The 57,671-nt window shown below is 48.1% G+C and carries 42 protein-coding genes, 1 tRNA gene and 2 pseudogenes (1 of these 45 only partly in view); 16 read left to right on the forward strand and 29 right to left on the reverse strand.

The genetic code is table 11. The features are described from left to right. Window positions 1-58: 58 nt before the first annotated feature. Both SPK40_RS05305 and SPK40_RS05310 read left to right on the forward strand, forming a co-directional pair. Entirely contained in the window at window positions 59-2,470 is a 2,412-nt protein-coding gene (locus SPK40_RS05305) for a chitinase C-terminal domain-containing protein (RefSeq protein ID WP_442957546.1), read from the forward strand. A 459-nt stretch (window positions 2,471-2,929) separates the two neighbouring features. Then, window positions 2,930-3,586, forward strand: coding sequence for a murein L,D-transpeptidase catalytic domain family protein (locus SPK40_RS05310; RefSeq protein ID WP_330959661.1), 657 nt, complete (start codon window positions 2,930-2,932; stop codon window positions 3,584-3,586). 505 nt (window positions 3,587-4,091) lie between these two features. Here the strand turns inward: SPK40_RS05310 and ald are convergent. The 4 genes from ald to SPK40_RS05330 all read right to left on the reverse strand — a co-directional run bounded on the left by ald (window position 4,092) and on the right by SPK40_RS05330 (window position 7,838). Continuing rightward, the gene (ald, locus tag SPK40_RS05315) at window positions 4,092-5,207 is read right to left on the reverse strand and encodes an alanine dehydrogenase (RefSeq protein ID WP_248139795.1); all 1,116 of its coding nucleotides are present in this window, start codon (window positions 5,205-5,207) and stop codon (window positions 4,092-4,094) included. 445 nt (window positions 5,208-5,652) lie between these two features. After that, window positions 5,653-5,919: a hypothetical protein gene (locus SPK40_RS05320; protein WP_248139794.1), complete on the reverse strand. Its 267-nt coding sequence runs from the start codon at window positions 5,917-5,919 to the stop codon at window positions 5,653-5,655. Between the two features lie 98 nt (window positions 5,920-6,017). Next, window positions 6,018-6,629: a 2OG-Fe(II) oxygenase gene (locus tag SPK40_RS05325; RefSeq protein WP_330959662.1), complete on the reverse strand. Its 612-nt coding sequence runs from the start codon at window positions 6,627-6,629 to the stop codon at window positions 6,018-6,020. A 147-nt stretch (window positions 6,630-6,776) separates the two neighbouring features. Further along, the gene (locus SPK40_RS05330; protein ID WP_330959663.1) at window positions 6,777-7,838 is read right to left on the reverse strand and encodes an esterase/lipase family protein; all 1,062 of its coding nucleotides are present in this window, start codon (window positions 7,836-7,838) and stop codon (window positions 6,777-6,779) included. 169 nt (window positions 7,839-8,007) lie between these two features. On the opposite strand from SPK40_RS05330, the gene SPK40_RS05335 reads away from it, so the two are divergent. Both SPK40_RS05335 and SPK40_RS05340 read left to right on the forward strand, forming a co-directional pair. Beyond that, on the forward strand, window positions 8,008-8,646 hold the full coding sequence (locus SPK40_RS05335) for a transglutaminase-like domain-containing protein (protein WP_248139791.1): 639 nt from the start codon (window positions 8,008-8,010) through the stop codon (window positions 8,644-8,646). A gap of 179 nt (window positions 8,647-8,825) precedes the next feature. Continuing rightward, window positions 8,826-9,566 (forward strand): GntR family transcriptional regulator, encoded by a 741-nt coding sequence (locus SPK40_RS05340; RefSeq protein WP_442957547.1) that lies wholly within the window; start codon window positions 8,826-8,828, stop codon window positions 9,564-9,566. A 487-nt stretch (window positions 9,567-10,053) separates the two neighbouring features. Here the strand turns inward: SPK40_RS05340 and SPK40_RS05345 are convergent, their stop codons facing one another. The 4 genes from SPK40_RS05345 to gcl all read right to left on the reverse strand — a co-directional run bounded on the left by SPK40_RS05345 (window position 10,054) and on the right by gcl (window position 15,080). Beyond that, window positions 10,054-11,328, reverse strand: coding sequence for a glycerate kinase type-2 family protein (locus SPK40_RS05345; protein WP_330959664.1), 1,275 nt, complete (start codon window positions 11,326-11,328; stop codon window positions 10,054-10,056). Between the two features lie 266 nt (window positions 11,329-11,594). Next, window positions 11,595-12,482, reverse strand: a complete 888-nt coding sequence (locus tag SPK40_RS05350) for a 2-hydroxy-3-oxopropionate reductase (protein ID WP_330959665.1) — start codon at window positions 12,480-12,482, stop codon at window positions 11,595-11,597. A 10-nt stretch (window positions 12,483-12,492) separates the two neighbouring features. Beyond that, the gene (gene hyi / locus SPK40_RS05355; RefSeq protein ID WP_330959666.1) at window positions 12,493-13,275 is read right to left on the reverse strand and encodes a hydroxypyruvate isomerase; all 783 of its coding nucleotides are present in this window, start codon (window positions 13,273-13,275) and stop codon (window positions 12,493-12,495) included. Between the two features lie 29 nt (window positions 13,276-13,304). Next, window positions 13,305-15,080: a glyoxylate carboligase gene (gcl, locus tag SPK40_RS05360; RefSeq protein ID WP_330959667.1), complete on the reverse strand. Its 1,776-nt coding sequence runs from the start codon at window positions 15,078-15,080 to the stop codon at window positions 13,305-13,307. Window positions 15,081-15,431: 351 nt separating this feature from the next. Here gcl and aceB point away from each other — a divergent pair, with 351 nt between their 5' ends. Then, a complete protein-coding gene (gene aceB / locus SPK40_RS05365; RefSeq protein ID WP_442957555.1) occupies window positions 15,432-16,991 on the forward strand; it encodes a malate synthase A in 1,560 nt (519 codons plus the stop codon). A gap of 188 nt (window positions 16,992-17,179) precedes the next feature. Beyond that, a complete protein-coding gene (locus SPK40_RS05370) occupies window positions 17,180-17,620 on the forward strand; it encodes a GlcG/HbpS family heme-binding protein (protein WP_248139786.1) in 441 nt (146 codons plus the stop codon). Between the two features lie 45 nt (window positions 17,621-17,665). Here SPK40_RS05370 and SPK40_RS05375 read toward each other — a convergent pair whose 3' ends face one another. Next, complete coding sequence (locus SPK40_RS05375; RefSeq protein ID WP_330959669.1) at window positions 17,666-17,992, reverse strand: hypothetical protein; 327 nt, start codon at window positions 17,990-17,992, stop codon at window positions 17,666-17,668. Between the two features lie 287 nt (window positions 17,993-18,279). Here SPK40_RS05375 and SPK40_RS05380 point away from each other — a divergent pair. After that, a pseudogene (locus SPK40_RS05380) lies at window positions 18,280-18,448 on the forward strand (integrase core domain-containing protein); the annotation flags it as partial. A gap of 101 nt (window positions 18,449-18,549) precedes the next feature. Here the strand turns inward: SPK40_RS05380 and SPK40_RS05385 are convergent. The 7 genes and pseudogenes from SPK40_RS05385 to SPK40_RS05415 all read right to left on the reverse strand — a co-directional run bounded on the left by SPK40_RS05385 (window position 18,550) and on the right by SPK40_RS05415 (window position 31,868). Then, on the reverse strand, window positions 18,550-18,957 hold the full coding sequence (locus tag SPK40_RS05385) for a hypothetical protein (protein ID WP_330959670.1): 408 nt from the start codon (window positions 18,955-18,957) through the stop codon (window positions 18,550-18,552). Continuing rightward, window positions 18,945-20,204: pseudogene (locus SPK40_RS05390) on the reverse strand (RHS repeat-associated core domain-containing protein); the annotation flags it as partial. The pseudogene SPK40_RS05390 and the gene SPK40_RS05385, both read right to left, overlap by 13 nt. Window positions 20,205-20,316: 112 nt before the next feature. Then, window positions 20,317-20,877 carry a hypothetical protein gene (locus SPK40_RS05395; RefSeq protein WP_330959671.1) on the reverse strand — a complete coding sequence of 187 codons (561 nt, stop codon included), beginning with the start codon at window positions 20,875-20,877 and terminating at the stop codon, window positions 20,317-20,319. Continuing rightward, a complete protein-coding gene (locus tag SPK40_RS05400; RefSeq protein ID WP_330959672.1) occupies window positions 20,870-28,249 on the reverse strand; it encodes an RHS repeat-associated core domain-containing protein in 7,380 nt (2,459 codons plus the stop codon). Before SPK40_RS05400 ends, SPK40_RS05395 begins: the two co-directional genes overlap by 8 nt. Then, window positions 28,249-28,584 carry a hypothetical protein gene (locus SPK40_RS05405; protein ID WP_330959673.1) on the reverse strand — a complete coding sequence of 112 codons (336 nt, stop codon included), beginning with the start codon at window positions 28,582-28,584 and terminating at the stop codon, window positions 28,249-28,251. Before SPK40_RS05405 ends, SPK40_RS05400 begins: the two co-directional genes overlap by 1 nt. 428 nt (window positions 28,585-29,012) lie before the next feature. Beyond that, window positions 29,013-30,707: a bifunctional diguanylate cyclase/phosphodiesterase gene (locus tag SPK40_RS05410; protein ID WP_330959674.1), complete on the reverse strand. Its 1,695-nt coding sequence runs from the start codon at window positions 30,705-30,707 to the stop codon at window positions 29,013-29,015. A 273-nt stretch (window positions 30,708-30,980) separates the two neighbouring features. Then, the gene (locus SPK40_RS05415; RefSeq protein ID WP_330959675.1) at window positions 30,981-31,868 is read right to left on the reverse strand and encodes a LysR family transcriptional regulator; all 888 of its coding nucleotides are present in this window, start codon (window positions 31,866-31,868) and stop codon (window positions 30,981-30,983) included. Between the two features lie 108 nt (window positions 31,869-31,976). Between SPK40_RS05415 and SPK40_RS05420 the strand changes: the two genes are divergently transcribed. Then, on the forward strand, window positions 31,977-32,843 hold the full coding sequence (locus SPK40_RS05420) for an MBL fold metallo-hydrolase (protein WP_330959676.1): 867 nt from the start codon (window positions 31,977-31,979) through the stop codon (window positions 32,841-32,843). A gap of 5 nt (window positions 32,844-32,848) precedes the next feature. Continuing rightward, entirely contained in the window at window positions 32,849-33,466 is a 618-nt protein-coding gene (locus SPK40_RS05425; protein ID WP_330959677.1) for a DsbA family protein, read from the forward strand. 85 nt (window positions 33,467-33,551) lie between these two features. Here SPK40_RS05425 and SPK40_RS05430 read toward each other — a convergent pair. The 7 genes from SPK40_RS05430 to uvrY form a co-directional block, all read right to left on the reverse strand. Next, a tRNA-Cys gene (locus SPK40_RS05430) sits at window positions 33,552-33,625 on the reverse strand. Window positions 33,626-33,824: 199 nt separating this feature from the next. Beyond that, window positions 33,825-34,958: a carboxynorspermidine decarboxylase gene (nspC, locus tag SPK40_RS05435; protein WP_248139776.1), complete on the reverse strand. Its 1,134-nt coding sequence runs from the start codon at window positions 34,956-34,958 to the stop codon at window positions 33,825-33,827. A gap of 80 nt (window positions 34,959-35,038) precedes the next feature. Next, window positions 35,039-36,283: a carboxynorspermidine synthase gene (locus SPK40_RS05440; protein ID WP_330959678.1), complete on the reverse strand. Its 1,245-nt coding sequence runs from the start codon at window positions 36,281-36,283 to the stop codon at window positions 35,039-35,041. 69 nt (window positions 36,284-36,352) lie between these two features. After that, the gene (locus tag SPK40_RS05445) at window positions 36,353-39,238 is read right to left on the reverse strand and encodes a pyridoxal phosphate-dependent class III aminotransferase (RefSeq protein WP_330959679.1); all 2,886 of its coding nucleotides are present in this window, start codon (window positions 39,236-39,238) and stop codon (window positions 36,353-36,355) included. Window positions 39,239-39,788: 550 nt separating this feature from the next. Then, the gene (gene pgsA, locus SPK40_RS05450; protein WP_248139773.1) at window positions 39,789-40,346 is read right to left on the reverse strand and encodes a CDP-diacylglycerol--glycerol-3-phosphate 3-phosphatidyltransferase; all 558 of its coding nucleotides are present in this window, start codon (window positions 40,344-40,346) and stop codon (window positions 39,789-39,791) included. Between the two features lie 86 nt (window positions 40,347-40,432). Then, window positions 40,433-42,268: an excinuclease ABC subunit UvrC gene (gene uvrC / locus SPK40_RS05455; RefSeq protein WP_330959680.1), complete on the reverse strand. Its 1,836-nt coding sequence runs from the start codon at window positions 42,266-42,268 to the stop codon at window positions 40,433-40,435. Next, on the reverse strand, window positions 42,268-42,912 hold the full coding sequence (uvrY, locus tag SPK40_RS05460; RefSeq protein ID WP_330959681.1) for a UvrY/SirA/GacA family response regulator transcription factor: 645 nt from the start codon (window positions 42,910-42,912) through the stop codon (window positions 42,268-42,270). The genes uvrC and uvrY overlap by 1 nt, the downstream gene beginning before the upstream one ends. A gap of 917 nt (window positions 42,913-43,829) precedes the next feature. Between uvrY and xdhA the strand changes: the two genes are divergently transcribed. The 4 genes from xdhA to guaD are packed head-to-tail and all read left to right on the forward strand — an operon-like array spanning window position 43,830 to window position 49,977. Further along, a complete protein-coding gene (gene xdhA / locus SPK40_RS05465) occupies window positions 43,830-45,278 on the forward strand; it encodes a xanthine dehydrogenase small subunit (RefSeq protein WP_330959682.1) in 1,449 nt (482 codons plus the stop codon). Further along, entirely contained in the window at window positions 45,271-47,691 is a 2,421-nt protein-coding gene (xdhB, locus tag SPK40_RS05470; RefSeq protein ID WP_330959683.1) for a xanthine dehydrogenase molybdopterin binding subunit, read from the forward strand. The genes xdhA and xdhB overlap by 8 nt, the downstream gene beginning before the upstream one ends. Window positions 47,692-47,748: 57 nt before the next feature. Next, entirely contained in the window at window positions 47,749-48,603 is an 855-nt protein-coding gene (xdhC, locus tag SPK40_RS05475) for a xanthine dehydrogenase accessory protein XdhC (RefSeq protein WP_330959861.1), read from the forward strand. Window positions 48,604-48,627: 24 nt separating this feature from the next. After that, window positions 48,628-49,977 (forward strand): guanine deaminase, encoded by a 1,350-nt coding sequence (guaD, locus tag SPK40_RS05480; protein ID WP_330959684.1) that lies wholly within the window; start codon window positions 48,628-48,630, stop codon window positions 49,975-49,977. Between the two features lie 98 nt (window positions 49,978-50,075). Here the strand turns inward: guaD and hmpA are convergent, their stop codons facing one another. Next, window positions 50,076-51,248: an NO-inducible flavohemoprotein gene (gene hmpA / locus SPK40_RS05485; protein WP_330959685.1), complete on the reverse strand. Its 1,173-nt coding sequence runs from the start codon at window positions 51,246-51,248 to the stop codon at window positions 50,076-50,078. Between the two features lie 114 nt (window positions 51,249-51,362). Here hmpA and nsrR point away from each other — a divergent pair, with 114 nt between their 5' ends. Then, window positions 51,363-51,794 carry a nitric oxide-sensing transcriptional repressor NsrR gene (nsrR, locus tag SPK40_RS05490; protein ID WP_330959686.1) on the forward strand — a complete coding sequence of 144 codons (432 nt, stop codon included), beginning with the start codon at window positions 51,363-51,365 and terminating at the stop codon, window positions 51,792-51,794. Between the two features lie 48 nt (window positions 51,795-51,842). Here nsrR and SPK40_RS05495 read toward each other — a convergent pair whose 3' ends face one another. The 5 genes from SPK40_RS05495 to puuE form a co-directional block, all read right to left on the reverse strand. Next, window positions 51,843-52,940, reverse strand: coding sequence for a type I restriction endonuclease (locus SPK40_RS05495; RefSeq protein ID WP_248139766.1), 1,098 nt, complete (start codon window positions 52,938-52,940; stop codon window positions 51,843-51,845). A 339-nt stretch (window positions 52,941-53,279) separates the two neighbouring features. Further along, the gene (locus SPK40_RS05500; RefSeq protein ID WP_330959687.1) at window positions 53,280-54,533 is read right to left on the reverse strand and encodes a urate hydroxylase PuuD; all 1,254 of its coding nucleotides are present in this window, start codon (window positions 54,531-54,533) and stop codon (window positions 53,280-53,282) included. Between the two features lie 46 nt (window positions 54,534-54,579). Then, window positions 54,580-55,125 (reverse strand): ureidoglycolate lyase, encoded by a 546-nt coding sequence (locus SPK40_RS05505; RefSeq protein WP_248139762.1) that lies wholly within the window; start codon window positions 55,123-55,125, stop codon window positions 54,580-54,582. Between the two features lie 20 nt (window positions 55,126-55,145). Further along, complete coding sequence (gene uraD / locus SPK40_RS05510) at window positions 55,146-55,661, reverse strand: 2-oxo-4-hydroxy-4-carboxy-5-ureidoimidazoline decarboxylase (RefSeq protein WP_330959862.1); 516 nt, start codon at window positions 55,659-55,661, stop codon at window positions 55,146-55,148. A gap of 2 nt (window positions 55,662-55,663) precedes the next feature. Then, a complete protein-coding gene (gene puuE / locus SPK40_RS05515) occupies window positions 55,664-56,587 on the reverse strand; it encodes an allantoinase PuuE (protein ID WP_330959688.1) in 924 nt (307 codons plus the stop codon). Between the two features lie 394 nt (window positions 56,588-56,981). Here puuE and uraH point away from each other — a divergent pair, with 394 nt between their 5' ends. Both uraH and SPK40_RS05525 read left to right on the forward strand, forming a co-directional pair. Continuing rightward, complete coding sequence (gene uraH, locus SPK40_RS05520; RefSeq protein WP_330959689.1) at window positions 56,982-57,335, forward strand: hydroxyisourate hydrolase; 354 nt, start codon at window positions 56,982-56,984, stop codon at window positions 57,333-57,335. 276 nt (window positions 57,336-57,611) lie between these two features. Beyond that, window positions 57,612-57,671, forward strand: partial view of an NCS2 family permease gene (locus tag SPK40_RS05525; RefSeq protein ID WP_248139756.1) — the 5' end (the start) only. It continues 1,287 nt past the right edge of the window; the window shows 60 of its 1,347 coding nt (coding positions 1-60); the start codon lies at window positions 57,612-57,614; its stop codon lies off the right edge, out of view.

Raw genomic sequence — 57,671 nt, forward strand, 5'->3', positions numbered from 1 at the left:
GACTAAACATAAGTCTGTCACTTATTTTATTTTTTAATTTTTTGTTAAGGAACCATAGATGTTAACGATGAAACAAAAGCGCAAGCATGCGAAGCATGGCTTTGCGCTGGCTGCTCTCAGTGCAGCCTGTATGCTGAGTTTCCAGACGCAGGCTGCAACAAATTGTCGTCCGGATGGTTTATACCAGACGCCGGGCGTCACAGTCCCCTACTGTACTGTGTATGATCAGGATGGCCGCGAAAAGATGGGCGCCGACCATGCGCGACGCGTTATTGGTTACTTCACCAGCTGGCGCAGCAGCGGTGATCCGCAAAACAGCTACCTCGTCAGCGATATCCCATGGGAAAACCTGACGCACATTAACTATGCCTTTGTCAGTATTGGTTCTGACGGCAAAGTGAATGTCGGCAATGTCAACGATCCCAATAACCCGGCAGTCGGTAAAGAATGGCCAGGGGTCGAAATTGACCCGGCGCTGGGTTTTAAAGGCCACTTCGGTGCCTTGGCAACAGCCAAAGTTAAACATGGTGTCAAAACGCTGATTTCCATCGGCGGATGGGCTGAAACTGGCGGTCACTTTGATGATAACGGGAACCGGGTTGCAGACGGTGGTTTCTATACCATGACCACAAACGCTGACGGCAGCATCAATCATCAGGGTATCCAGACCTTCGCTGACTCAGCTGTTGCGATGATGCGTCAGTACAAGTTTGATGGTCTGGATATTGACTATGAATATCCTACCAGCATGCAAGGTGCCGGTAACCCGGATGACTTCGCTTATTCTGATGCAATGCGCCCTCACCTGATGAAGTCCTATCATGAGCTGATGAAAGTACTGCGTGAGAAACTTGACCAGGCCAGTGCTCAGGATGGCCATCACTACATGCTGACGATCGCAGCGCCTTCATCCGGCTATCTGCTGCGCGGCATGGAGACCATGGCGGTTACCAAATACCTTGACTATGTCAACATCATGAGCTACGACCTGCACGGTGCGTGGAACGAATTTGTCGGTCACAATGCTTCACTGTACGACAGTGGTCTGGATGCTGAACTCCAGGCGGGGAATGTCTATGGTACGGCACAGTACAAGAAGACCGGTTATCTGAATACCGACTGGGCTTACCATTACTTCCGTGGCTCTATGCCTGCTGGCCGGATTAACATTGGTGTACCTTACTATACCCGTGGCTGGCAAGGGGTCACAGGCGGAACCAATGGCCTGTGGGGCCGGGCTGAACTGCCAAACCAGAGTGACTGCCCTGCAGGAACCGGCGCCGGCACCAGCAAGTGTGGCTTTGGTGCAACCGGCATTGACAACATGTGGCATGACAAAGACGCCAACGGCAAAGAAATGGGTGCAGGCTCCAACCCAATGTGGCATGCCATGAACCTTGCGAACGGCATTTATGGTAGCTATACGGCGGCATATGGCCTTGATCCGGTCAACGATCCGGATGATGTTCTGCGTGGTACCTATAGCCGTCATTACGACAGCGTGTCTGTCGCACCTTGGTTGTGGAACGCCGAAAAGAAAGTTTTCCTGTCAACCGAAGATAAAGAGTCAATTAACACCAAAGCAAACTATGTTGTCGATCAGGGCATTGGTGGGATCATGTTCTGGGAACTGGCAGGTGACTACAACTGCTACAACCTGGATGCCAACGGTAACCGCACCACAGTTGATGAAAGCGAAAACGCTTGTAAGACAGGCAATGGTGAATACCACATGGGTCACACCATGACCAAAGCCATTTACGACAAGTTTGCCAGTGCGACACCTTACGGTAATACCGTCGCTGAAGGCGCGATTCCAACATCCGCTGTGAATGTTGAAGTTGGCGTTTCCGGTTTCAAAGTCGGTGATCAGAACTATCCGCTGAACCCAACCATGACTGTGACGAACAAGACCGGTGTGGCATTGCCGGGTGGCACGGAATTCCAGTTCAATATTCCGACTTCCACCCCGGACAATATGTCGGATCAATCCGGTGCAAATCTCACAGTCATCGCTTCCGGCCATAGCCGTGGTGACAATGTGGGTGGCCTGGATGGCAGCTTCCACCGTGTCTCTTTCAGCCTGCCAAGCTGGAAGCAGCTCGGTAACAACGAGAGCTTTGATCTGACGCTCAACTACTTCCTGCCAATCTCAGGTCCTGCGAATTACACCGTCCGTGTGAATAACACAGATTATGCGCTGGCCTTTGAACATCCGGAGCTGCCATTGGCTGATCTGAACAATGGCGGTGGTGATACCGGAGGTGGTGACGGAAATCCTGGTGACTGTGTCACCACAGGCATCAACACTTACCCGAACTGGCCACAAACGGACTGGGAAGGAAACCCAAGCCATGCTGCAAGCGGAGACAAGATTATCTACAACGGTGTTGTCTATCAGGCAAAATGGTGGACCAACTCAGTACCGGGCAGTGACGGCAGCTGGGACACTGTTTGTAGTGTCCAGTAACCGAAGAAAGATTCTGCTCAATAAAGCGGGCACACATGCCCGTTTTTTTACGCCTGAAGATTTGTTTATTTTTTAACCCGAATCATTCTGGGCCAACAAAAAAATGCGATATTAAGCTCAAAATTCAAACAAACAGTGCATGCACATAATTTTTCTGCTTTTTCCTAGTCACGACTTCTTTTCTCTTTCCAAAACAGGACATTATTCCTGGAAGAGGTAGTAATTTGTTAAAAATGAAATATTACTACCAGGGATGGATTTAATTTTTCATTAAACACTGTTCATATTTTAATTTACTGTTTTGTATTAATAAATGTATCAATTTTGAGAATTTAACCGCAAAACAGCTTGAAAAGTTTTGACGTAAAACTAGTGATAAGAGGGCTAAAAAAATTCAAATCCTATGGTAGAGTCGCTTTGTCTTTGGCATAAACGAATTAGAAGAGTGTAATCAAGGAAATGAAACAAGCCATCTACCTATTCATTTTAATTTTTTGTTATCTCCCGCAATATGCATCAGCCAGCACAATTCAGGGACCCGCAAAACAACAAATACAGCAGAACAAAAATCCTGACATTTTAATTCAGCATGTGTACGAAGAAGCAGGTTTGAAAGGAAAGCTGGATTACGATGTCTTTCAAAATGGATATAACGAATATTACAATACAAAAGGACGTAAAAAACAGCTGCTGACCATTATTGACTACAGCAAACCTTCTACAGAAAAACGTTTTTTTGTCATTGATTTAAAAAACAACCGACTCCTGTTCCACACGTATGTCACCCACGGTGTGAACAGTGGTGGTGTTGTTGCCAAACACTTCTCAAACATTGTGAATTCACGTCAGACGTCACTGGGCACCTTTCTCACAGATACCACTTATTTTGGCGGGAACGGCTACTCACTGCGCCTGGATGGTCTGACGAAAGGCAAGAACGATAATGCTCGCCGCCGTTATATTGTGGTTCACGGCGCCCCCTATGCAACTGAAGACTTCATTCGTCGTCATGGTTATTTAGGACGCAGTTGGGGTTGCCCTGCTCTGCCGAAAAATCTATCCAAAGAAATCATCGATACAATTAAAGGTGGCAGCGTTATCTACGCTCGCGCATGATTTAAACAATCTGACCAACTTTTATCTTGGCCTTTATATTCTCATAAAGGCCATTTTCATTGTCAGAGAAATATCAATTCCTGCTTTCATGATCATTCCTGATAGATTGATCCCAATTTTCACTTCAGCGCCATTCATTCTGAATAGAAAGCCGGATTTATGTGTCTGATTATTTCGACAGGTCGACACTATCCCATCTTTGCCTGTACTTTCTATCCGGTATCAGATGTCAGATTTATTCCGACAGAATCTCAATCCACCATTCACATCATCACGAAGACAGACATAACCAAAGTGATTCACATGAAGGCGTCTCTGCAAAGCCAGCAATGATGAATATAGTGAGCTTATTAAGGCAAATAAAGCAACGCAGAGGCATGAGGTTGAAATGAAGAGATTCTGTGAGATTCGCTGCCCGGTCAATTTCAGCTGCGTTCATCACCAACACAAAGCAAAAAAAATCCCTGCCGAAGCAGGGATTCGTTTCATTCGCTCAAAAGCAAGCTTATGCCAGTACTTCTGCGGCATCTACATATGGCAGATCCAGAGCAGTAGACACTTCGTGGCAAGTGATTTGACCACGGTAAACATTCAGGCCGTTCAGCAGATGTTTGTCTTCTTTCAGTGCTGCTTTATAACCTTTGTTTGCCAGTTTCAGGATATATGGCAGAGTCACGTTGTTCAGTGCGAAAGTTGAAGTACGCGCAACGGCACCTGGCATGTTCGCAACACAGTAGTGAACCACATCGTCAACGATAAAGGTTGGATCACTGTGAGTTGTCGCATGAGAAGTCTCAACACAGCCACCCTGGTCAATCGCAACGTCAACGATTGCAGAACCTGGCTTCATCTTTTTCACCATTTCAGCGGTAACCAGTTTCGGAGCAGCAGCACCTGCAACCAGAACACCACCGATGACCAGATCCGCTTCCAGTACGTGTTTCTCAATCGCGTCTTTCGTCGAATAAACACACTGTACTTTGCCTTCAAACTGAGCATCCAGTTTACGCAGAACATCGATGCTGCGATCCAGCACAACAACATTTGCACGCAGACCAACAGCCATTTGTGCTGCGTTTGCACCAACAACACCACCGCCGATCACAACAACTTTCGCAGGCTCAACACCCGGGACACCGGCCAGCAGCATGCCGCAACCGCCACGAGATTTTTCCAGAGCAAAAGCACCAGCCTGGATTGACATACGACCAGCAACTTCAGACATCGGTGCCAGCAGTGGCAGACGGCCAGCTTCATCAGTCACAGTTTCGTAAGCGATACAGACCGCTTTGCTGTTCACCAGATCGTGTGTCTGCTCTGGGTCTGGTGCCAGGTGCAGGTAAGTAAACAGAATCTGACCTTCACGCAGCATTGCACGCTCAACAGCCTGAGGCTCTTTTACCTTCACAATCATTTCTGCTTCAGCAAAAACATCAGCAGCTGTTGGCAGAATCTTCGCACCAGCATCAATGTAGTCCTGATCGCTGAAACCGATACCGACACCCGCCTGAGTTTCAACGTAGACCGTGTGACCGTGTGCAACCGCTTCACTCACGGAAGCCGGCACCATACCCACGCGGTATTCATGAACTTTAATTTCCTTAGGTACACCAATAATCATGTTCGTTTCCTTGCTGCTTGTCAGAGGTTGTGAAGACAATAATGGAATCCAATTGAAATGTGTCACCGTTTTTTAACCAAAAACCAACAAATGAAACCAATCAAATCTATCAATACAGCATTTCATCCTGTTTATGACTTACATCACACAATAAAAGGTCAAAAATAACACCCATTGCAGGCCCTATCACTGGATTCAAGACGAAAAACTGGCCTTAAAGTCCAAATAACCACACAAAATCAGAATTTTTAACTTTACTGATAATATTCACATCCTAAATAAATGCAGTCGTGCTGCCGTTCAGAAAAAGGCGGAATAAAATTCCAATATTTTGGGGTATGCGCCAGCTGAAACTGGAATATTTGACTAAGGAAGGCAGAATAGCGGGATAAAAAACAACAACGCCACCCGAAGGTGGCGTACGATGACGAGGCTTTACAGAAATTTAAACGTCGTCTTCCCAGGGCATCTCAGGTAAAGCATCCAGATGCTCTGAGTATCGCTTGAGATTGAACTCGCCATCGTTTTTGGCAACATCGAATACTTCGACAGACAGGGCGCAAGCAATCATCTCAATCGCTTCTTCTCTTGGAGTCCCGGTCATCACCAGACGCATCAAAGTCTCTTTCACCTTGATCGGGTTACCGTCGGCCAACTGGTTTTCGACAGCTTCCACCAGCATTTCGCCTGTCATGATGTCGTCGTCTTGCATGGATATATCCTTCGTTGAATCAGAATCAAGAAAACATACTACAGGAGCCTGACGCCGATCTCTATGCTGCTATCCCTGCACTCAGGCTTGATTGATGTTTACAGCGCAATATCCAGCGTACCGTGACTGACGCCATTGAGCCTGAACCAGCCAGCAATACTGAATCGCTGACGATTCGCGGGTAATACTTCGTGCGGGAAATCTTCTGATAAGAACACCACCAGCCGCCCCCCTTTGGGTGTCAGTCGTGTTAAATAACTGTCGTCATCCTGATACATCACCAGTTCCCCCCCATCGGACTCTTGCCAGTCCTCCGGATTGAGGTAGAAAACAGTGGTCAGTTTACGGTTCGCCCGGCCACGAAAACTGTCCCGGTGCTTCAGATAAAAATCGCCCGGCTCATATTTAGCAAAATGTGCTTCATATTCGAACAGCCCCAGATAAAGATATCGGTTCGCAGCCTGGCGAATCATTTCCATCTTTTCCAGATAATCCCGGACCGGCTGACCCATATCTTCCGACAACCAATGGATCTTGTCACTGCGCACAGTATGTAGCAGTGCATGATCATCCTGACGTCCGATCCCCGCCTGAGACCACTCAGACGGCAGGCACTGATACAACGCATCCACTTCAGTGGCCGAAAGAAAGTCATCCCATACACACCAACCTTGCGTGTGCAGTGTGTCAATCATGGCTTCAAAATCCATGGCATGTCCGTCTGTATACCTAAGATGAGGGCTTTATAGACACTCGCTCTGCGGCACTCAAATCATTCCATGACTGATGACGGCAATTTTTTTTCATGGATAAACAGATTCAATCATGACTACAAAATGATTTCATCGATATGCACATTAATGACTATTGGCAAGCACCCAGCCTTGCACTCGACGGGCAACACCGGGATCGGTCAGCAAGCCCATATGATTCATACCACCACACACCCATTGATTTTGCACTGGAAACTCTAAAGACAAATGGTGTTCGGTTGCTTCACCCAGTGCGCTGGCAACCGGCACCAGCCCGTCACCTAACCGGCGGCTTCGTGCATCCTGCACATTCTTGCGAAGACAGCCGGCGATCGCAAAGCAGGCGACACCATCTGGCAACGGCGGACGAAGCTGACCTGTATCCGGAACACGACGTTCCCAGGCCGCATGATGAATCGCCCCATGGCAAAGATCTTTACTCCCGGCACTTCGCATTCTGGCCAGTGTTGCAAACGGCTGAAGATAAGGGACCGCGGCAGTACGCTCTTCAACCCAATGGGCCATCTGCGCCAGCGGAGCTCCGTTGTGCGGTGTGCCCAATGTGATCAAAGTGGCCAGTTTCTGAATCCATTTCACCTGATGCCGGTTTGCATAAAAACAGGCACTGCGACTGACAAGCCCGCCCATGCTGTGAGCAATCAACACAATCTCTTTCACTTCACAGGGCCAGATATCGACCAGCTGCTCCAGCATCAGCGCAAACTCTTCCCCGTTTGTTGAAACATGCCTGCCGGTGTTATAGCGAAGATAAACAGGTGTGTAACCAAACTTAGCCAGCGCTCTTCCGTGGTCATGTGACTTCCGCTGCCACTGGCTGTCGTTCATACACCAGCCATGAACACAAATCACCAGTCGCGGCTGAGGTGCCTTCAACTGCCCGGCAAGCGCCACAGGATCCAGGTTCAGGCGCATCATCTGACTGCTGAATGCCATCGTTTGAGCCAGACGGCTTCGCCGCTCTGCCAGCCCATCCCCCATCAGACCATTCAGGGTCGCGATCACCAAATCGCTTGGGGCAGGCGGCAACCCGGATTCAAGGAAATCACCGAGCCCGGCTTGCCATTGCACTGCATTTGTCGAGACACGGTCCGACAAATCATTGAGCCATAATTGGAGGGTGCGGTTCATCCGCTGTTTCAATGCCATGGTATTTACCTCGCGATTACCTTAATCATCAGATCTGGTACCACGAAGATCAAGCAGTGGTGAGTGTGAATCAGTTCAAGCATTGAGATAAAAAACCATGCGTGGATTCGCCACAATAGAGTTAAGGCTCTAATCTAAAAGTCTAATAACAGAAAGGACATCAAGATCAATGAGCACGGCAGCACATTTAGCAGCAACGGAATACTTTGATTTCTTCCACCCGGACATTCAGGCGTTCAGTCGTCAGGTCACAGGTTCGACACCCGTCGAAAAAGCGATCAGCATTTATAATCTGGTCCGGGATGAGATTGTTTACAATCCCTACACACTCAAGGATGGCTTACCCAGTTTGAAAGCCAGCTACTGTTTGCAAAACAACCAGGCCTATTGTATCCCCAAAGCTGCACTGATGGTCGCGCTTTGCCGCTTGCACGGTATCCCGGCCCGCCTGGGACTGGCTGATGTGATCAACCACCTATCAACGCCAGCACTCGTCGAATGGCTCGGTACCGATTATTTTGCCTTGCATGGCTATGCGGAAGTCTTGCTGAATGAAAAATGGGTGAAAGCAACACCCGTGTTTAACAAAGAATTATGTAACAAGTTCAATGTTGAGCCGCTGGCATTTGACGGCCATCATGATGCCATTTTGCAATCCGCGACAAATGATGGCAGCAAACACATGGAGTATGTAAAATATCACGGTTGTTTTGATGATATGCCCGTTGAATTTATTCAGGAAACCGCCTCAAAGGTTTATCCTCATTTTGCCGACATTTTCGCAACTGACAATCTGACGGCCCGATAGCCCACCACAGCAGTGAACCGTGGAGTGCTATACCTCTGGTTTATGGCACTCCCTGATTGACATTCCGCTGGCACTCATACTTACTTTTCATATTTATTTTACTCTGAAAAGTTATTTCGCTTTTTACCTCCAATTGCATACAATAACGAAGCAGCTGGAGAAGCTTTAGGAGAGAAGTAGTGACCACGCCAGTGAAAAAGAAGTCGACGCTAAAGAAGTCCCTTCCTGAGAATACGGCACAAACTCAGGACGATATTGTTTATGGCCACATTTTTGACGCCATTCTGGAACAACGTCTGCCACCAAACACAAAACTCAATGAAGAAGCTCTGGGTGAGATCTTTGGTGTCAGCCGGACCATTATTCGCCGTGCATTGCTGCGCCTTTCAGTCGAGCAAATTGTCAAAATTCGCCCGAACCGTGGTGCGGTGGTCGCAGCACCGAATGTAGAAGAAGCCAGACAAGTTCTGAAAGCACGTGAAGTGCTGGAACTGGCCATCACTGAACTTGCAGTTGAACACGCCACCAGTGAACAAGTCGCAACCCTGCGTAAACTGGTCGAAGAAGAGCATGCTGCTTTTGATCAGGGTGATGTCGGCCGTGGTATTCGTTTGTCCGGTGAATTCCATATCCAGCTTGCCACGATGGCGAACAACCCGCCTCTGCTTTCTTTCCAGCGCAGCATCGTTTCACAGACATCATTAATCATCGCGCTTTATGAAGTCGGAAACCGTGGTCAGTGTTCATTTGATGAACATAATCAGCTGCTGGATGCCATTGAGGCTGGTGAAAAAGAAAAGGCTGTCGCACTGATGCGTAACCACCTGGGTCATATTAACGCGAAACTGGCTCTGGATGATGAAGCGATCAGCAGTGACTTACACGCCGTGTTTTCTGATGTCGTATTGAAACGACGCTAAATTGATAACAATACAGGTTAATTTTCAAAACAACATTGTATACAATAACCGCATGCCTTATACTTTCTTCAGTGGGGCATGCAGCCTTCTCGTTCAGTTCGGTATTGTATAAAGTCGCTGCTGCACGCTCCCACCTACCTGCTTGTGCCTATTCTGGGCACTCTTTTCCTGCAATCAAACTTTCTTGGGACATTTTGTCCGCTGTAAAACCATACAGAAAAACATCTAGCATTGTATACATATCCCAGTATGATTTTAGCAATCGTTAGGTTTCTTTCATGCCAGTATCAAAAATTCGTACTGACTGATATTGCGATCTGAAGTGCAGATGAGTATAGAGGGTAGATAGCCAATTTCAGACATAAAAAAAGGAATAGTGCCGCTGACACTATTCCCAAAGGGCACACAGTCTCCAAGGACAAAGAAAACTGTGCCTACCGTTGCCTCTTACAACTTACAACTGAACTCAAGGAGTCAATTTCTTACTTTATTCTTCCTTCGGAAGAATCAGGATGGCGCGAAAATCATTCACATTCGTTAACGTGGGACCTGTTGCTAACAATGAATCCAATTGTTTAAAGAAAGTGTATCCATCATTGTTATCCAGATAATCCTGACTATTGAGCTCTAATGCTTGTCCCTGATGGTAACTTTGAGGATTTAACACCGCACCGGCATTGTCTTCCACACCATCAATTCCGTCGGTATCAGCCGCCAGCGCATAAATTTGCGGATGCCCCTGCAACTCATGATACAGGCTGAGCAGGAACTCACTGTTTCGCCCTCCCCGGCCTTCCCCGCGAACAGTCACCGTGGTTTCCCCACCCGATAGCAGCACACAGGGCGCGCTGAACGGCTGTTCACGCTCGGCAATTTGCTTTGCCAGTGCCGCGTGTACTTTCGCCACGTCACGGGATTCACCTTCGATGCAGTCACTCAAAATATGTGCCGGTATTCCCCAATGACCCGCCTCATCGGCTGCCGCTTCCAGCGACAGCTGCGGGCTGGCAATCAGCGCAAAAGAAGCACGGGCCAGGCAGACGTCTCCCGGTTTAACCGTTTCAGATTCCGGGCTGTGCAGCCAGTCGGTCACACTATCGGGCACACTGACCTGATAACGGCTCAGAATTTCGAGCGCATCTTTACTTGTGGTTGGGTCAGCTACCGTCGGACCTGATGCAATCACAGTCGCTTCGTCACCCGGCACATCTGAGATAGCCAGCGTGATCAACCTGGCGGGTGCGACCGCTTTTGCCAGACGTCCGCCTTTAATAGCCGACAGGTGTTTACGAACACAATTCATCTCATCAATGGCAGCCCCTGATTTCAGCAGCGCTTTATTAATCTGCTGCTTCTGCGAGAACGTGATGCCGGGAGCAGGCAAGCTTAATAAGGCTGAGCCACCACCAGACAGCAGACAAATCACCAGATCGTTCTCATCCAGTCCTTCAACGAGACTTAAGATCCGCTCTGCAACTTCACGCCCGGCATCGTCCGGCACCGGATGCGCCGCTTCGATGACTTCAATTTGCTGACATTCAGTTGTATGTCCGTAACGGGTCACGACCAAACCTTCCAGCTCACCTTCCCAGACACTTTCCAGTGCTCTGGCCATTGAGGCTGCTGCCTTCCCGGCACCAATCACCACGGCCTTGCCTGTTTTATCTTCTGGCAGAAATTGCTTTAAGGTCTCACCGGGGAGGGCCTGTTTTACTGCACGATTAAACAGTGCAGTCAGAAATGCATGCGTTTCCATGTGCATGTTTTGCTCCACGTCATAGTTGCTCCCGGTATGATCACCAGGGGAAAAAACCCGAAACCGTCACTGTCACCCACATTTTTTCGGAACTGGTCGGAGCCGGCCGAGCCACCTCTGACAAGCAGCCGACTCCTTTTTATCCAACCCGCGGTTTCGGGACCACATAACCAAAGGAGACTCAAAAACTGTTATGTGACAAAAAGTTCGGAACGCAGCCACAGCCGTCGCTGCGCCCCGGGACGGTCACCCAAGTGCCGTCATTCAGCAAATTACTGACGGATACTGTGATTCGCCAGTTCTTCAATGGCACGGATCATTGCCGAGTGATCCCAGCCTTCACCGCCCAGCTGGACACAGGCGTCAAACAGGTTCTGTGCAGAACGGGTATTCGGCAGTGACACACCCAGTGCTTCAGCACCAGTCAGTGCCAGATTCAGGTCTTTCTGATGCAGCTGAATACGGAAACCTGGTTCAAAAGTTCCTTTCACCATACGTTCACCGTGAACTTCCAGCACTTTTGAGTTTGCAAAACCACCCAACAGCGCTTCACGGACACGGGCCGGATCAGCACCCGCTTTCGAGGCAAAGACCAGTGCTTCAGCAACCGCTTCAATGTTCAGCGCAACAATGATCTGGTTCGCCACTTTACAGACCTGACCTGCACCGTTATCCCCCACCAGATTGATGTTCTGACCCATCACATCGAACAGCGGTTTTGCCTGAGCAAAGGCTTCTTCACTTCCGCCTACCATGATGGTCAGCGTTGCGTTGATTGCGCCCACTTCACCACCCGAGACAGGTGCATCCAGATATTCCGCACCGGTTTCTTTGATTTTGGCAGCGAAGGTTTTTGTTTCAATTGGCGAGATTGAACTCATATCAATCACAGTTTTGCTGGCGTCCAGGGCTGCAGCAACACCGTTTTCTGCGAACAGCACTTCTTCGACCTGCGGCGTATTCGGCACCATCAGGATGATGTAATCCGCTAATTCTGTCGCTGCTTTAGGTGAATGCACCACCTGAGCGCCATTCGCGACCAGATCTGCCGGTGCTTCGTTGTAATGATCAGAAAACACCAGTTGATGCCCTGCTTTTTGCAGGTTTTCGGCCATCGGTTTACCCATGATACCTGTGCCGATGAATGCGATAGTCGTCATGATCCTCTCCTTAGATTTGATTGAATGCTTTCAGCCAGCCCAGGCCTTCTTCCGTGGTAGTCTGCGGTTTGTACTCGCAGCCAACCCAGCCTTCGTAGCCAATTTCGTCCAGGTGCTTAAACATGAAGGTATAGTTAATTTCACCTGTGCCCGGTTCATGGCGGCCCGGATTATCGGCCAGCTGGACGTGGCGGATTTGTCCCAGCTCACGGCTCAGCGTTGTTGCCAGATCCCCTTCCATGATTTGCATGTGGTAAATGTCGTATTGCAAATCCAGGTTATCACTGCCGACTTTCTCAATGATGTCCAGCCCCTGACGGGTGGTGTTCAGGAAAAAGCCCGGAATATCACGGGTGTTGATTGCTTCAATCACCAGATTGATGCCCGCTTTTTTCAATTCCGCTGCGGCAAAGCGCAGGTTATCGACAAAAGTCGCTTCAGCCTGACCCGGGGTGACACCAGCAGGGACAATCCCCGCCAGACAGTTCACCTGAGTACAGTTCAGCGCTTTCGCATAGCGAATGGCTTCCGGCACACCGGCACGGAATTCTTCTACGCGCTTGGGATCGACCGCGATACCACGGTCGCCGGCGTTCCAATCACCCGCAGGCAGATTGAACAGCACCTGAGTCAGACCAAACGCATCCAGTTTGGCTTTGATCGCATCGGCTTCGAAGGCGTACGGAAACAAATATTCCACCCCACGGAAGCCCGCCTGTGCGGCGACTTCAAAACGGTCCATGAAAGGTACTTCCGTAAAAAGCATGGACAGGTTTGCTGCTAATTTCGGCATGTCACATTCCTTTTGCTGTTCGTGGTTAATTATTGATTGAAGGTGATGGCTGTTGGCGCATCGTCCTGACTTTCAGCCAGCGCTTCAAATTCATTGATGCCGTCAATTTCGACACCCATGGCGATGTTAGTTACACGTTCCAGAATCACTTCAACCACAACCGGAACCTGGTGCTTGTTCATCAGCACCTGAGCTTCACGCAGGGCGTCTGCAATGTTCTCCGGATCCGTGACACGAATCGCTTTACAGCCCAGACCTTCAACCACAGCAACATGGTCGACACCATAACCATTCAGTTCAGGGGCATTCTGGTTTTCAAACGCCAGCTGCACACAGTAATCGATGTCGAACTGACGCTGTGCCTGACGAATGAGTCCCAGATAAGAGTTGTTCACCAGAACATGAATGTAAGGCAGGTTGAACTGCGCACCGGCCGCCAGTTCTTCAATCATGAACTGGAAGTCGTAGTCACCAGACAGGGCAACCACCGGACGGTTCGGATCCGCCACGCGTACACCCAGTGCAGCCGGAATGGTCCAGCCCAGCGGGCCAGCCTGACCACAGTTGATCCAGTGATTCGGCTTGTAAACGTGCAGGAACTGTGCTGCCGCAATCTGAGACAAACCGATGGTGCTCACATAGCAAGTGTCTTCGCCGAATACTTTGTTCATTTCTTCATAAACACGCATTGGCTTCACCGGTGTTTCGGTGTAATGCGTTTTACGCAGCATCGTTGCTTTGCGTTCCTGGCACTCAGCAACCCAGGCACTGCGGTCAACCAGCTTGCCCTGCGCCTTCATATCTCGGGCAACGTCAACCAGGAGTTCCAGTGCTGCTTTGGCATCAGAAACAATCCCCAGATCCGGACAAAAAACACGACCAATCTGAGTCGGTTCGATATCGATGTGAACGAACTTGCGACCCTGCGTATAAACATCCACCGAACCGGTATGACGGTTCGCCCAGCGGTTACCAATCCCGAAGACAAAATCAGAAGCCAGCATGCTCGCATTACCGTAGCGATGCGCAGTCTGCAGACCAACCATACCTGCCATCAGCTCATGGTTATCCGGAATGGAACCCCAGCCCATCAGGGTCGGAATGACAGGAACACCTGTAATTTCAGCGAACTGTTGTAACAGATCGGCTGCACCCGCGTTAATCACGCCGCCACCGGAAACAATCAGTGGCTTCTCGGCTTCATTCAGCATCGACAGTGCTTTTTCAACCTGGGCACGGCTTGCCGTTGGCTTGTAAGGTTCCAGCGGTTCATAGCTGTCGATATCGAATTCAATCTCAGCCAGCTGAACATCCAGCGGCAGATCGATCAGAACCGGCCCCGGACGACCTGAGCGCATCAGGTGGAAAGCATGCTGGAAGGCACGTGGCACCTGAGCAGGCTCCAGAACTGTCGTCGCCCATTTGGTCACTGGCTTCGCAATACTTTCGATATCAACGGCCTGGAAGTCTTCCTTGTGCAGACGGGCACGTGGTGCCTGACCTGTGATACATAAGATTGGAATGGAATCTGCCGAAGCCGAATACAATCCTGTGATCATATCGGTTCCTGCAGGACCGGAAGTACCGATACAAACACCAATATTTCCTGTATTGGTTCGGGTGTAACCTTCCGCCATATGAGAAGCACCTTCTACATGGCGAGCCAGAACATGATCAATGCCACCCAGCTTTTTCAGTGCAGCATACATTGGGTTAATTGCTGCACCCGGTACACCAAATGCCTGAATAACCCCTTCTTTTTTCAATACTTCAACGGCGGCTTCAATTGCCTTCATCTTCGCCATAGTGCCTCCTGCATAATTGTATACAATGTTGTGTATGATTGTATTCTAGACATACAAAAATGATCTTCGCAAGGGGACTTTCACGATTTAAAACAAAGTTAACAGACAACAAGGTCAGTTATTCTTTTTAAAACATCAGGTTATCAGCAAAAATAATGACACAGAAAAACAACATCAGTTTTACATAGTGATAAAAACCACTTTACCTCGTGAGGGCTCATGGGGTATAGATAATAGGAAAATTATAAGATGTATACAAAACGATAGACCGTTTGTTCTAAGGAGACGCAATTGGATACCCAACAACATCATGAGGCACAAGCCGAATCCCTACAGCTCGCCGTTGATTCACTGTCACCCGAATATCAGGCGATTCTGAGCGATGATGCCATGGCTTACCTGACAGCACTGGTCAGCCAGTTCTCTGGCCGTCTGGATTCGCTGCTGGCGCGCCGTGAAGTCCGGCAGCAAGAGTTCGACCAGGGCAAGCTGCCGGGATTTCGTGCAGACACGGCAGATATCCGAAATGATAAGAGCTGGAAAATTGCCGGCATTCCTGAGCCTCTTCAGGACCGTCGGGTAGAAATTACCGGCCCGGTAGATCGTAAAATGGTGATCAATGCGCTGAATTCCGGTGCAAAAGTCTTTATGTGTTGTTTCGAGGATGCCACTGCCCCAAGCTGGGACAACATGGTGCAAGGCCAGATCAACCTGCGTGATGCGAACCTCGGCGAAATGCGTTATTTCGACGACAGCCGTCAGAAAGAATATGTCCTGAATGACCATCCGTCTCTGCTGATTGCCCGCCCTCGCGGACTGCATCTGCCGGAACAGCATATTCAGTTTCAGGGAAAAGCCATTCCGGGCTGCCTGATGGACTTCGGCCTGTACTTCTTTCATAACTACCAGTCCCGCGCAGCAAAAGGGCTGGGCGTTTACTATTACCTGCCAAAACTGGAATCCATGGAAGAAGGTGCCTGGTGGGCCGATGTATTCCGTTTCACCGAAAACTATTTCGGTGCAGAAACCGGTACGATTAAAGCGACGGTACTGATTGAAACCCTGCCGGCCGTTTTCGAAATGGACGAAATTCTTTATGCCATGCGCGACTACATTGTTGCGATGAACTGTGGCCGCTGGGATTACATCTTCAGTTACATCAAAACGCTGAAGCAGCACAAAGACCGTATCCTGCCGGACCGTCACGATGTGACCATGGCCCAGCCATTCCTGACAGCTTACAGCCAGCTGCTGATCGCCACCTGTCACCAGCGCGGTGCACTGGCCATGGGCGGCATGTCTGCCTTTATTCCGAGCAAAGATCCGGAAGAAATGAAACAGGTTCTCGAGAAAGTGATTGAGGATAAAGAACGTGAATCCTCAAACGGCCACGACGGTACCTGGGTCGCCCACCCCGGTCTGGTCGATACCGCCATGACGGTTTTCAACCAGCGCCTTGGCGGAAAACCAAATCAGCTGGATTATCTGCCGCCTGCTGCCAATGACATCACCGCCGACGATCTGCTGGCCCCTTGTGAAGGTCACCGCAATGAAGCCGGAGTGCGGAAAAACATCCGGATTGCGCTGCTGTATATCGAAGCCTGGATTCGGGGTCTGGGATGTGTGCCGATTCACGGCCTGATGGAAGATGCAGCCACAGCGGAAATCTCTCGCGCCAATATCTGGCAGTGGATTCACCATGGCGTCACGCTGGATGACGGTCAGCTGTTCACCTCGGAATTATTCCGCCAATGGCTGCAGCAGGAAGTCGACAGCCTGAAGTTTGAGCTGGACAACAATAGTCAGAACCGACGTTTTGATGATGCGGCACAACTGTTTGATGTGCTGTCGACATCAGACGAATTTGCCCCTTTCCTGACCCTGCCGAGCTATCCGCTGCTGGTGGGTTAAGGATCTGCTCAGGGAAACATCCCGGGGCGGTAAGCAGATGACACCGGAACCAGAAAGTTTCGGAGTCAAACCGCTCACCGAGCATGGATTGGTGGCACAGAGAACAGAATACCCGGCAGTTCCTGCGGACTGCCGTTTGAATCAAAAAGAATTGTTTTGTCAGTTAATTCTTGATCGGAGGGATCACTATGAGCTTAACATTGGAAGATGCACTGGTAATTACCAAGGGCGCGTTCAGCACTGCCCTGACCAAAGGTGCTGCACCCCTGACCGTCGCGGTACTCGACAGTGGCGGTAAACTGATTTCCCTGCAACGCCAGGACGGCTCCAGCATGTTACGTCCTGAAATTGCGATAGCCAAAGCCTGGGGCGCCCTGGCGCTCGGTTGTTCTTCGCGCAAGCTGGCGATTGATGCCCAGCAACGTCCGGCATTCATGTCGGCTGTAAATGTCCTTGCGGAAGGCAACCTGCTGCCCGTCCCCGGCGGAGTCCTCATTCGCGGAAGCGACAAGTGCCTGCTCGGTGCTGTCGGTATCAGCGGCGATTTATCAGAACTCGATGAGTTCTGCGCCATCGCCGGAGTTAAAGCCGCCAACCTGGTTCCTGACGAAGTAGAAGTCGTAGAGTAATGTCATCATAACGATAAAAATTAGAGCCATCCAAAACCAGGGCCATCAATGATGGCCCTTCTTCCATCTCTCAGAATATCTGGCACTCATCAAGACATACATGGCAGCCCAAATCGTGATGAAATAAACTTTAAAATCGGGAAACATATGGGATATTGCAGCCAGAAACAAGCTTCCCCATAAGATCAGATGCAGATAGCGTTTCGCACCATCTAAACGAAAAAACTTATGAAACCAAGGATAATAACTGACAAACAACATCACAACACCGATCACCAAAAGTGTCAGTGCCAGTTGTCCCCAAATCAGCATCATGGACGGAAAAATCAACAACATATCCATGAACATTACTTCTTTTGCTTGTATTTGCACCACAATTCACGATCTCAATCCCCTCAATAAAAATGAAAAACCTCACCTCTGCCCTGTCACATCGGATATATCTTTAAAAATTTGAGAAAAGACGATCACACTATTTACCAAACCAACAAATAATTAGTGGTAAATTTTATTTTTTGACTCTTTATCAGGATATCATACACACACTCAGCTGGCATCCAAAGTCCTGTTTGCAAGGGATGATCGATTCATATGAGGCGCGCTAGCAAAGAATCACAAAATGAATGAATAACAATAAACATAATTAAAACAATACATCATCAATTCGCCGCGAATTCTTAAATACCTATTTGTTCGAATCACTTGAGCATGTTCGGGATATGGATGCGAGATTACAACGAAGAACGCACACACAAGAGCTTAGGAAATATGCCTCCGGCTGAATACCGGAGGCAACTGGAAACCTCTAATTTTGAGTTGTCTCGCTAAAGGAGAAGTGGGCAGACTAAACAGCTGAATTCCTATCCAGTTGATTATAGAAGGTACACTTCCAGCGATATTTCAAATGTCTGTCCTCACAACTCGGCGGATCATTGTCCGCCTTGGTTCAAAGAACATTCCCTATGCGTAGAAAAATGGATACCAGAACCATCTAAAACCCAGACCAGATACCCCTTTTCCTTAGTCGATCTTTCCAAGAGCTTATCTATCGCTTCCTTATTCAGGTTAATCTCAACTTTGTTTTCAACCTCAACAACTATCCGGTCGATACCAACCTCTTTTGATCTTGCGCCAAATCTTCCAAGCTCCGAAGCCCCTACAGAAACTGTTCGACATGATGGCCATGTCTCTGAATATTTTGTCCCATCGCCATATATGATCGAGACTTTTATTTCAGTAGGAAACTCATTTCTGAGCGTTGGCCCAGGGAAGCTATCGCAACCAAGTAGCACAGCACAGATCAATAGTAAGGACATCATTCTTTTTACCATGGCCACCAACCTCCATTACCCCTTCCATAATTTTGGGCTGCATTCTCAAAGGGATTTCCTGACGGACCAGATATTCCTCCTCCAATAAAATATGTCGGTAAAAATAGCGGCCCTAGCGCCTGATATTGATATGTATGAGCTTTCTCGTGTAATCCAATTTGAACACTGTCATCCCCATACGAACCATACTGTGACGGCCCAGTACCTCTGCCATATGAAATGGTATTTCCCAATGTAATTGCCGTTTTGGAAAGGGTGAAAGGATTATCTATGAACTGAATAGCATTGTTGCCGAAAGTGATACTTGGACTAACATCGTACAATCCAAAGACGTAACCAACTTCTCCAACAATATGGTCTACTCCTCCATAAATTGCGCCAATAATGGTATTAGGAAGCGCCCATATTTTTCCTATCACATCACCAACAACACTCAATGGATTATTGCCTTGGCTTTGCGCAGAATTCGTAGCATCTTTTTGTCCACGATGAATCTCATCATTAAACAACCTTGAAAACGCCCCCGTCACAGCACCATTCTCAAACTTTCCTCCACTTAATCTTGAACCTGTCCCACCTATGACTGCTGCAATTGAAACTCTTCCAAACATAGCCAATCCACTTTCTCCAGGTATCATCGAACTGATGTCTGGCGCAAACGCCTGTGTAACAGCTGCTGACCAGAAACCATCACCAAACTTACCGCCGCTCATCACAGATGAAACCCCTCCTGCAATTCCGTGTACAAGCGTTTTGGCTGTATACCCAATTGCAGAACTAATGTTTGTAAATGTATTACCAATACCTATAAACATTAAACTCGTTAAAAAGGCTGTCATAGCTCCCCTGAAACCGCCTCGTGCATAACCAAACATTGTTGCCATAGCAACACCAGCCATTGGATTTGCCGCTGTTGCTAAAGCAATCAAAGCAATTTGTACAATCGCAACTGCATACTTGTCCATAAATCGGCCAATTTCTTTAAACAATTTCTTAAAGAAATGACCACTTGGGTCGGTATACTTCATCGGGTTGTTCAGCACATAACTATAGCGATTGAACGACTGGCTATTGTTCGGTGCCAGAATAAAGGTGTCTGCGCTGACAAAACAGCCCAGCGTCGCATCATACATCCGGCCGTTCATGTGGATCAGATCCACTTCATCAACCTGCTCATGACAGGTATAACCCCGGTTGGTCAGCAATGCCTGCTGAACGAACGACTTGTCGGTTTCCCAGACAAAATCACGCTCTTTACCCCAAGCATCAAAGTTCTAACGGTCAAATAAAATCCACTATGAATTGTGTCTGTCCTTACAATTCATTTAAAAGGAGTCTTTCATGCATTTAAAGACTCCAACTTTACTATTGGAAATTATTAAAAACAATCATCTTACTATCAATTGTTATATAAACAATTGCTATTTTTCCCCCACTGTCATAGATGATAAAATCACTATCTTTCGGGATAATAAGCTCATAATTCCCACTCAGCGCCAACCTAATATGACTTGCAATTTGTTTTAATACATCATCGTTACTAGATTTTGTAACAACCAAATCTAAAAACGACGCCCAATTAAATTCATCGAAGTTACAAAAATAAAACATCTTCTGAAAATCAACAATCCATAAACTGCCAAAATCCTCAACCAGATAAAATTCATTCCCAGCACTTAAAGAAGATTCTAACTTTAACTTTGCTTGTTCATTTATTGGAAGCTGCAATTTCTCCCCTTCAAAAGTAAAACTTTTTAACTTATATCTGTCCCTAACATCTAACAGACTCATCTCAGTCAATTTATCATATTTAACATATTCATTCATTTGCACTCCTATATTAACGGGACAATTACTTGCGGCAATAATGCCGCAAGAAGTTAGGAGTAAAATAAAAGCCAACAGTATTTTAACATTCCTATTCACCACGATACCACCATCTTCTTTCAGCGGAATTTATATACTGCTGTTTATAATTCAATACTAAATGTGTTTTCAGAGAATTTATTGATAAATCACCCAGAAAATTACTGACATTATTCAATGTGCTAATAGTATTAACTCCTCCAGCAAGACCACCAATACCTGATGAAAAACTTAACCGATCCATACTACCTGTAACAGAGAAAAAGATGTCATTATGATCCGTATTACCTGTTAAATTGTTTGCAGCATACTTGTACTGATTTTCTATAGCAAGAGCCGACACATTCATTGATAAATATCTCGATTTTAATGGGGACGTATAGTAATCGGGAAGATCATTCATCGATATAAGCCCATACTGCTCCCCAAAAAAAGCAATAGTTTTTCTACAAAATGACACAGAGATATCACAAGTCATTTGCTGAGCCGTGAAAGTGCTTATCGAAGGATCTCTTGTCCACGCGCGTCTCCATTTATGATGAAGTTCATCATTAAACAACCTCGAAAACGCCCCCGTCACAGCACCATTCTCAAACTTTCCTCCACTTAATCTTGAACCTGTCCCACCTATGACTGCTGCAATTGAAACTCTTCCAAACATAGCCAATCCACTTTCTCCAGGTATCATCGAACTGATGTCTGGCGCAAACGCCTGTGTAACAGCTGCTGACCAGAAACCATCACCAAACTTACCGCCGCTCATCACAGATGAAACCCCTCCTGCAATTCCGTGTACAAGCGTTTTGGCTGTATACCCAATTGCAGAACTAATGTTTGTAAATGTATTACCAATACCTATAAACATTAAACTCGTTAAAAAGGCTGTCATAGCTCCCCTGAAACCGCCTCGTGCATAACCAAACATTGTTGCCATAGCAACACCAGCCATTGGATTTGCCGCTGTTGCTAAAGCAATCAAAGCAATTTGTACAATCGCAACTGCATACTTGTCCATAAATCGGCCAATTTCTTTAAACAATTTCTTAAAGAAATGACCACTTGGGTCGGTATACTTCATCGGGTTGTTCAGCACATAACTATAGCGATTGAACGACTGACTATTGTTCGGTGCCTGAATGAAAGAATCAGCACTGACAAAACGGCCCAGCGTCGCGTCATACATTCGGCCGTTCATGTGGATCAGGTTGACTTCATCAACTTGCTCATGACCGGTATAACCCCGGTTGGTCAGCAATGCCTGCTGAACAAATGTCTGGTCGCTTTCCCAGACAACATCGCGCTCTTTCCCCCAGGCATCAAAGTTTCGGCGATCAACCACATTGCCCCAGATGTCGGTAATCAGATCAGCACTGCCGAGTGCGTCGCTATGGAAGTAACGCAACTGCCTGTCGACAGATGCTTCTGTACCGTTTTTGGTGATTTTCTTGTCGATATTGAGCGCGACCAGTTTGCCGCCAGCACTAATGAACTGCTTGTGTTCAACATCACCGTTACTGTAGTCAATCCGCTCGTAGGCTTTACCCAGATACCAGGTTTTGTCTCCTTGATGATTGGTTTTCAGGAAACGCGCCCTGTCCGGACCATAACTGAAGGCTGCCCAGCGATTGCCGCGGGTAATTTTGGTTGGCTTATTAAAACTGCTCCATTCAAAGACACGACCATCACCTTCCAGCATATTGCCATTCAGATCATAGATATAAGTTCGCTCGCCAGCTTGAGTCACCGCATGAACATGCTGTTTATCCTGATACGCATACTGACCCACACCCGATTTATACGTGATATTGCCATTGACGTCATAGTCAACACGGTAAGTTTTGTTAAACAACGGGTTGTCACGGTTTACGCCCAGTATATCAATGATTTTATTGGTCTTCAGCCGATCCATCGCATCGTAGGTGTATGACTCGGAAATCCCGGTGATCACGTCTTCACGCAGTGTCACGTTGTCCAAAGCATCGTAACGATAGTGCAACAGACGTTTTGCTGTTTTCCCCTGGTGGGTAGAAATATTCTGTAGCTGCCCATTCCCTTCGTTATAGTCGTACTGGTTGAATAAGCCGTTACCATAGGTTTCAGCGGTAATCCGACCTTCAGCATCCAGACTGTTCAGTTTCCAGTAGTAAATCCGGTTCTGATTGATTTGCTTCTCGGTCAGCTCTGCGAGCTGAGCATATTGAATCTGGTTCTGCTCACCCAGGTCCTCATAACGTGATGCCACCAGCATGGTTTGTTTGGTCAGTGTCACCAGTTGCGCCGCTGCAGACGCATACGTTGTTGCCTGCATGCGGGTATGTTCTTCCACATACTCTAAACGCTGGATTTCTGCAGCCAGCTGATTCAGACGCTGGAAGTATTTGCTGACCAGACTGTCGTAAATTTGAGGCATGGATTTGCTGATCCCCAAACGGGTCAGATCGTAAACACCATCATTGTTATAATCACCAAAGAATGCGGTTTCTCCGGTCGCTGTCAGACCTGAGACTTTAGTCGCCCACTCAGACAGGCTGACTTTGCTTAATTGTTCACCAACCAGTTTCAAATGATAAGCCGGTGGTGTGATCACCGGAATGCTGACGTCATTGTGAATCAGAAGAAAAGTATCCGGCACTTCCAGATACAGATCACCTAGTGCATCCCGGTATACCGACAGCGTTTTATGACTGACCTGACTAGAGATATCCGAAGTCCCGCCACTGATATTCTTCACCTGATCCAGCAGCCACTCATATTCCTCACGGCGTTGGCTGTAAGTCACCGCCTGATGTTGCAGCTCTTTCGACTTATGAACATAATCAGATGCTTTCGCCAGTGCCTCCGCCAGCAGCGGTTGAATCACCTGTTTGTATTCTGTGGGACTAAAGTCCAGCTTGAACTGACTTGGCGCACCAGAAACACCAGTCATCACACCAGTGATGGCGTCATATTCATGTTCAAGTGTGAAGTTATTCGGGCGGACATCCTTCACAACCCGGCCAAACTTGTCATACGCAAACTCACGTGTGAACGTATGATCAGCAGTCAAGATTTCCTCTCTGTGCAGTTGACCAAGGCTCGTATAACTCAGTTTCTTTAAGTAACCCGGTGACTCTGAACGAATCAGCGCCCCCTGCCAGGTTTCCCCGCCATGACTGTCGTAATACCATTTACTTTCAGTCAACACACTTTTCGGTTGCTGATTTTCAACAATCCGCTTTTCGTCGATCCGCTTCACCATCCGGTTCAGCGCGTCATATTGCATCGCAACGCTTTGCCCTTTGGCATCCGTTTGTTTCAGCAGATTTCCGAACGCATCGTATTCATAGCGCCAGAAGCCTAAATCAGGATCCTGAGTGGATGTTTTATTCCCGAGGTCATCATAGGTATTGGTAATGACAGCACCACCAGCACCCGTCGCTTTGGCTAGCTTACCTGTCGGTGTGTATTCATTGATGACGCTGGCAGAGAGCGGTTGATCGACCCGGATCACCCATCCTATCGCATTGGTAAAGGTTGTTTTCTTCCGGCCAAGTGCATCCGTTTCAGTCACCGTCATCGGCGCATAAGCATAAGAGGCGTACACATCCCCTTTCCCGGCAGGACCCGGCTCCGAGACAGAGTGAAGACGGCCCAACGCATCATAGGTCGTATTCGAATATTGTGGTGTATCGCCCTGATAATAAGGGCGGCTGACTTTCACAATCTGATTTTTGGTGTTGTAAAAGGTATCTTTCAGGATCCAGCGTTTTCCTCCCACAGCCAGCGTTGCCGACCGCCATTCACGTTGAAACTGATCAAAAAATTGCTTCGCTTCACCACCACCATCAGTTTTAGTCACCACACAGTAAACAGTCTGATTGTTTGGTTTGAGCGAGCTGCACTGAGCATGGCTCGCCGGAAGGTAATCAATGGTTGAATTGCGCTGAGAAGCCGTGCCTTTCAAGGCCTCCGTCTTCACTTCACGACCAAAACTATCGTACTGTGTCGATGCAACTAATCCATTGCTGTCTTTCACGGTGACAAGATCGTTGTAGCGATCAATCGTTTGAATCGACGACTGGCCCAGCGTATTGGTATTCACAACCGTCACAATATCACCGGCGTAAACCGTCTTCACCTGAGATGTGCGCTGAGAAATCCCCTCCCTGCCGGCATACCCGTTCACTTGCGTTGATTCCACCACACCTTCATCATTTCGGTGATATAGCTTCGTCAGTGCAAACGGGCTTCCGGCCGCAGAAACTTCTTTCACCAACAACCCGGTTGCCGCATCATACTCAAACGACGCCTTTCGGACTTCAACGCCTTGTGGCGCTGTATGCGTCACTTCAGATGACATCAAACGGCCTAAGAGCCATTTCGTGGTATCGTTTTGATAAACACTATGCGTTTGTTTCGTGAACGTTTCCTGTGCCAGCGTCACCGGGTTCTTTGCTGTGGTCGACACTGTCACAGTACCCACATTACCAAATTTATCGATGTCATTATTCTCAGTGACCACAGTAGAAACGAGCTGGCCGCTCAGATCATAACTCTGTTCCGTCGTTTTTTTCTGTTCAACTTGGTAAACACGAGCCGTCGTCACTCTGTTCGCTGTTCTCGTTAAGATTTGGTACTGATTACCATTTGATACAGTGCCCGCCTTAGAAATCTCATAGATTGAATTTGAACGCCCTTTAATATGAGGCTTAATTGAATTAATTTCTGCCGAGGACAAACTTCGAACAGTTGCTAAATGTTTTGGATTACCATTTTGATCATATGAATAGGCGCCGGTTTTATTAAATTCATAGTACTCATTTGACGGAATAACGATCGGAATGAAAGCTTCGCCATGAATTGGAATAAATTTATCCGGTGCTTTCAAGTAACTCTTTCCGTTCACCTGATGCAACTCATATCGATTCGTTTCAGCAGCCGACAAAATTTCAACTTTGCCAAATAACGGGCTGAGGCTAACTGTCTCGGCAATCTGCTGATCGTAATGTGATGCAGTCAGAGCAACCGAACTCTCAAACTCAGTTTGACTTTGATTCAATAATACAGATTTATTCCCATAATATTCACGGCTTTCTTTGACCGTACCATTGAATGGAAATTCAGTATTGTAATAGGTTTCACGAACACGAGTGAGTTGGTCATTATTCTTCTCTTTCTGTTGTATCCACTTAAATCCGGAGAAACCATGACCGAGCAAATCATAACTTGCAGAGCCATAGGTGAAATCATAAGTGTTAAATATATTTGTGCCAGCTCCATTTTCGGATTTAAGCTGTTGCACAACATGCATTGGACCGTAAGCATTCAGTTTTGGAAACTTATTATTAAGTTTACGATTATCACCAGGATATAACGCGTCTTTATGATAGACACGGCTATCAAATAAGGTTGTAAAAGAAACAGATGAGTGATGACCCAAACCATTATTTACACCTGAAAATAAGTTCGGTGATGGTTTAATCGTTGTATTTTCGCTACACCGAATATAGCCATTATTTTTATCACCCACATGGCGACAATATTCAACGTTACCATTACTATTCGTATCCCGAAGCCAGTGATGATCTTTATAGCCCCAATCATCAACGCTGAATGTATAATCTACCCAGATATTTTTACCACCCATCGTTGAGCAGCGCATGTAAGTATTATGCTTGTCACCGACAGCTCGACAGTAGTCAGGCTTACCATCTTTATTGAAGTCTACCCACCAACGCTTATCGCTATAACCCCAGTCAACACCCGATACTTCAAAACCAGTCTTTAGCTCACTCACTTTACCAACTGAGCCCAGCGAGCAACGCATTCTGCTATTTGCGCCTGATTTATCGCCTACGGCACGGCAATAATCACTGGCACCATCACCATTAACATCCGTCCACCAACGACGATCATCATAGCCCCAGTCATCGATATGAAAATCTTTTGTGGCGAAAATTCTATCACCATTAAAGAGATCACATCTTAGTGTACCGCCATGACCAGCATCACTTACAGAACGACAATAATCCTGAAAGCCATTCCCATCAACATCACTCCACCAGGTTCTTTTGATGTCACCCCAGTTTGAAATATTGAAATTTTTCTCGTAGAAGGATCGTCCATCTTTATTGATACTGCAACGAAGTAAACTGCCATCACTACGACAAAAATCAACTCTACTGTCACCATTCAGATCAAGCCACCAACGTCTTTCCCGATCCGTTCCCCAATTTCCTATGTACATTGAAAAATGATCAAGACCATTTGCAGACAGATTTAGACAATGCAAATTATTTTTTTCAAGTTGGCAGTATTCTGTTTTACCATCATTATTAACATCCAACCACCAGCTTTCACTCGCATCTTTATACTTAAACGGATGAGCCAATGTTTTGCCGTTACCCAGATTACATATAAGCTGCTTGGCATGAAAACCAAATGGGTCATCAGTTGTACTTCGGTAAAACTTCTGACAGTAATCGAGCTTTTTATCTGCATCCACATCGACCCAGGCACCTTCTGATAATCCATTAGATGACCATCTCTGCATTGTGATTGCTATTGATTCATTTAAGCGGAATGCAGTATTGTTTTTCCAGTGAAAACTCGTTTTCGGCAAACACTCACTATTACGATTACAGTATTGAACTGCTGTGAGACGTGCGGGTGTGTTTGTTTTAAAATCATCGCCAGTGTATGTCAATTGATAATAGTTTTTCAGCTTCCCATTAACTGAGACAGTGACTTTATTCAGTTTTTCATATTGACTCTTAACTTTGCCATTAACTTTCGCAAGCACACCATTTTGGACAGAACTTGTGAGATTCTGATAAGCAAAATCAATACTGAAGACATCATAAGTAATTTTGTGAATCAGATTGTTCGCAGTATATCTGTACTGAATGATATTTTTGTTATTCGTATCGGTGGATTCAGTCAGTAACCAGGCAGATTTTTCAGCGTCATTTGTATAGGTTAATACATCACCAGACTTAGTTTTGACGACAAATTTACTGCTGCTACCTAATGTATCTCCAACAAGCGTGATCTGACTGTACTGATCAATTTCCGTTTGATAACGCGATCCACTCCGTCCCCGCTGACCAGACACGGATATCAGGCGTGAGCCGTCCAGACAGAAATTATCCTCATATGTATAATTCGGGGAACGCGCAAAACCATCCGTGCCAAAGGTTGAACCGCATCGCGTAATCACACTTAATCCAGATAAGGAAAAGCCAGGGCCTAACGAACTGTATCCTGCTCCTTGGCTGCTATAAGAAATCGTCAGCTGGGGCGTGTTTCCACCGCGCCCTTCGGGCAATTGCAACGGAATTTGATACATCGCCGCACCTGAATCCACCAAAAGCTCACCGGGTAAAGTTCCGACCGTCGTGGCGTATGAAACAGAGGTAAATAGCGTGAGAAAAGCCAACATGAACTGACGCATTATTCTTCCTTATTCAAATATTGTTGTAATGAGGAAATTTCTTCATTCAGTTGATTGAGATCATAATCATCTTTTTCTTGCGGAGTTGAGGTCTGCTCTTCTTGCAGCATGATTTGTTCATCCTGGAGAACAAGCTTTCTTAACTGCTTTACACTGACCTGAGAATTGAGCTTATCAACCGTATAATCTTCGCTGACCAATCCTTGCTCAGAGAAACTGACTTCAGTCTGCTGCTTAGTTGCAGCATCTGTTGTCTTCTCCATCTGCCAGAGAAAATAGTTGCCAACGACCAGCATTAGGACGACAGAGAATGTAACACTGATTATTTTTTTCATATGAATATGTGATTTGGGCAAAAAATACCGCCAATTTTTTGGCGAACAAGATATTAGTTCCAGAAATGAAGAGGATAATGGAATAGAAAGGTTTTAACCAGAATATTCTAATATTCATTGTCTAATATGGTTATTCGCCACTCACAGATGGCAAATAGCTCAATATATTTCGACATGACATATAGAATAAAAAGTAGTTGGTATCATTGTTAAACATGATCATCATGTCTTCCGGTTAGGAAAAAATCGGATTTACACAGCTCATGATTTTAGTATTTCTGAAAGGTGAAGCAGACCAGCAGCTCAAGCACCTAAATTTCAACATAGACACAACATCTGTTCAGCTTGCAGAGGTGAAGCTAAACAGATGTCGTATGAAGTCATTGAGAGGAGTAAAGCAAAATAAGTAGTGGACGGAAAAAACAGTATCAGTTTCTTCTCAAATCAAGCAGCTTCTCCCCGACCATGGGACGATAGAAATGATAGCCTTGCATGAAATCAACACCAGCTTCTCTGACTAATTCTGCCTGGGCATGCTCTTCGATGCCTTCAGCAACGACTGTGATCCCCTTCTCACGACACATAGCGACCAGGAATTTGACATAGGAATAGACAGACGAATCTTCCGCCATTTTATTCACAATGCACCGGTCCAGCTTGAGTTGAGTAAAAGGAATAGAAAAGAAGGTATTTAAAGAAGAATAACCTGAGCCAAAATCATCTAATGAAATTGAAAAGCCCAGTTTATTGAGAGTCAGCAGCTGCTCGACAGCAAACATGTTGGTTTCCAAAACTGCCGATTCAGTCACTTCAACACTCAGATCTCCCGGGGACAACTGATACTGTTCCACAATCGACAAAAACTGCTGAACAAAGTCGGCCTGCATTAATTGAATCACAGAAATATTCACCGACACCTTGATGTCATGCTGATGCTCTTTACGATACTGAGCAATATAAGAACAGGCCAAATGCAGTACATGATAGCCAAGCGGAATGATTTCCTGATTTGCTTCAGCAATCCCGATAAATTCACCCGGATTAATTTCGCCGTGTGAAGCACTATTCCAGCGTAGTAAGGACTCGACACTCATGATTTTCCCAGTCGATGCGCAAACAATGGGCTGGAACATCAAATAGAACTCGTTGTCCTGAATTGATTTCTCGATACCGGTTTCCAGAAAAAGGTGTCGCTCAATGGCCCGCTGTTCATCATCCGCATAAAATGCAATCCGTGAGTCACGCTCCTGGCCATATCGCATAATCAACATGGATTTGTATAAAACCGATTCTTCATCTTCAGCAACAAAGGGGTCATCCGGCAATTGATAAACACCGGCATTTAATTTTTGAATTGCCATATGATGTACAGTGCGGAAGCGCTGATCAAACAAGGTGATGACTTTATTAATTGTCTTGCACAGGAAATCTTTCTCAAGGTTGCCCTTCAGCATGACTACAAATTCATCAGAATACGTCCGATAGATCAGATTCGTCTCTGTAAAGACTTCAGCAATTGTCTCGGCACACAACTGTATTAAACGATTGGCGGCCTGAAAGCCAAAAACTTCGACAAACTGACAAAACTTCGTCAGTCCGAAAGTAACAATGGCGCACGAGACTTCCTTCGTCTGCATCGTTTTCAACTGCTCAACCAATTGACGCCGATTCCCTAAGCCGGTCAGCGAATCATGGTAAGCCAGTTGATAGAGTTTTTCATCGTGCAGTTTTTTCTCAGTGATATCTTTGTGTGAACCAACCAGATATTGCAGCTCACCGTGTTCGTTCGTCTTGAGTACGCCGATGGCTTCAATCCATCGATACTCATTCTGCCGATTCCGGATACGATATTGAGAAGACACATGACTGATTTTCTCCGTCACCTGCTGATTCACATTCTTTTTGAATTGTTCAACATCATCAGGGTGAATAATCGCCAGCCACTCATGAAGCGGGGAGCCATCTAAAGTCACGTCAAATTTTTCGTAGAAACGCGTGTTATAGAATTTCACAACGTTTCCCGGGGTCATTTCCCACAGGCCTTCACTGCCCGCATCAAAAATTTCTAATAATAGATCCTGATTTACAGCTAATAAATTGATGTCGACAATACCTGTTTTCACGCCGTACCCAGCTCACTGACCCGATGAAAAAGTGAGCGCATAATATACCACATGGCGATATCCAATAAACATATCAACAAAGCGAATATGTGCTTTAGCAATCAAAACAGTGATAAAAATTGGTTTTTCCTCATAAGCTAACGTATGAAGCTATTGACACAAAATTTCACGGAACATATGACTTATACTTTCTCATCAATCATCAGGATTCAGCGTCTGTGTCTCTGATTTTGTTCAATTTTATTTACATCACTTTCAGGAAAGAGCCTCTGTTCACCACTTGATCCCTTCAAAAAACTGCGCCAGATGGTCAATCAGCCCCCTGACTGCAGGGAGCAAATATTCTCGTGATGGATACAAAGCATAAATCGACATGGACTTAGGCGCCCAATCACTCAGCACCGCGCTCAGACGCCCCTCTGCGAGCTCATCGACGACCAGGTAGGCTGGCTGCATACTTACTCCAGCACCTGCAAGCGCGGCTGATTTCAGCACCGTCGCTTCGTTTGACACAAACCGGCACTGGACCTCAACAGACTCAGTCATCCCGTCTTTTGTTAAATGCCAGACATGCTGCTCGAAACTACGATTACCAAGACATTGCTGCTGTGACAGATCACCGGGCGAAAGGATTGCCGAAGCACTGGCCAGATATTCCGGCGAAGCGACCAGCACGGAGTCACACCGTGCAATGGGTTTACCAATTAAAGAAGGATCCGGTGCCATCGCAATCCGGATTGCCAGATCAAAGCGTTCTGCAATTAAGTCTGTTGTCTGATCCCGGACATCGACTTCGACAGAAACCTCAGGATGTTTCACCAGAAATGCCTGTAGCGCTGTTGCCATTTGCGCATGGCCAAAGGACATACTGGTTGTCAGCCGGATATGCCCCGAAAGACTGTCAGTGGGCTGAAGCGTCACGGCGATCTGCTCGGCCTGCTCAACCCAGTGCTTCATTTCTTTCAGGCAAAGCTGTCCGGCTGTGGTCAGCGCCACTTTACGTGTCGTGCGCTGCAACAACCGGGCTTTCATCCATGCCTCCATCGTGGCGATATAACGGGTCACCATCGAACGGGAAATCTCCAGCCGTTCTGCCGTTGCAGTAAAACTTTCTGTGGTCGCGACATCAATAAACACTTTTGCTGCGGTCAGTCTGTCCATTCATTTGTCCGATTTAAGAAACAATGTTGTTGAAGATTGATTCTATATCCAATCGAATGAGATCGCTATGATGCTTGCCATTCCCAATGACATTATCTGGAGCAAACAATGAAAAAGACTTTTTTAATGGCAGCATCTCTCGTAGCCCTTTCAACTGCAACTCTGGCTGAAGCCGCACCGCTATCGACTCAGGTTTACAATGCCGACGGCAACAGCTTCCATGTGAATGCCACGCTGGTTTACGGTGAGCATGATGCCCTGCTGGTTGATACGGGTTTCACCCGTGCCGATGCCATGCGAATTGCTGCGATGGTGCTCGACAGCGGTAAAACGCTGAAAACCATTTTCATCAGCCAGGCTGACCCGGATTACTACTTTGGTGCTCAGGTTCTGAAAGCACAGTTTCCTGAAGCGCGTCTGATCACCACACCTGCAGTCCGTGAAGTCATCAAAGAGAAAATGGCAGGCAAACTGGCATTCTGGACACCAAAAATGGGTGAGAACGCACCGGTTAAAACCCTGCTGCCTGAGGCTTATGAGAAAACCACGCTGACTGTTGATGGGGAAACCGTTGAAATTCGTGACACCTCTGGTGCACTGGCACACCGTCCTTATCTGTGGATCCCGTCCAGTAAAACAGTACTCGGAAATGTTGCGGTATATGGCAATGTTCACCTGTGGATGGCAGACGCTCAATCTCAGACTGAGCAATCCGCCTGGACACAACAGCTGGAATCCATGAAGGCTCTGAAGCCTCAGACGGTCATTCCGGGTCATATGAAAGCCGGTACGCCGATGACCGCTGAAAACATCCAGTTTTCCCTGAATTACCTCAAGGCATTCCAGCAAACTGTGAAAGCCAGTGACAACAGTCAGCAGGTGATCAGCAAAATGGAAAAACGTTATCCGGATGCCGGTCTGCCAATGGCGCTGAGTATCGGTGCTCAGGTTCACATGGGAGAAATGAAATGGTAAGCGCAATGACCAAAGTTCATTACTTTTTCGATCCTCTCTGCGGTTGGTGCTTCGGCGCCAGCCCCCTGATTGACCATCTGGTACAGCGTGATGACATCCAGCTGAACCTGCACCCCGGCGGCCTCTTCGACAGCCGGGAGCTGAGTCCGGAAACCCGCCAGCATTTTCTGGAAAGTGATCAGAAAATTCATTCGATGAGCGGGGTTGAATTTGGCGCAGCCTATCAGGCGAAGATGCGTGATGCTGACAGCGTCGTGCTTGATTCCATGCTGCCTATTCGTGCCATTCTTGCGGCTGCACAGAGCGGATACTCCGCCACAGAGATGCTCAAACGTATTCAGCTGGCCCATTACCAGCAGGGAAAAACTGTACACAGCGTTGAAGCATTAAATTCTCTGGCTGCTGACATGGGGATCCCTGCGGACACCTGGAACGAGATATTTGCTCAGACAGATGAACAACCAGAAATTGCCAGCACCACCAGCCTGATGATGAAACAGCATTTGCGCGGCTATCCGTCGATGACGGTTGAAATTGACGGCCAATGGATCAGTGTTCCGGTACAGTCTTACTTTGGCAATCTGAAAGCCTGGGAGACGTTTTGGAATCAGCTTTCACGGTAAGTCAGGATCAAAAAAAGCCAGCTTTAAAAGCTGGCTTTTTGTCTGACTCGCAGAACCAAAGCGAACGCATCACTCTGGTGAAATATGGAGGCGCGTCCCGGAGTCGAACCGAGGTCCACGGATTTGCAATCCGCTGCATAGCCACTCTGCCAACGCGCCATTTTGTGAGACCGCTTCATGTGCTGCGGTACGGGTGCTAATTTACTGATTTTCAGATTTGAGTCAAACAAAAATTGTCATTTTTATTTCAGTTGATTAAATTTTCATTCAACCAGTCAAAATGTGCACCAAACTTGATTTGAAGTAGATAAAATAAGGGCCGGTCATCGACCAGCCCAAAATTTATATCTGTCGGAAATTACGCGACTGACCACTGAGACAGTGAACGTTTGAAGTCTTCGTAACCGAATTCATTCAGCTTCTGAACCTCGCCATTGGCACGCTGGCAATAAATCGACGGCATTTTCAGGCCATTGAACCAGTTCAGTTTCACCATGGTGTACCCGGCGCTGTCCATGATGTGCAGACGCTGGCCAATTTCCAGCGGCTGATCAAACTGAGTCACACAGAACTGATCACCGGCCAGGCATGAACAGCTGCCAATCACATAACGGTGATCACCCTGCTCGCTGGCGCCGCGGATAGTTGCCGGCTCATTATAAATCAGCGTATCCAGACGGTGTGCTTCAGTCGCACTGTCGACAATCGCAGTTTTCAGCTCATTTTCAACGATATCGACCACAGTCACGACCAGATCGGTGGTTTGTGTGATGATGGCTTCGCCCGGCTCCAGATACAGCTGAACGTCATGTTTCTCAGAAAACGCTTTCAGGGCAGCCGCCAGTTTCTCGACATCGTAGCCCGGCCAGGTGAAGAATACGCCACCGCCCAGACTCACCCATTTCAGTTGATCCAGGTAAGGACCAAACTGCTCAGAAATTGCATCCAGCAGACGGATGAAGGCGTCAACATCTTTGTTCTCACAGTTCATGTGGAACATCACGCCATCAAGGTTACTGAATACGTCAGGGTTAATGTGATCAAACTGAACACCAAGACGTGAGAACTGACGAGCCGGATCCGCCAGATCCTGACCTGCATAGCTCACACCCGGGTTCAGACGCAGACCCAGCTCAGCTTTACCTTCCACCAAATGGCGGTAGGCAGCCAGTTGATTCTGCGAGTTAAAGATCATTTTGTCGCAGATATCCGCCACTTCTTTCACGTCATCTTCGCTGTAACCCACGCTGTACGCATGCGTTTCACCACCGAAGGTGTCGTAACCCAGCCTCACTTCAAACGGACCGCTGCTGGTCGTGCCGTCCAGGTACGGCTTGATGATGTCAAACACGCCCCAGGTGGAGAAACATTTCAGAGCCAGCACCAGCTTAGCGCCAGACAGTTCTTTCAGTTTTTTTGCGATTTCAAGATTGCGGATCAGTTTGGTCTCATCAATCATGAAATACGGTGTTTTCAATTCCGGATGCTGCATAATCTTCACTTCTATTTAAAGAAGCCGATGTCGTTTCCGACACCGGCTTAATACTCATCAAATGAAATTCACAACCGTGATTATTTCAGGATGTTGATTTGTGGCTGACGAGGATCAAGTTCCTGAACATGCCAGTCCAGACCGATTTCAGGCATCGTTTCCAGGAATGGGTCCGGATTCAGCTGCTCCATGTTGAAGACGCCCGCATCCGCCCACTTTCCGCGGAAATACTGCAGCGCAGCTGTAATTGCAGGTACACCCGTGGTGTAAGCAATTGCCTGATGCTCAACATCTTTGTAAGCCACTTCGTGATCAGCGTTGTTATAGATGAACACGCTGCGTGGTTCGCCGGATTTGGTGCCCTGAACCCAGGTACCGATACAGGTTTTACCTGTGTAGCCCGGTGCCAGCGTCGTTGGATCCGGCAGCAGTGCTTTCAGCACTTTCAATGGCTCAACGACAGTACCGTCACCCAGCGTCACCGGATCCGGACTCAGCAGGCCGATGTCGCGCATACAGTTAAAGTAGTTCAGGTAACGGTCACCAAAGCCCATCCAGAATTCAATGCGTTTCGCCGGGATGAACTCTTTCATGGAACGCACTTCATCGTGTGCCATGGAGTAAACTTTGTGGCTGCCCACCAGCGGGAAATCGAATTCCATCATCCGGGTGTGGCATGGCACTTGTTTCCACTCACCTTCTTCCCAGTAAAAGGAGTCGCCCTGAATTTCCAGCATATTGGTTTCAGGATCGAAGTTGGTCGCAAATTTCTTACCGTGGTCACCCGCGTTGACATCCATCACATCGATAGAGTCAATCTCATCGAACAGATGCTTCACTGCATACGCAGCAAAAACGCTGACAACACCCGGATCAAAACCGGCGCCCAGAATACCTGTGATACCTGCGTCTTTGAATTTCTCACGGAAAGCCCACTGAGGGTCATAGGCTTCCGGCACCTGCTGGCCTTCGCTGCACAGGTCTACCGCAACTGAGGTATCAAGATATGACACTTTGGCCTGATAACAGGCTTCCATGATTGCAACGTTCACCCAAGGAGGACCAGCGTTAATCACCAGATCGGGCTGAACCTCTTTGATCAGTGCCACAAGGGCATCGACATCGTCCGCATCCACAGCACGCGCTTCAAGCTTCTTGCTTGAATCTTTCATGTTGTTGCGACCCTTGATGGATTCAATGATCTGTTCGCACTTGTTCACAGTACGCGAAGCGATAGTAATATCACCTAACACATCATTGTTTTGAGCAGCTTTATGGGCAATAACCCAGCCAACACCCCCAGCACCGATTTGTAAAATTGCCATTTCAATAATTCCGTCTTCTTCAGATAAATCATTGGCTTGCCCCAGCCCCACTGAGGCAAGCCACGTAGATCAGTCAACCAGTGAACAAGCAAGCTGGTTAACGTCATTCAGCAGATTCTCAAAGTCCGCCATGGTCAGGCATGGATTGAGAATCGTTAATTTGAGTGCGATTTTGCCATCAACAACCGTTTCACCCAAGACTGCAACACCTTTCACCAGTGCCTCAAAACGCAGTTTTTTGTTCAACTGGTCCAGATCCGCATCTTTCGCACCAGCATAGCGGAACAGTACCGTCGACAGCGCAGGATCAGCCAGCAGCTCGAACTCCTCAGACTGGTTCACCAGATCGGCAACCTGTTGCGTCTGTCCCAGCAGGTGATCATACATTGCACCCAGTGCCTGTGTACCCACAGCTTGCATGGTCATCAGCACTTTCAAAGCATCAAAACGCTTCGTGGTTGCAATCGACTTGTCGACCAGGTTTGGTACTACGTCGTCTTCGCGGTTCAGGTAATCCGCATGGTGCAGCAGATACTTGAAGTTACTCTTGTCTTTGATGATCACTGCGCCACAGCTGATTGGCTGATAGAACAGTTTGTGGAAGTCCACACTGATCGAATCCGCACGCTCAATGCCGTGCAGGCGCGTTTTGTGACGGCTCAGAATCAGCGCACCGCCGTAAGCACCGTCAACATGCAGCCACATGCTGTGCTGCGCCGCGATATCTGCCAGACCGTCCAGATCATCAATCGCACCGTGGTCTGTGGTACCAGCAGTACCCACAACCGCGAATGGCATCAGGCCGTCACGTTTCAGTTCATCAATACGTGTCACCAGTGAAGCCAGTTTGATGGTGCCGTCCGGATGCGTGTCTACGGTTTCCACCGCATGCTCACCCAGTCCCATCAGAGACGCTGACTTCTGTACGGTGAAGTGAGATTTCTTCGAGCACAGAATACGCATCTTACCGGCATACTCAGGCAGACCTTGCTTCTGGATGTTGTGACCCGACTGATTATCTGCAAACCAGTCACGTGCCAGCAACAGGCCCATCAAGTTACTTTGTGTCCCGCCGCTGGTGAAAACACCATCCGCATCTTTGCTGTAACCGTATACGCCGCACAGCCAGTCGACGACTTTCTGTTCAACGAAAGTTGCCGCCGTCGACTGATCCCATGAATCCATCGACTGATTCAGCGCCGCGATAAAGGCTTCTGCTGCAACCGCAGGAACCAGTGGTGGCGTGTGCAGGTGCGCAATGCAGTTCGGGTGCTGAACCATGATTGAGTTCTTGGCAATCAGCTCACCCGCCTGATCAATCACCGCTTCAAGAGGCAGTTGCTGATCTGTCAGTTCAATATTGTTAATCAGGCTTTTCAGAACCTGTGGCTCCATACCTGAGTATGGTGCTGTTGTGCTTTCGAAGACTTGCTTCAGCACTTTCGTTGTCTGGTTCAGAGCCGCTTCAAACTGATCCGCACCACCTTCGCCGGTGTGGATAAAGAATGAACGCCACTTGTCAGCGTCGCTGGCTGCAGAGGCTTCAACCACTTTCGCAGGACCTGCAGTCGCGATGATCGCTTTGCTCAGTGCATCCAGTGCGAAGTCAATTTGCTCAAAAGTAATGATCAATGGTGGCAGGAAACGCAGTACAGAACCCTGACGGCCGCCTTTCTCAATGATCAGACCGCGCTCCAGCGCAGCACGCTGAATTTGCAGCGTCAGTTGCGGATCTGCTTCCGGCTCGCCGAATTTGTTTTTCTTGCCTGCCTTGACAATCTCAAGACCCAGCATCAAACCTTTACCACGAACTTCGCCGATGCAATCAACGTAAGACGCAATGCGCTCAAGACCTTCACGCAGGTACTGACCGGCAACGCGTGCGTGCTCAACCAGGTTGTCACGCTGAATAATTTCCAGAGCTTTGGCACCTGTCGCCATCGCCAGCTGGTTACCACGGAAAGTACCGGTATGCTCACCCGGACGCCAGGTATCTACAGACTTATCGAAAATCAGCAGAGACATTGGCAGACCGCCACCGACTGCTTTAGACAAGCACAGGATATCCGGTGTAATACCAGACTCTTCAAAGGCAAAATTGTAACCGGTTTTACCGATACCACACTGAATTTCATCGAAAATCAGTAAAATGCCATGTTCTTTAGTGATTCGGCGCAGTTCGCGCAGCCAGAATGCTGGCGCAGGAATCACACCACCTTCGCCCTGGACCGGCTCAACAATAATGGCCGCTGGTTTCTGCACGCCGCTTTCGTCGTCATGCAGCATACGCTCCAGATAGCGCAGAGTTTGTTTGGCACCTTCATCGCCACCCATACCAAACGGACAGCGCAGGCTGTAAGGGAATGGTGCAAAGTGAACGTCTGCCATCAGACCCTGACGGCGAGCTTTGGTGTTCAGGTTACCCATCATCGCCATCGTGCCGTTGGTCATTCCGTGGTATGCACCATGGAAAGCCATCATCACGTTACGGCCTGTGGTTTGTTTAGCCAGCTTAATCGCGGCTTCAACGGCATCAGCACCAGAAGGGCCACAGAACTGAATCCTCGCATTGGCTGCGAACTCATCCGGCAGGAAGTTCATCACTTCTTTGATGAACTTGTCTTTCACTGGTGTTGTGATATCCAGCGTCTGATACGGAATCCCCGCATTCAACTGATCAATAATTGCCTGGTTAATCTCAGGGTGGTTATAACCCAGAACCAGCGTACCTGCACCGGCCAGGCAGTCCAGATAGACCTGACCTCGGCTGTCTTCAACCAATAGACCTGTTGCCTTTTTAATTGCAAGTGGCAGGCGACGTGGGTACGAACGCACTTCAGACTCATAATGCTCCTGACTGAGCAGCAGCTCATCCGGGGTCAGGTCATAAATGTCATGAACAACAGGAACATTGGACGCATGCTTGACATCGTCTAAATCAAACACATTACTCATTGGTATTTAATCCAAAATAGTGAAGTCCACCTAAGGTGGTACTTTTGAGTATAAAAGACATTGATAAGTCAAAGACTTACCGGGAACGCGTAACACAGCGCGCAACTAATCAGCACAGCAATGAAGATTGCTGTTCATTAATAGCGGGCAGCTGAGACAAGGTGATCGGACGATCAAGGTTCAGTAATAATACTGCAATTGGGTAAGACAAAGCTGATTCGGGTCAGAGACGTTAAAATATTCACAGTTGGGTTCCTTAATTGATGCGCTTGCTCAACTGCGCAAGACAGCATGATTAATGCCCTTCTACTGACAGCGCCAATCGCCGGCAGTACCTACGGATCGTCAACATGCAATCAGCCTGAATTCATGGTGACGGATGTGTCTCAGATATGTTTCCCCCTGAGATTGCGCGAAAAATAACATACTGGGCTTTTCATTGCCAAGCAGAATTTATGATTGATTAAAAAAATTCATTCTCATCTTACATTTTCAAACAAAACAAAAGCGGCCGGGGCCGCTTTTGTGTCAAATCCAGGTGATTGTTCTGTCACATATTGTCAGGATGGAGCAAATCACCTTTTGCTGCTTTCAAGTACAAGTACATCGACCAGTAAGTCAAAATCGTTGCAATGTAGAGGGCAACAAAGCCGATTGTTTCAAGGAATGAGTTGGGGTGCCATAACAGCATAACCAAAGCGAACATCTGCGCGGCCGTCTTCACCTTGCCCACCCAGGACACAGAGATGCTGGAGCGTTTACCCAGTTCAGCCATCCATTCCCGCAGTGCTGAAATGATGATCTCCCGGCCAATCATCGTCATTGCCGGAATCGACACCCAGACGGAATGATAATTTTCTGTCACCAGCACCAAAGCAGTTGCAACCATCACCTTGTCTGCAACCGGATCAATAAATGCGCCGAAACGGGAAGTCTGGTTCAGTTTACGGGCCAGATAACCGTCAAACCAGTCGGTAATCCCGGCGATTGTAAAAATAAGAGCCGTTGCAAAGGGTGACCATTCGTAAGGCAGGTAAAAGGTAATCACGAAAAATGGGATGAGCACCAGCCTGACAAAGCTCAGGATATTTGGAATTGTTAAGCGCATACTGTTCGTTCTTATGTTATCGGAATAAGCCTGTTTACCATCGACAGCCTTCTCTCTGGTAAACAGACTCTAAGGGTGCCGCAAAGCTAGCTGTGTTGCAATGCGTCATAAATTTTTTCCGCCAGAGATCGGCTGATTCCCGGCACTTTTTCTATTTCTTCCCTGCTTGCGCGTTTCAGCTCCTGCAGTCCCCCCATGTATTTCAGCAACGACTGACGGCGCTTCGGTCCGATACCCTCGATATCTTCAAGTGTACTGCGTTTACGCACTTTGCCCCGCTGCGCTCGGTGACCACTGATAGCATGGTCATGGCTTTCATCGCGGATGTGCTGAATCAGATGCAGTGCAGGTGAATCACTGGGTAAAGAAAACTCTTCTCCCGTCACCAGTAACAGCGTTTCCAGTCCCGGTTTGCGTGTTGTTCCCTTAGCAACCCCGACCAGCAAAGGACGTTTCGGCCAGTCGCCGGTCAAAGGACTGACAACATCATGCGCCCGGGACAGCTGCCCTTTACCACCGTCGATAAAAATAATATCTGGGATTTTATCCGGATCCAGCTGCTTGCCATAACGACGATTCAGTGCCTGCCCCATGGCCGCATAATCATCCCCGCCCGTGATGCCGGTAATATTGAATCGCCGGTATTCTTGTCTGACCGGACCTTCCTGATTGAACACCACGCAGGAAGCCACTGTTTTTTCTCCCATGGTATGGCTAATGTCAAAACATTCCATCCGGGAAAGTGAATCCAGTCCCAAGGTTTCACGCAGTTCTGTGACACGCTGATGCACTGTCATTTTATGATTGAGCTGACTGGTTAACGCGGTCAGCGCGTTTGTCTGTGCCAGTTTCAGGTAACGGGCACGATAACTCCGGGCCTGTGAACGCAGTTCAACCTTACGTCCAGCCACTTCTGAAAGCGCAGCAGACATACTGGCCTGCTCATCGCCCAGAGATTCACCCAGTAAAATCACAGAAGGAATCACTCTTCCCTCTGCCTGATTGAAATAATACTGACTGATAAAACTGGTGATCACCTCTGTGATATCCGTATCCGCCGGCATCCGGGGAAAATAGCTTCTGCTGCCCAGTACTTTACCCTGCCGGATGAACAGCGCATGAATACAGGCGATGCCTTTATCCTGGGCAATACCAATGACATCAAGATCGTCTTCGCTGTCCTGGCTGACAAACTGCTGTTCCTGTACACGACGCAATGCCTGAATTTGATCCCGGTACCGCGCAGCCTTCTCAAACGCCAATTGTGAACTTGCCACTTCCATTTTCTCGACCAGTGCATTAATCACCTGGCGATCTTTCCCTTGCAGAAACAAGCGTACAAAGTTGACCTGCTCTGCGTATTCTTCATCGCTGACCAGACCTTTCACACAAGGCCCCAGACAACGACCAATCTGGTACATCAGGCAAGGTCGGCTGCGGTTGGCATAAACCGAGTCTTCACACTGACGAATCGGGAAAACTTTCTGAAGAAGATGAAGGCTTTGTCGGACAGCGCCAGAATCCGGGTAAGGTCCGAAATATTCCCCTTTACGCTTTTTCGCTCCGCGATGAACAGACAATCTGGGATGATGTTGACCGCTCAGGAAAATATAAGGGTAAGATTTGTCATCTCGCAGCAATACATTGTATTTGGGCAAATACTGCTTGATGTAATTGTGCTCAAGGATCAGTGCTTCGGTTTCGGTGTGCGTCACCGTGACGTCAATCTTGCAGATATTACGGACCAGCGCGCGTGTTTTTTCGCTGGAAACCTGAACACGAAAGTAACTCGACAACCGTTTTTTCAGGTCTTTCGCTTTCCCCACATATATCACTTCCCCAGCCTGGTCGTACATCCGATATACGCCAGGTTGGTTTGTTACTGTTTTCAGAAAGCTTTTTGCATCAAAAGTGTCGGACACTACAACGTCTCTGTGTCTAGCATTCCATGACGAATTGCGAGATGAGTCAGTTCAACATCACCACTGATATCCAGCTTATTAAATAAGCGGTAGCGGTAACTGTTCACTGTTTTCGGGCTCAGATTTAATTGCTCTGAAATTTCAGTCACCTTCTGACCCTTGGTGATCATCATCATGATTTGTAACTCGCGCTCAGACAGAGCCTTAAACGGATTCTCCGAGTTTGAAGCAAATTGACTCAAAGCCATTTGCTGCGCAATTTCCGGCGAAATATAACGCTGGCCGCTGTTCACCGTACGGATGGCATTCACCATCTCATCGGCACCTGCACCTTTGGTCAGATAACCACAAGCTCCGGCCTGCATCACTTTAGTCGGGAACGGGTTTTCTGTATGGACAGTCAGAACAATAATCTTCACATCAGGATTGAATCGAAGAATTTTGCGTGTCGCTTCCAGTCCACCAATGCCAGGCATGTTCATATCCATGAGGATAATGTCGGCATGTTCATTTCGACACCATTTTACGGCGTCTTCACCACTGATGGCTTCCCCTACCACTTTAATACCACGGACATCTTCCAGAAGACGTCGGATCCCTGTGCGAACCAGTTCGTGATCATCTACAAGGAATACATTAATCAAGCTGTATCTCCAATTATGATTTGGCTCTGCACCCTGCCGGAATTGGCGGGATAACTTTTGCTGATAGTACCCAATTTTGCCTGAACTTGGAATCTCCCGACAAAGTGTTTATGTGTTTGAGTACAAGTTTCACTCAATGCCATCGGCCACAATTACATCAGGAAACTTCCGCTTTTAACCTGTTAAGTCAAAAATTTACCGGGACAGTTACATATGAAGCAGTGCAGAATATTATTCATTATTACCAAGCTGTTATAATCTACAAAATAAAAAAATGCCACTCCCATATTCATTCATCATGTTTATCATTGCTTGATAAATTATCCATTCTGACACTGTGGTCTTAGCAAAAGCCAAAGAAACCCACGAGAGCGACTGACCCACCATATGACACACCAAGCATAAATCGCTTACAACTGATGTCTAAAGGGCATTATTTCAGACCTGTACTTCTAAACTTCAGTTTAGCTCAGCCACTTTGGCAGCAATGGCCTGCACCCGCAAAAAAGCTTTTCAGATCACAGAGTATCTACTTTATTTAAGATCCTGTCACGAACCGAAACAAACCTTTATAAATCAATCAATTAAAACTTGAACACCAACTACATCTCAAACATTCACAGCAACATTTTCCACCAACTGAGGCTAATATTTATAGAGATTCTGACTGTTTTATTGATAACAACAATATCAAAACATCATGATGTAACCAGAAAGACAATATTTAGAAACAAATTTTGCACACAAGAATCAAAACAATCGTTTAAAAAACACACAATCAATTGATTTATATAGATTAAGACCTGATTTCAAGAAAAACAAAACGTCACAAGGTGTTAACATCAAAAGTTGACTAAGGAGTCAAGTATATCCAGAATTGACTTATAGGTCAGATCATGAGCCTGTGAGGAGGTCACTTGATTACGTTTTTGTTAAACCAGGACGTTCGGGAAGAAGAGCATCTCTCCCCGAACATGACGGTACTGAATTACCTGCGTACCCATGTTCAGAAAACAGGCACCAAGGAAGGTTGCGGCTCTGGAGATTGCGGCGCCTGCACCGTGGTGCTTGGCGAACTTGTTGACGGTAAGCTGCAATACCGTTCCGTCAATTCCTGCCTGACTTTTGTCTCATCTCTGCACGGTAAACAGTTAATTACCGTCGAAGATCTGCAATCCGCAGATAAGCAGCTCCACCCTGTGCAGCAGGCGATGGTGGAATATCACGGATCTCAGTGTGGTTACTGTACGCCGGGCTTTATTATGTCGATGTTTGCACTGAGCAAAAACAAACCGGCGGCCGACAAAGAAGATGTGATGGAAGCACTGGCTGGCAACCTGTGCCGCTGTACCGGCTATCGTCCGATTGTGGATGCTGCGTTGTCACTCAGCCAGGAAGCACAGCTGATGGACCAGTTCGCCGAGCTGGAAAAACAAACCATCGAGAAACTGTCAAAAATCAGCCTGTCAAATGCCACACTGAAACATGAAGGCCAGTATGGCTTTTCACCAACATCGAGCGATGAGCTGGCAAACCTGCTGCTGACGCATCCGGACGCGCGTATGGTCGCCGGAGGCACGGATCTGGCACTGGAAGTCACTCAGTTCCATCGCCCGATCAGCAAACTGATCAATGTGGGCCAGGTCAGTGACATGAAAGTGCTGGCTGAAACTGAAAGCAGCATTGAAATCGGTGCCAATCTGCCGATTTCCGACTGCTATGCCACACTGAAAAAGTACTATCCGGATTTTGGGGAACTGCTGCATCGTTTTGCTTCGTTGCAGGTCCGGAACCAAGGCACGCTGGGCGGCAATATTGCTAACGCGTCACCGATTGGTGACAGCCCGCCGCTGTTGATCGCACTGAATGCGCAAATCGTCCTTCGCCGCGGCAATGAGCGCCGCACACTGCCCCTGGAAGATTACTTCATCAGCTATAAAGTCACAGCTCAGCAGCCGTCCGAGTTTATTGAGAAGATTATCGTTCCTAAGCCAGTGATTGGCAGCGAGTTCCGTGCTTACAAACTGTCGAAACGTCTGGATGATGATATTTCAGCAGTCTGTGGTGCCTTCACGCTCTCTCTGAGTGACGACGGTAAAGTTGCGGACGCACGTATCGCCTTCGGCGGGATGGCCGCGGTGCCAAAACGTGCATCGAACGGTGAAACAGCATTAATCGGCCAGCCATGGAATCTCGACACGGTTAAAGCCGCGATGGCTGCGCTGCATCATGACTTCGAACCACTGTCAGATTTCCGGGCCAGTAAGGAATATCGTGCATTAACGGCAGCCAATATGCTGCACCGTTTCTACCTCGAACAACAGTCCAACGGCCAAATTGAAACAAGGGTAACTGCTTATGTCTAATCATCACCATAACCCATTGAGTCACGATGAAATGGTGGCGAAATTCGCGCAGGATCTCACGACAGGCGTTGGGAGAAGCGTGAAACATGACAGCGCCACCAAACAGGTCACCGGTGAAGCCGTTTACATTGATGACCGGCTGGAATTTCCGAATCAGCTGCACGTCTACGCGCGCACCAGTACTTACGCCCACGCGAAAATCACAAAACTGGATGTCAGTCCGTGTTATGCCTTTGAAGGCGTCGCCATTGCCATCACCAGTAAAGATGTTCCGGGGCAACTGGACATCGGTGCCGTTCTGCCGGGCGATCCGCTGCTGGCTGACGGTGTCGTAGAGTTCTATGGCCAGCCCGTGATTGCGGTGGCTGCAGATGACATGGAAACCGCCCGTAAAGCGGCACAAGCTGCCATCATCGAATACGAACCGCTGGAAGCTGTACTGGATGTCGAAGAAGCGCTGGCGAAAAAACACTTTGTCTCAGACAGCCACCAGCACAAACGGGGTGATTCCGAAAGTGCGCTGGCGTCAGCCAAACACATCCTGGAAGGCGACCTGCACATCGGGGGTCAGGAGCACTTCTACCTGGAAACTCAGGTCAGCTCCGTCATGCCCACGGAAGATGGCGGTATGATCGTCTATACCTCGACCCAGAACCCGACCGAAGTTCAAAAACTGGTCGCGGAAGTGCTGGGCGTGCCGATGCATAAAGTCGTGATTGACATGCGTCGCATGGGGGGCGGCTTCGGCGGGAAAGAAACACAGGCGGCAAGTCCTGCGTGTCTGGCCGCGGTGATCGCACATCTGACCGGTCGTCCAACCAAAATGCGTCTGCCACGCATGGAAGACATGACCATGACGGGGAAACGCCACCCGTTCTACAACCAGTACAAAGTCGGTTTTGACGACAACGGTCGTATTCACGGCATTGATATCAGCGTGTCAGGGAACTGCGGCTACTCCCCTGACCTGTCAAATTCGATTGTCGACCGTGCCATGTTCCACTCCGACAACGCCTACTATCTGGGCGATGCCACCGTCACCGGTCACCGCTGCAAAACCAATATTGCATCGAACACCGCGTACCGTGGCTTCGGTGGTCCTCAGGGCATGATGACCATTGAACACATCATGGATGAAATCGCCCAGTATCTGGGCAAAGATCCGCTGGATGTCCGCAAAAAAAACTACTACGGCCATGAAGACCGGAATGTCACCCACTACTATCAGACTGTGGAAGATAACTTCATCCACGAAATTACGGATCAACTGGAAGCCAGCAGTGACTATCAGGCACGCCGGAAAGCCATCGCCGAGTTCAACAAAACCAGTCCGATTCTGAAAAAAGGTCTGGCGCTGACACCGGTGAAATTCGGGATTTCGTTTACTGCGACCTTCCTGAACCAGGCCGGTGCACTGATCCACATCTACACCGACGGCAGTATTCACCTGAACCACGGTGGTACTGAAATGGGTCAGGGCCTGAATACCAAAGTGGCTCAGGTGGTTGCGGAAGTCTTTCAGGTGGATATCGACCGGATTCAGATTACGGCGACCAACACCGATAAGGTACCGAATACGTCACCAACCGCTGCATCGTCTGGTGCAGACCTGAACGGTAAAGCGGCTCAGAATGCGGCACTGACCATCAAACAGCGTTTGATCGACTTCGCATGCAGTCACTTTAAAGTCACACCGGAAGACGTGGTTTTTAAAAACGGTCTGGTCCAGATCCGAGAAGCATTGCTGAGCTTCGAGGATCTGATCCAGCAGGCTTACTTCAATCAGGTTTCTCTGTCGAGCACCGGTTTCTACCGTACGCCGAAGATTTACTACGATCACGAGAAAGCCCGCGGCCGTCCATTCTATTACTACGCATATGGCGCTGCCTGTGCCGAAGTGGTGCTGGATACGCTGACCGGTGAGTACAAAATCCTGCGTGCGGACATCCTGCACGATGTGGGTGCTTCGCTGAACCCGGCCATTGATATCGGTCAGGTTGAAGGCGGCTTCATTCAGGGTGTGGGCTGGCTGACCACAGAGGAACTGATCTGGAACGATCAGGGACGGTTGATGACCAACGGTCCGGCGAGCTACAAAATCCCGGCGATTGCGGATATGCCAATTGATTTCCGCACTCAACTGCTGGAAAACCGCAGCAATCCGGAAGATACCGTTTTCAATTCGAAAGCTGTGGGTGAACCGCCATTCATGCTGGGCATGTCTGTCTGGAGTGCCATCAAAGATGCCATCCGCTCAGTTGCTGAGCCTGGTGCCTTAGTGAAGCTGGACACCCCGGCAACACCAGAGCGCGTTCTCTGGGCCATTAATGAAGTGCAGCCATCGCAGTCTCAGCCTTTCCTGAGCCGCAGGAAACAGGAAGAAGAAACGACGGCCCCTGAACAAGCCCAGTAATCCGCAGGGAAGTAGTAAATGGCGGGTCGGGTCGGCCCGCCAGATGAGGAAAGCGCGATGTTTAAAGACAACTGGATTCATGCTCTGGCTGAACTGGATCAGCGTGGCGAGCCTTGTGTGATGGTCACAGTGCTGGCCGACCGGGGTTCCGTACCCCGTGATGCCGGCACAAAAATGCTGGTCACCCGGAATGAAATCATCGCCACCATTGGTGGTGGTCATCTGGAGCACAAAGCCATCAAGCTGGCACGGGAAATGCTTCTCACCGGAGACAGACATCCCCGGGTCGAGCATTTCAATCTGGGTGCGCGGCTGGGCCAGTGCTGCGGCGGCATGGCGACACTCAGCTTAGAGCCGATTGGTCAGCAACAGCATCATCTGGTGCTTTTTGGTGCAGGCCATGTCGCCAAAGCCTTAATCCATATTGTCAGTACATTGCCTTTCCGCGTGACCTGGATTGATCAGCGAGAGAGTGAGTTCCCTGCTGAGCTGCCACTTGGCGTGACCAAACTGGTCTCGGATGATCCGGTCGGTGAGATCCGCGATATGCCGAACAACAGCTATTACCTGGTGATGACCCACAACCATCAGCTCGATTTTGAGCTGGCGAGGGAAATCCTCAACAGAAATGATATCGCTTACTTTGGCATGATAGGGTCACTGACCAAAAGGAAGAAGTTTGATTATCGCCTGTCTCAGCGCGGTTACGACGATGAAACCATTCGTCGTATGGTCTGCCCCATTGGGATTGATGCCGTCAAAGGCAAGCACCCTGCTGAAATTGCGGTGTCGGTTGCCGGGGAGCTGATCGCCCACTATCAGGGCATGCCAATCGCCGACAAGCGAGAAGCCAGTGAGCACGACGCTGCTGCCACAGCGTCTGACGACAGTGTCGATCATCAAGTCGCCTGAAAGCGGTAAATGAAGGAAATTTAAATGACAACACAACGCACAGCTTATCGCTCAGCGATTTTACACAGCATTGCCGATCCCCATGACGTCGGGCTTGAAAACAGTTTTGAATTTTTTGAAGACGGTGTTCTGGTCGTGGAAAACGGCCATATTCTGGATATCGGCCCGGCCGAAGAAGTGCTGGCACGCCAACCGTCCACCCTGCAAGTGACGCAGTACGAACACAAACTGATCACCGCCGGTTTCATTGATACACACATTCACTACCCGCAAACCGGCATGATTGCCTCTTATGGAGAGCAGTTGCTGGACTGGCTGGAAAACTACACGTTCCCGGAAGAACTCAAGTTCAAGAATCCGGTTTATGCCCGTCAGGTTGCCAATATCTTCTTTGATGAACTGGCAAGCAACGGGACCACAACGGCGCTGGTGTTCGGCACCGTGCATAAAGAATCTGTGGATGTGTTTTTTGAAGAAGCTGAAAAACGCAAACTGCGGATGATCGCCGGTAAAGTGCTGATGGACAGAAACGCGCCGGATTACCTGACCGACACCCCGGAGTCAGGTTATCAGGATTCCAAAGCCCTGATCGAAAAATGGCACAAGAAAGATCGTCTTCTGTATGCGGTCACCCCCCGTTTTGCGCCAACCAGTACCGATGAACAGCTGGCGACCGTAGGCAAACTGCTGGAAGAATATCCGGATGTGTACATGCACACGCATCTGTCCGAGAACAAGAAAGAGATTGAATGGGTACTGGAGCTGTTCCCGGATCGTGACACCTACCTGGATGTTTACGACCATTACAAACTGCTGAAAGAACGTGCCGTTTTTGCGCACGGGATTCACCTGACCGACTGTGAATGTCAGCGTCTGGCCGAAACCGGTTCAGCCATTTCGTTCTGTCCGACATCAAACCTGTTCCTGGGCTCCGGTTTATTTAACCTGCCGAAAATGGAACAGCATGGCGTGCGTGTCGGGATGGGAACCGATGTCGGTGCCGGCACCAGTTTCTCTCTGCTTCAGACGATGAGCGAGGGCTACAAAGTGCTGCAATTACAGCAGCAGAAACTGCATCCGTTCAAATCACTGTATCTGGCAACACTGGGCGGTGCGAAAGCGCTGTATCTGGACGAAAAAATCGGCAACCTGCAACCGGGGAAAGAAGCCGATTTCGTGGTGCTGGATTTGCACGCAACCCCGTTAATGTCTTTCCGGATGCAACAGGCCAAAACCCTGGAAGAGCAACTCTTTGTCCTGATGAGTCTGGGCGATGACCGGACTGTCAGCAAAACCTTCGTCTATGGCGAGAAAGCCTATGAGTCAGAAGGGACAACCGAACCAGAAATGGTAACCAAGAAAAAAGCGAGTTAAAACTCGCGTCTCCACAATGCGTCTATCCTTGCCCGCCCTCGGTATTCACGTTTGTTATACCGCCGAGGACGGGCGTTTTTTATCAGTCGGACTTAACCTTACAGCACCTTATGCGGTCCGAAGCACTCATAATGAATCTGCGACTCAGACACGCCCTTTTCCTGAAGCTGCTTCGCAATATGCTGCATAAACGGCACCGGACCGCAGAAGTAGAACACCGTATTCTGCCAGTCAATTGTGTCTGTTAACTGGCTGAGATCCATCAGTCCTTCAAAATCTGCATCTTTCCCCTGTGGTTCGCGATACCACACGTGGCTGGTAACCTGTTCCGACTTGTCTGCGATGCTCTGAACGTGCGCACCCAACGCGTGCTGGTGATGGTTTTCCGCTGCATGTAACCAGTGCACAGGCGCCTGATGACTCTCCTGAATACTCTCCAGCATCGCCAGCATTGGCGTCAGGCCGACACCCGCCGAAATCAGTGCGACCGGCTGAGAAGCGTCAGAACGGAAGTAAAAATCACCCGACGGTGCCGCCAGCCGGACTTTATCGCCCACTTTTATGTGCTGGTGCAAATAGTTAGACACGGTGCCCTGCGCTTCCCGCTTGACGGAAATTCGATAGGTTTGCGCATTCGGGGCTGATGAGAGGCTGTACTGACGGATTTCCTGATACTCAAAGCTCTCAGGCTTTAAGTAGATGCCAATATACTGACCGGGTTGATATGCCGCGACCGGCTGGTCATCGGTCGGCATGAAGACGAAGCTGGTAATCACATCACTCTCTGATGTTTTTGCCACCAGTTCGAATTCCCGGGTACCACGCCAGCCGCCGGTTTTACCTTCACTCTCCTGGTAAATCGCTTCTTCACGGTCAATAAAGACTTTTGCCAGTACACCGTAAGCCTCCGCCCAGGCATCCAGTACAGCCTGACCCGGCGAGAACATTTCGTCAATCGTGCCCAGTAAGTGTTCACCAACAATCGCGTATTGTTCGGCTGTAATATTGAAGCTGGCATGTTTCTGCGCAATTTTTTCAACCACAGGCAGCAGTACTTCCAGATTGTCGATATTCGCGGCATAACCATAAACCGCGTTGAACAGAGCTTCGCGTTGGCGGCCGCTGTCCTGATGGGTCAGGTTAAAAATATCTTTCAGCTGAGGATGATGACGGAACATCCGCTCATAAAAATGAGCAGTGAGTTTCGGACCCGTTTCGGCCAGTAGTGGTGCGGTGGATTTCACAATATCAATGGTGTTCTGACTGAGCATAATGACTTCCTTTAAAACATGTATCTGTAATGCATGTTTTAAAGTTGTATCTGAAATATATCTTTCAGTCAATAAAGGAATTACACTGAACACTGCTCCACAAGAGGAAAATCCGTGCAACTGACTAACTTTACTGACTACGGCCTCCGTGCCTTGATCCTGCTTGGCGCCTTGCCAGACGGGGAACTCACTAGCATCCACCATGTCAGTGAAACTTTCGCCGTGTCGAAAAATCATATGGTGAAAATCATCAATAAACTGGGCCAGCTCGGTTATGTGAAAACCGTCCGCGGCAAAAATGGCGGGATCTGTCTGGCGAAACCGGCGGATCAGATTGTGATTGGGCAAGTGGTACGGGATCTGGAACCGCTGCAGGTGGTGAACTGTGCGCCGGAGTTTTGTCACATTACCCCAGCCTGCCGTCTGAAAAACTATCTGGCCAAAGCAAAAGAGGCCTTTCTGGCACAGCTCGACGAATGCACGATTGCGGATATGCTGACAGAAAACAATGAACTGCTGATATTGCTGATGAGGCCACAGGATTAAACTGCCCCATTTTCAAAACAGATGGGGCATGTGTTAATGGACACTGCGCTATGAGGCGGATGGTTCGGGTTGCATGTAACGTTCGGCCACTGAAAGCAGAAGTTCCGTATGATTGAAGAGATCATCGACACAATCTATCGGATAGCGAGTCTCTTTCTTATCCTCGCCAATCACACCCAAATACTTCTGCTTTGCATTAAAGTGTAACCGACAGAGTGGCTTACGATTATTGTCATCAAGAAGCACGCCAAAATAACTTTGTGTATCACGCGAGTGTATACGGGAGACATCCAGTTTTTGGCGAAGAATCGCTTTCACGACATTGAATCCTTCAATTTCTTCTTCTGTCGTGATAATTTTTGAATCTCCTTCTTTTTCAGCTTCATCATCATTTAATAAAGAAACTGATTCAATCTGAGACAATTTTGATTCAGAACCCATCGCAGATTGTAAACGCGCATTAATGCTGTCATTTAAAAACTGCTTCAACGCTTTTTGCGTTAATTCCATAAACTGGGCTTTTACTTTCGGTGTCTGAACCCCGTCATAAACTTTAGAAGTGAAGAATTTAACGAAATCTTCCTCCGGATGGTTAAACTGATCACCCAAAACTTTCTTAATCTGGCTTGTATATTTCAGTTCCCCTGCGGCATCCACCACAGAATCAACATCAAAAGAAGTTTTCGTGAGCTTCTTAACCTCTGGCACTAAATGCTCATCCAGATTTTCAAGATCTAAAGTCAGGAAAGGCTTTTCATCCATCTTGTTGGGTGCATCCAAATCAGTAAAAAACTGATATTTCACACCATTGGTTAAAATGGCAATTCTGGCATTTGTCACTGAAAAATAACGAAAAAGCTGCCCCGCATGTTTCGTCGATAATTCATCACCGAACTTTTTACACTCAATCAATATCTGCACCTCACCATCTTTCATCAGTGCATAATCAACTTTCTCGCCTTTTTTCGTTGCCGTATCTGCCGTAAATTCGGGAATCACTTCTTGCGGATTAAACACATCGTAGCCTAAAACTGAATGTAAAAAAGGCATGACCAGCGCTGTTTTCGTCGCCTCTTCTGTTGCAAGTGTCCCGGCAAACTGCTCAACCTTTTTCGCTAGCGTCTGCAATCTTTCGATAAAATCCATGACCAACTCCTTTTTTAATGCTTCGTTCGAAACATAGGTGCACTCATCCCAATACACATAGAAAAGAGGTTCGAATAGTGATCCTTTTATCAAAATTTCCCGGAAATCAATGCCTCTTGCTTATCCGTCAGTCAATTAAAAATAACCATCTTTCTCAGACATTTATCAGAAACAAAAAAAAGCCCCGATACAAGACGTATGGGGCTGGTCACATATTATGGATTGATATGTAAAGGAGATTATTACCTTACTTACCCGGCACTGCAGATTGGTCGACTGAAGCACCGGATATTTCAGGCCTAACGGACTATAACGCAGGGATTTTCACCCCACAGGGCGCTAGAGTTGCGCGCCCTGTTTGACCCAGGCACCGATGAGCTTACGTTCGTCATCAGTCATCTGAGTCAGGTTACCCAGCGGCATGACTTTCGTCTGAACCGCCTGAGCAACAATACGTGGTGCATTGACTTTAATTTCTTCCGGTGTATCCAGAATCACACCTGCAGGCGCGGTTTTAAACGCTGCATGAGTCGGGTGCGCAGAATGGCAGACTGCACAGCGCTCCTGAATCACATTGTTCACCTGGGCAAAAGACACACCACTGTTTTGTGGTTGTGCTGCTGCGGTTTGACCCGCTTCACCCTGCACCGCTGTAGACTCAACGTGCGCCGCAGGAGCAGATGTCTCACCCATTCTGCTGGCGTATGGAGATGTCACAAATGCCAGCGCAACCATACCCAGTGCCGCCAGCGGCAATGTCCAGGCAAACTTCTGACCACCATGACGGGTGTTGAAGTAATGGCGAACCAGAATACTGAATACCGCCAGACCTGCCAGAATCAACCAGTTATATTCAGAGCCATAGGTGCTCGGGAAATGGTTACTGATCATGATGAACAGTACAGGCAGCGTCAGGTAGTTGTTGTGACGCGAGCGCAGCAAACCTTTCGCAGGCAGCACCGGATCAGGTTCGCGGTTTTCTTCAATAGCTTTCACCAGACCGCGCTGAGCCGGCATGATGACGAAGAATACGTTCCCGACCATGATGGTCCCGATGATGGCGCCAACGTGAATATAAGCACCCCGGCCACTGAAAACCTGGCTCAGACCATACGCAGCCCCGACCAGTCCAAAGAACAGTATGATTGCCAGCAGGACCGGTGTTTTACCCAACGGTGAATCACACAGCAGGTTATAGATGATCCAGCCTGCAGCCAGTGCCCCCACGCCCAGCGCAACGGAAGCCGTTGAGCCCAGACCGGAACCCGGTGCGACCAGATAGATATCGGCATTGAGGTAATACACGACACACAGCAGCAAAATACCGGTGATCCAGGTGAAATAAGCTTCCCACTTAAACCAGTGCAGATTTTCCGGCATGCTGGGTGGCGCCAGCTTGTATTTTTCCAGATGGTAAATCCCGCCGCCATGAATGGCCCAGAGATCACCGGATAAGCCGGTTTTCGGGTTCACCCGGTTCAGGTTGTTTTCCAGCCAGATAAAGTAGAATGAGGCACCAATCCATGCGATACCTACAATCATGTGAACCCAGCGAATTACCAGATTCAGCCATTCCGTCATATGTGGATCCATAACGAACTCCTGTTATGTTATGCGTTCTTTGATTGCCTCTGGCTTATCAAAGTACGACGGTTGATGCTTCCTGCTCCAAACTGCTCAGTGATAATTCGATTCGGACATCGTCAGAGAAGTGCACTTCATCGCAGTTATTGCCGGGTCCGGCACGGTCAACCACCAGAAACTGGTCGTTTTCGTGCAGCGCCAGCACCGGGTGGTGCCAGACCCCTTTTCCATAATTCACGCCCTGACGTCCATTACTGTAAAACGCCTTAAGCTGAGCGGGGTCTGGTGTATCCCCTTTCGGGGCCACCACGATCAGGTACGGATGACCCAGTAAAGGAATGAAAGCCTGAGAACCCAGCGGGTGCCGCTCCATCATGGCGATCCGCAGCGGATAGCTCAGAGGCTGGGCTTCAAAGATACTGATGATTGCTGAACCGCCTTCAGTCGCGACATCCACATTCGCCATGGCATGGTACCGTCGGGTCGAACCATTGTTGATCATAAAGTAGTCGCTGACTTCTTTATCAATGACATCTCCGAAAGGGGCAAATGCTTCGCGCGTTAGCGGCTCAATCGTCAGTGTTCTTACTGGTGTACTCATCCTTTTTATTCCTGTCCTGGTTACATGGTCTGCAGACGGAACAAAGCGATCTTATTGATCTCTTCGAGCGCCTTATTGAACTCAGCCTCAATATCATGACCTAATCGCTCCTCAAAGGATTCAAGGATTTGATAACGATTGGCCCCTTTCACTGCCATGATGAAGGGAAATTGAAATCGTGCTTTGTAGCTGTCGTTGTAACGATTGAATTTTTCGAATTCTTCAGGTGAACACTGATCTATCCCTGCGCCTGCCTGTTCCGCGGTTGATGCCGCCGTCAGCTCGCCATTCACCGCAGCACGTCCGGCTAAATCCGGGTGCGCGTTGATCAGTGCCAGTTGTTCTGCATGACTGGCCGATAACAAAGTATCAGCCATCCGGGCATGGAGCGTGGCGATTTCATCATCTGCCTCGCTGATGCCATTGTCATAAACTTTTTCCGCCACCCATGGGCTGTGCTCATAAACATCAGCAAATTGAGCGACAAACTCATCCCTGGTCATTTGGCTCGGTTGGCAAGACGTAAAACGTGCCATCATTAAAACTCCTTCATACTTGGGTGCGGGTGATGCTCGTGCCAGTGCTTGGCAATATCAACGCGGCGGCACAGCCAGACTTTGTCATGCTGGTTCACATATTCCAGAAAACGGCGCAACGCTGCGATCCGTCCCGGACGGCCAATCAACCGGCAATGCAGACCCACAGACATCATCTTGGGTGCAGCCGCGCCCTCTTCATACAGGGTGTCAAAGGTATCTTTTAAATAGTTGAAGAACTGATCACCAGCATTGAAGCCCTGCACGGTCGCAAAGCGCATGTCATTGACATCCAGCGTGTAAGGAATAACCAGCTGAGGTTTCGGGCCTTCTTCATGCCAGTAAGGCAGATCATCATCGTAGGCGTCCGAGTCATACAGGAATCCGCCTTCTTCCGCGACCAGACGACGCGTATTCGGACCGGTACGGCCTGTGTACCAGCCATACGGACGCTCGCCTGTCAGGTTTTGGATGATCTCGATGGCTTTCATCATATGATCACGTTCTTCAGACTCATCCACGTTCTGATAGTCAATCCAACGGTATCCGTGACTGCAGATTTCATGGCCTGCCTCAACAAAAGCTTTCGCCACATCCGGGTGACGCTCCAGTGCCATCGCGACACCAAAAATGGTCAGCGGGATATCGTATTGCTTAAACAGACGCAGGATACGCCAGACACCAGCACGGCTGCCGTATTCATAAATGGATTCCATGCTGATATGACGTTGACCCGGAAAAGGCTGCGCCGCTGGGATTTCAGATAAAAATGCTTCCGACTCACTATCGCCATGAAGAATGCAACGTTCTCCACCTTCTTCATAGTTGAGAACAAAAGAGACAGCGACGCGAGCGTCATTTGGCCAACGAGGGTGCGGCGGTACTGCACCATAGCCGATCAGATTGCGTGGATACTCATTACTCACACATGACTCCTTTTGATCCTAATTGGTCAACGCTATGACCATCTGATAATCAATTTATAACAGCGATTGTATACAATATCCAGATTTTTTGTAAATAAAATGTACCTAACATTTTTTGTGAACAATCAAAAAAAGTTAAGCAGTTGTGATCCAATCATTGGTTTCTTAAATATCAATATCTTATCGAGTTCCCATAGCCAACAAGGGCTTAGCGCGCCTATCATCCGGGTTAACATTTCAGTTACACGACCCTTTACTAATCGATAAAGTTGTGTACATAGTTAAATACAATGTGGCGAACTGATATCGGATCACACAGAAAGGCATAGAATATGCTATGCAACAAAGCATCCATATTCGTACAACTAAAGGAGCGCAACGCGCGAGGTTATCCATGGGAAAACTGACTACTCACGTGCTTGATACAGCCTCAGGCTTACCCGGAGCAGAAATCAAAGTGTCTCTGTTCCGTCAGGAAGGCACAGATTTTGTTTTGGTAAAAACCACGCATACCGACTCGGATGGTCGAACCGATCAGCCTTTGCTGGAAGGCGAAGACTTCACCGCCGGCAAATATCAGCTGATTTTCGAGACGGCACACTACTTCAGACAGCAAGGTATTGAACTGGCTTCGGTCCCTTTCCTGGATGATGTTGTCATCCGTTTCGGAATTGCCGATACCAGCAGCCACTATCACGTCCCGTTACTGGTATCCCCTTACAGCTTCTCCACATATCGGGGCAGCTGATCCAAAACCGTGCAAAAGTAGCAACCAATTACTCTCGGGCCTGAGGTCAGATGCAGGTTCGGGAGTGACGCAAGAGAGTTTGAAGATTGTATACAAAAGTGCAGGCTAAGTATTAATCACTTCAGAAACCATGCAGTCTCCGGCAGCGAGCAGGCCGGAAGGATTTCAGCAAGTGATGGCCTGGAGATAGAGGGAAAGCCCTGATTCGTCTGCGAAGTTGGATACACCAATAATAGCCAGCACACAGACGTCCAGGCACAAAAAGGAAGCGTCGTCATGAACAATTCGAAAACAGAAACGCTCAGCCGTTCTGAAGCCGGTTCAGCTTCATTGTTA

The organism is Photobacterium sp. 53610 (assembly GCF_036409375.1).
Lineage (GTDB): Bacteria > Pseudomonadota > Gammaproteobacteria > Enterobacterales > Vibrionaceae > Photobacterium.

Bases quoted from the DNA above. Each gene is read 5' to 3' on its own strand.
- SPK40_RS05305 (WP_442957546.1), top strand. From the start codon at position 59: ATGTTAACGATGAAACAAAAGCGCAAGCATGCGAAGCATGGCTTTGCG.
- SPK40_RS05310 (WP_330959661.1), top strand. From the start codon at position 2,930: ATGAAACAAGCCATCTACCTATTCATTTTAATTTTTTGTTATCTCCCG.
- ald (WP_248139795.1), bottom strand. From the start codon at position 5,207: ATGATTATTGGTGTACCTAAGGAAATTAAAGTTCATGAATACCGCGTG.
- SPK40_RS05320 (WP_248139794.1), bottom strand. From the start codon at position 5,919: ATGCAAGACGACGACATCATGACAGGCGAAATGCTGGTGGAAGCTGTC.
- SPK40_RS05325 (WP_330959662.1), bottom strand. From the start codon at position 6,629: ATGGATTTTGAAGCCATGATTGACACACTGCACACGCAAGGTTGGTGT.
- SPK40_RS05330 (WP_330959663.1), bottom strand. From the start codon at position 7,838: ATGGCATTGAAACAGCGGATGAACCGCACCCTCCAATTATGGCTCAAT.
- SPK40_RS05335 (WP_248139791.1), top strand. From the start codon at position 8,008: ATGAGCACGGCAGCACATTTAGCAGCAACGGAATACTTTGATTTCTTC.
- SPK40_RS05345 (WP_330959664.1), bottom strand. From the start codon at position 11,328: ATGCACATGGAAACGCATGCATTTCTGACTGCACTGTTTAATCGTGCA.
- SPK40_RS05350 (WP_330959665.1), bottom strand. From the start codon at position 12,482: ATGACGACTATCGCATTCATCGGCACAGGTATCATGGGTAAACCGATG.
- hyi (WP_330959666.1), bottom strand. From the start codon at position 13,275: ATGCCGAAATTAGCAGCAAACCTGTCCATGCTTTTTACGGAAGTACCT.
- gcl (WP_330959667.1), bottom strand. From the start codon at position 15,080: ATGGCGAAGATGAAGGCAATTGAAGCCGCCGTTGAAGTATTGAAAAAA.
- SPK40_RS05370 (WP_248139786.1), top strand. From the start codon at position 17,180: ATGAGCTTAACATTGGAAGATGCACTGGTAATTACCAAGGGCGCGTTC.
- SPK40_RS05400 (WP_330959672.1), bottom strand. From the start codon at position 28,249: ATGCGTCAGTTCATGTTGGCTTTTCTCACGCTATTTACCTCTGTTTCA.
- SPK40_RS05405 (WP_330959673.1), bottom strand. From the start codon at position 28,584: ATGAAAAAAATAATCAGTGTTACATTCTCTGTCGTCCTAATGCTGGTC.
- SPK40_RS05415 (WP_330959675.1), bottom strand. From the start codon at position 31,868: ATGGACAGACTGACCGCAGCAAAAGTGTTTATTGATGTCGCGACCACA.
- SPK40_RS05420 (WP_330959676.1), top strand. From the start codon at position 31,977: ATGAAAAAGACTTTTTTAATGGCAGCATCTCTCGTAGCCCTTTCAACT.
- SPK40_RS05425 (WP_330959677.1), top strand. From the start codon at position 32,849: ATGACCAAAGTTCATTACTTTTTCGATCCTCTCTGCGGTTGGTGCTTC.
- nspC (WP_248139776.1), bottom strand. From the start codon at position 34,958: ATGCAGCATCCGGAATTGAAAACACCGTATTTCATGATTGATGAGACC.
- SPK40_RS05440 (WP_330959678.1), bottom strand. From the start codon at position 36,283: ATGGCAATTTTACAAATCGGTGCTGGGGGTGTTGGCTGGGTTATTGCC.
- SPK40_RS05445 (WP_330959679.1), bottom strand. From the start codon at position 39,238: ATGAGTAATGTGTTTGATTTAGACGATGTCAAGCATGCGTCCAATGTT.
- pgsA (WP_248139773.1), bottom strand. From the start codon at position 40,346: ATGCGCTTAACAATTCCAAATATCCTGAGCTTTGTCAGGCTGGTGCTC.
- xdhB (WP_330959683.1), top strand. From the start codon at position 45,271: ATGTCTAATCATCACCATAACCCATTGAGTCACGATGAAATGGTGGCG.
- xdhC (WP_330959861.1), top strand. From the start codon at position 47,749: ATGTTTAAAGACAACTGGATTCATGCTCTGGCTGAACTGGATCAGCGT.
- guaD (WP_330959684.1), top strand. From the start codon at position 48,628: ATGACAACACAACGCACAGCTTATCGCTCAGCGATTTTACACAGCATT.
- hmpA (WP_330959685.1), bottom strand. From the start codon at position 51,248: ATGCTCAGTCAGAACACCATTGATATTGTGAAATCCACCGCACCACTA.
- SPK40_RS05495 (WP_248139766.1), bottom strand. From the start codon at position 52,940: ATGGATTTTATCGAAAGATTGCAGACGCTAGCGAAAAAGGTTGAGCAG.
- SPK40_RS05500 (WP_330959687.1), bottom strand. From the start codon at position 54,533: ATGGATCCACATATGACGGAATGGCTGAATCTGGTAATTCGCTGGGTT.
- SPK40_RS05505 (WP_248139762.1), bottom strand. From the start codon at position 55,125: ATGAGTACACCAGTAAGAACACTGACGATTGAGCCGCTAACGCGCGAA.
- uraD (WP_330959862.1), bottom strand. From the start codon at position 55,661: ATGGCACGTTTTACGTCTTGCCAACCGAGCCAAATGACCAGGGATGAG.
- uraH (WP_330959689.1), top strand. From the start codon at position 56,982: ATGGGAAAACTGACTACTCACGTGCTTGATACAGCCTCAGGCTTACCC.